This is a genomic window from Microbacterium sp. W1-4-2 (assembly GCF_058349885.2).
Genome location: NZ_JBYRJC020000001.1, coordinates 403,947 through 461,617, shown reverse-complemented (window position 1 = coordinate 461,617; position 57,671 = coordinate 403,947). Strand labels below are relative to the sequence as shown.

Below are 57,671 nucleotides of genomic sequence, written 5' to 3'. Positions count from 1 at the left end.
GGCCGCCCCGGCGGCGCGGATCGTGCGGCGGGCGACGTCGTGCCCGATGAGCCAGGCCACGAGCGCGGCCAGGGCCAGCCCCAGCGCGACGGCCCCGGCATCCGGGAACGCGACCCCGATCAGCAGAGCGATGACGATCGTCCACGCGTGCACGAGCAGCCGGGTGCCGGCGTGCGGGCCCATCGTGATGCGGGCGAGCTCGACGCGTTCGGCGGCGATCGTGAGCACCACGAAGCCGATCAGCCACGGCAGCGTCTGATCCAGAGTCGCCTGGCCGAGCCAGATCACGGCGCCGGCGCAGCCGACGGCGGCGCCGAGCAGCTGCGTGAGCAGGGCCGCGTCGTACTGCCGCCGCCACAGCGGGATGTACAGGAGCGTGAACGCGGCGGTGCCGCCCACCAGGATCGCCTTGGCGACGATCAGCGGCACCGGGTCGGCCAGCAGTGCGATGCCGCCGGCGCCGAGCAGCGCGGGGGCGGCGAATCCGTACCAGCGGCCGAGTGCCGTGGCGCGTTCGAGCGCGATCAGGGTGCCGACGAACCCGAGCACCATGAGCATGCCGTGCACCTCGGGCAGGCGGCTCGTGGTCACCGGCGCCGGCAGCCCGAGCAGCAGCAGGGCGGCATCGAGGCCCGCCAGCAGCGACAGGCCCGCAGGCACGATCCAGGCCAGACGCCACGACGGGCGCCGTCGGGCCGTCACCGTTCCACTCGCAGTTCGAGCGTGCACTCCCCCGGGGCAGTGAACGGCAGCAGCCGGCTCTCGCCGCCTTCGCCGCGCGCGGCCAGGACCCCGTCGATCATGCCTTGATGCACGGCGCAGACGATGGCGGGATGCCGCGTGGCGGCCTCGATGAGCGGGCAGCGTCGCAGCAGCACCTCGTCGCCGGTGTCGTACGGGGCGAAGCCCTGCTCGCGCATGGTCTCGATCACGGCCTGGCGGCCCGACGCGTCGTCGCGACGGGCGGCGGCGATCTCGAGCCCCCACGCCCGTCCGGCGTCGCGGGCGCGACCGACCGGGTCGTCGCTGGAGCGGGCGAGCGAGTCGGCGAGGGCGGTCGCAAGGCCCGCATACGGGCTCTCGGGGGTGGCGCGCGTCGCCCGCCACAGCCACGCCGGCCGGCCGCGGCCCTCGGTGCGGTGGTGCTCGCGCTGGACGTAGCCGTCGGCGCGCAGCTGCTCGAGGTGGCCCCGGATGGTGTTCTCGTGCAGCCCGGTGGCGGCCGTCAGCGCCGCGGTCGAGACCGGGGACGACTGCGCCTCGACCATCCGCAGCACCATCTCACGGGTCGCCGAATGACGTCGGCCGCTCGACGCGATGCGGGGTCGTTCTGCCGCGGGATCCGCCGACGTATTTTCCACGGGATCCAGTGTAATAAACTCGAGCCGGAGTTGGGACACAACGGACAGGAGCCGGCATGGCGAACATCGAGATCCACCGGTCGCGCGATGAGGCGGTCGAGCAGAACCCCGCGACGGCGTGCACCTGCGGTGAGGTCGACGAGGATCTGCCCGAGATGGACGTGCAGACCATCCCGCACGCGATCCGCCACGCGGCGATCTTCGGCGCCGTCGACGCTCTCAAGCCCGGTGCGGCGTTCATCATCTCGGCGAACCACGCGCCCATGCCGTTGCTGGCCCAGCTCGAGCTGCGGTACGGCGAGCAGTACACGGCGACCTTCATCGAGAAGGGCCCCGAGCGCTGGCGCATCGTGATCCGCAACGCGGCATAGCCCGTCTGGGGAACCCACGCGGACGGCCGATCCCCCTCGACCGTCCGCGTGACCGCGTTCTCGGGCACGACAGGCCCCACGACGCACAGCAGGGGGCAAGCGTGTGCTCATAGGATTCGGGGATGACCGGATTCTGGGGGCGACGCAACCGCGAGCAGATCGCCGAGCAGGACGCAGACCTCACCCGACGCGCGGACGCCGCGCTCATCGCCGCCGACGAGCGGCTGCGGCTCACCGCCGACGAGCTCGTCTTCGCCGAGGCGGAGCTGGGCGCCGAGGCGACGCAGCCGCTGCGCGAGGCGCTCTCGGCGGTCAAGCAGCACCTGGGCGAGGCGTTCCAGCTGAACCAGCTCAACCACGATGACATCCCCGACACCGTCGAAGAGCTGCGCACCCGCAACGCGCGCATCGTGCAGCTGTGCGACTGGGCCGAGAGCCTGATCGAGGATCGGACGGCGGCCCTCGCCGACCGCATCGCCCACGCCCGGCAGGCGCCGCAGATCCTGGCGCAGGTGCAGCGCGACATCCAGACTCTGCGCGAACAGGTCGCGCCCGCCCGCGGGACCGTCGGCCGGCTGGCCGCCCGGTACGCGCCCAGCGCCCTGCACCGCGTGGACGGCAACCCCGGCGAGGCCGAGCAGCTGCTCGGGTTCGCCGAGCACAGCGCCCGCATCGCCGCCGAGCGGCGCGAGTCCGGCCAGCGCGAGCCGGCGAACGTCGCCCTCGAGGCGGCCACCGAGTCCGTCCGCCGCGCCCGGTCGCTGCTGGACGCCGTGGAGAGCTTCGAGATCGAGGCGCTGCGCGCCGAGTCCACGCTCGGCGCGATCGTCGAGGACTCCCGCGGCGACCTCGTGGCCGCGGGCACCGCGCCGCAGACGCCCGAGGTGCGCGCCGCCGTCGAGCAGCTCGAGAAGGCGCTCGCGGCCCTGCCCGGCGCGGGCGTCAACACCGACCCGTTCGCGCAGCTGACCGCGCTGCGCGAAGCGAACGGCGGGCTGGACACCGCGATCGCCGCCGCCCGCGAGCGCGCCGCGCATCCGCTGCCCGGGGCGGATCAGGTGCGCAACGCGATCGACGACGCCGACCGGCAGCTGGCGATCGTACGCGACATCATCGGCGGCCACCGCGGCTGGATCGGTGCCGACGCCCGCACGCGGCACGCCGAGGCCGAGCGCATCCGCGAAGAGCTCACGCGTCTCGTCGGCGCCGACGCCGACCTGGGCGCCCGGCCCGTGGACGAGGACAAGCGCGAGCAGGCCCTGGCCCTCGCGCGGCGCGCCGGGTACCTGGCCGCCGAGGCCCTGCAGCTCGCCCAGCGCGACATCGACGCGGCCCGTCCGCAGTCCGCCCAGGGCTGGGGCGGCGGCCCGGGCTGGGGCGGCGGCAGCCGCGGGGGCGCGGGTGACGCGGTCGGCGGCATCCTCGGCGGGCTCGTGATCGGCAGCATCCTCGGCGACTTCTTCGACTGACCCCCGGTTCGGCCGGCCGGGTCGCCGGCGCGATCAGCACGCAGGAAGATCTGCCCGCGGCATCCCGCATCGCGGCGTGTCACGGCCCGCGCGACAGAACGTCCTGCGATCCGAATGCGGGACGCAGCCGGGCCCGCACACGGCGAGAGCCGCCCGCGCGGCACGCGGACGGCTCTCGGACACCTCGTCAGGAGACGAGCTCTTCCTCGGGCGGCGCCATCGTCGTGAGCGAGATCACGCCGTAGTCCCAGCCCTTGCGCCGGTACACGACGCTCGGGTGGTCGGTGCGCGCGTCGATGAACAGGAAGAAGTCGTGGCCGACCAGCTCCATGCGGTCCACGGCATCCTCGACCGTCATCCACTCGGCGTCGAAGCGCTTCGTGCGGATGACCACGGGCGTGTAGTCCTCTTCCTCCTCGTTGCCCGTGATGATCGGGATCTCACCGGTCGCGACCGCGCGCAGCACGTCGACCGACGCGGGCTGCAGATCGACCCCGCTGATGGCGCCCGTCCCCTTGTCCAGCTTCGCCCCGCGCGGATGCCTGCGGGCGTCGACGCGCTTCTCCTTGGCACGACGCACCTGTTCCGCGAGCTTGTCGACGGCGATGTCGAGCGCGGCGAACTTGTCGCCGTCCACGGCCTCGGCGCGCACGATCGGCAGGCCCTTTCCGGTGAGGGTCAGCTCGACGGTGGAGTCCTCCATGCGACCGTTGTGGTACGCCCGGTGTGTGACCTTCACGTCGAGGCTCTGAGCACGCGGAGCGATGTTCGCGATACGCAGGGCCTTCTCGTCCACCACGCCGCGGAATCGATCGGAGACGCTCACGCCCACGCCGACGATGCTGGTTTCCATCCCTGACCTCCTTGTTCCGGTCCTCCCGGCCAAGGGCGGACCATCAGTCGCCTTGTGCCCCCCACCGTAGTCGGCGCATCGAAGGATGTCACGACCCATTTGCGGGCACATCACCCCGGGTCCAGCATGCCTTCGCCGGCATGTGCGAAGCGCCGCGCGGTGGCCGCGACGGTCGCCGCGCCGACCGGCACGGCACCGGCGGCGCGCAGTTCCCGGGCGGCTTCGTCGAGGGTCGCGCCGGTGGTCACGACGTCGTCGACGATGAGCACGCGGCAGCCGTCCAGCCGCCGGACGGCCCGCATGCTGCCGGCCACGTTGCCCGCGCGCTCGCCCCGGCGCAGGCCGCGCTGATCGGCCACCGCGCGGGCAGGGGCGAGCAGGCGCTGCGGCCGCAGCCCCGCACGGCGGGCGAGCAGCTCCGCCACACGGTACCCGCGGCGGCGCATCGCAGCCCGCGAGGTCGGCACCGGCACGACGATCGCCCCCGGATCGTCGAACCCGGCCACGGCGGCGGCGAGGCCCGGGGCGAGGCCGCGCGCCAGGCCCGTGCGCCCGTCGGCCTTGAGCGCCCGCAGCACCCGTGCCGGCACCCCGGCGAACTCCAGGCCGCTGCGCACCGTCAGCCCGGCCACCTCTCGCCGCAGCACGTGCGGACGCAGCAGGTCGCGGCAGGCGTCGCACAGCGACACGTCCAGCGCACCGCAGCCCGCGCACGCGGTGGGGAACACGAGCGACAGGGCTTCGGCGAGCGCGGTGCGCACCAGGTCGAGATCCGATCGTGGCATCGCCCCAGCATCCCGCCCCCGCACGCCGTCGCGAGTGCGCGGAAGTGGATCCGTGCACGAGGACCCGGTCGCCGGCCACTGGGGAGGAGGCGCCGCTCAGCCCTGCGTCTGCGCCTGCGGCGGCATCCCCTCGACCGTCGCCAGGACCCGGATGCCGCTGCCCGCCTGTTCCCAGTTGGAGCCGCGCTGCGCATACAGCGAGCCGTCGGCACCGCGCAGCCGCACCGTCGTGCCGACGGTGCCGGCGATCGAGGTGATGCCGTCGGGCGCGGCCGTCGAGGCCGACACGGGCCCGCCGACGGTCTGGCGGATGACGACGGTGCCGCTGCCGTTGGCGGCGTGGGCGAGCGTGGCGAGCATGGCGTCGTCGATCCACGTCAGGTCGATGCCGCGGCCCGGCAGCGTGCCCAGCTGCACGGCGTCGCCGACTCGCTCGGGCACGCCGTCCTGACCGCGCACGATGCCGGCGACCTGCACCACGTCCTGCCCGCCGATCTGGAGCACCGCTGCGATCCGCGCGCCGTCGCGCGAGATCGCCATGGCCCGGATCCGGTCGGCGTTCGACCAGGCACCCGCGTTGACGGCGTGCTTCTTGCCGTCGGGGCCGAATACCTCCAGCGCCCCGGGGGCGTCGCCGGGCACGCTCCAGATCATGCCGTCGGGGTCGATCGCGGGGTCGATGAGACCGGCGCGCACGTCCAGCGGCGCCACCTGCGCGGTGACCCGTGCCACGACCCCGGACTGCGTGCGCACGGCGGCCGACCGGTAGTCGGCGGCGAGGTCGATCGCCGCAGGCCGCACGGCTCGCAGCGCGTCCGAGAGCGTGGGCACCGGTTCGACCTTGTCGCCGGGCGAGAGGAAGCCGAATCCGCTCTCGGTGTCGACGAGCGCGCGCGTGTCGACGCGGGTCGACGTCGTCGGCACGACGCTCGCGGTGAGCTGGGCGCCGCTGTAGGTGGTCATCGACACGTCCGACACCCCCGCGGCCGACAGGCTCCCCCGCAGCTGCGTCTGCATCCGGTCGAGCGTCTGCGGTTCCAGCGTCAGCACGGGGCCCGACAGCTCGACCCTCGCGACGCCGCTGCCGCTGAGCGGCACGGACGGCACGTTCAGCGAGATGCTGTCGGGGAACGCCGTCTTGACGCTGTCGGCGAGCCAGGGCGTGGGCTTGCCGTCGATGAGGTTCTGCGCGATCCGCGTGGCGGCGTTGTACGACGGGTACCACCGCACGTCTGGCACGAGGTAATGCCAGGTCGGGTCGAAGTACATCAGGTCGTACTGGTCGTAGACGCTCGAGAACTGGTCGGCGCCGATCACGATGCCGTTCGGGGCATGCGTGATGCGCCACTCGCCGTCGACCTTGGCCAGCGAGAACGCCGGCAGGGTCGAGTGCCCGCCGTCCGAAGGCCGGTATGCGCCGGTGGAGTCCACGGTCGCGCGCTGCGTGATCGTCAGGGTGACCTTGTGGTCGCCGCTGGTCGAGTACGTCCGGTCCGAGCGGTCGTCGATCGTGGTGCCCTCGTTCGGCTTCCACTCGCTGCGGAACGACGGCGCCAGGTACAGCTGGGCCACGGCCCAGTTGCCGTCGGGGCCGGTGCCGGCGTCGATGAACCCCTGCACGATCTGCTCGGGAGTCGCGCCGTCCTGCGGCTTGAGCGGGATGTACGAGAAGTCCGGCGGCGCGACCGCGCCCGGAGGGAGCCCCGCGAACACGGCCCCCGAGGTCGGCAGCCCGGCGCAGGCCGACAGCACGAGCGCGGCGAGCGCCAGCAGCGCGACCCGCAGCGGCCGCGGCATCCTTCTGCGCGTCATGGAGCTTGTGCGCGCCATCATGAGGCACCTCCTCCGGTGCTGGATCCGGTGCCGGCCCGGGTGCCGGACCCGCCGCCGGCGGCGCCACCGCCGGATCCCGAGCGCCCGGCACGAGGCCGGTCGAGCCCGGTGACCGTGATCGGCTGGGTGAGGCCGAGCGCGTCCAGCGACGCCGTGTCGTCGCCGGGGTCGGTGGCGATGGGCGACGCGCCCTCGGTCAGCGGCATCGATCCGCGGGGCAGGGTCAGCACGAAGTTGGTCCCGTGCCCGGGCGACGACCACACGGTGAGCGTGCCGTGGTGCAGTCGCGCGTCGCCCAGAGCGATCGACAGCCCGAGCCCGGTGCCGCCGATCGTGCGCTTGCGCGACGGATCGGCGCGCCAGAACCGGTCGAACACCCGCTCGCTCTCGGCCTCGGTCATGCCCAGGCCGTAGTCGCGCACGCCCAGGGCGACCGCCTGCTGGTTGCTGTCGACCGTGATGACGATGGGCCGCCCCTCGCCGTGCTCGATCGCGTTGCCCAGCAGGTTGCGCACGATCCGGCGGATGCGCCGGGGATCCATCTCGACGAGGGAATAGCCGCCCGGGGCGACCAGGCGCACGTCCGAGCCGTGCTGCACGGCGAGCTGCTCCATCGCCGTCATGACGTCCTCGGCGAGGTGCGCGAGGCTCGTCGGCTCGAGCTCGAGCTGCACCGAGCCGGCGTCGTAGCGGCTGATCTCGAGCAGGTCGGTGAGCAGCTCTTCGAAGCGCTGCACCTGCGCGAACAGCAGCTCGGCGGCGCGCGCGGTCGCCGGGTCGAACGCGTCACGCTGGTCGTTGATCATGTCGGTGGCCAGCCGGATGGTCGTCAGCGGCGTGCGCAGCTCGTGCGAGACGTCCGAGACGAACCGCTGCTGGACGAGCGAGAGTTCGGCCAGCTGGGTGATCTGGGACTGGATGCTGTCGGCCATCGCGTTGAACGAGCGGCCGAGGGTGGCCAGCTCGTCCTCGCCGTGCACCGTCAGGCGCACCCCGAGGTCGCCGGCGGCGAGCTGCTCGCTCGTGTCGGCGGCCTGCCGGATCGGCACGGTCACTGCGCGCAGCGTGAACCAGGCGATGCCGCCGATGAGCAGCACCAGCGCCGAGCCGACGATCCACAGGGTCGCCTGCACGAAGCTCAGTGTGCGCGCGGCGTCGTCGAGGTCGTACGCGAGATAGAGCTCGTACGGACCCACGTCGGGGACGTTGATCTTCTGCCCGACGATGATTCCGGGCCGGGTGGCGCCGTCGTCGCCGGGCAGGGCGATCGACTGTCCCCACTGCAGCTCGGTCTGGTTCGGCGCGCGCACGTGCGCGCGCAGCGCCGGCGAGATCATGTCCTCTTCGAGCCCGCCCGACTGGAACCCGGGTGGCGCGGTCTGCGACGGCGTCTTGTCGATGCGCACGGCCAGGGTCATGTCGGTCGCCGCCTGCTGCGACAGCGAGGTCTGCACGCTGCGCAGCAGGTTCTGCATCTGCACCGGGTCGTCCTGCACGACCGCGTCGTAGAGAGTCGTCTGGGCGGAGTCCACGGCGCGCCGCGCATCGGTCAGGGCCTGCGACTTGCGCGACTCGAACAGGTCGTTCTGGATCGCCAGGGCCATCCACACGCAGGCGACGATGATCGCCGATGCGGTCAGCACGAGCGTGATCGCAACGGTGCGGAACCGCAGCGAGCGCCGCCACAGCGTGCTGAGGTCCTCCAGACGAGCCCGCCACCAGCTCCAGTCCCGCCACGGGGGCGGCGACGATGCGGCGGGCGCAGCGCCGGTCATGGCGTCCTCAGATCACGGCACCGGCGCGGTAGCCGACCCCGCGCACGGTGGTGACGATCTTGGGGTTGTCGGGGTCGCGCTCGACCTTGGCGCGCAGACGCTGGACGTGCACGTTCACCAGCCGGGTGTCGGCCTTGTAGTGATAGCCCCACACCTGCTCGAGCAGCATCTCGCGCGAGAACACCTGCTGCGGCTTCGAGGCCAGCGCCACCAGCAGCTCGAACTCCAGCGGCGTCAGGGCGATCGAGCTGCCGTCGCGACGCACCTCGTGGGCCGCGACATCCACTTCGAGATCGCCGATGCGCAGCACGTCGGCCACGGTCTGCGTGCCGGGGCGCAGGCGCGTGCGGATGCGCGCCACGAGCTCTTTCGGGTTGAAGGGCTTGACGATGTAGTCGTCGGCGCCGGACTCGAGCCCGCGCACGACGTCGGCGGTGTCGGTGCGGGCAGTGAGCATGATGATCGGGATGCCGGATTCCGCGCGGATGCGGGTGCAGATCTCGATCCCGTCCATGCCGGGAAGCATGAGGTCCAGCAGGATGAGGTCGGGACGCTCGGTGCGCCACGCGTCGACGGCCTTCGCACCGTCCGCGCAGAAGGCGGTGTCGAACCCCTCCGTGCGCAGGACGATGCCGATCATCTCCGCCAGGGCGGTGTCGTCGTCGACCACCAGGATTCGTGAAGTCATCGGAATGGTTCTGGTCCTTCATCCGCCGCGGCAGGCGCGGAACACTGTGGCGCATTCCCCGTGCGCCTGCTACAGCGTAGCCGAGCAAGCGGTGTGCAGGGTGGGCGCCGCGCAGGGGTGTGACACGATAGAAGACCGAACCGTCCCGCGCGAGGAGGCTTCGTGACCGCGTATCCCTCTTGGACGCCCGCGTCGCGCCCGGGGATCATCCCCCTGCACCCGCTCTCGTTCGGCACGGTGCTGGGACGCTCGTTCAGCGCCCTGCGTCAGAACCCGCGCGTGCTGCTGGGCTTCGCCATGGTCGTGCAGGTGGTGAGCTTCATCGCCATCATCGCGATCGTCGCGGCGGTGGGGTTCTGGTCGATGTCGCGCCTGGACAACGTGCCCGCCGGCAGCGAGGCCTACCGGCAGATCCTGGCCGGTTCGGTGGCGATCATCGCCGTCGTCTCGTTCGCGCTGGGACTGGTGGGCGCGGCCCTGGGGATCATCGTGCAGGGCGTGGTGGTCACCGAGGTCGCGCATGCGGCCGTCGCCGAGCGCCTGCGCCTGAGCGGGCTGTGGCGCCAGGTGCGCCCGGTCGCGTGGCGCCTGATCGGCTACGCGCTGCTCGTGGCGGTGGCGGTGCTCGCCGCGGTCGCGGCGGTGACCGGCATCGTGATCGCCGTGGCGACGATGGCCCCGGTCGCGGGCATCGCACTGACGATCCTGGCCGTGCTCGCCGCCATCCCGCTCGTGCTGTGGCTGTCGACCAAGCTGCAGCTGGCTCCGGCGGTCATCATCCTCGAGCACGGCACCATCCGCGGGGCGATCGCCCGGTCGTGGCGCCTCACGCGCACGCGGTTCTGGCCCATCCTGGGCGTGATCGTGCTCATCCAGGTCATCTTCGGCGTGGTCGCGCAGGTGATCGCGATCCCGTTCGGCCTGATCGGCGGAATCCTCGGCCCGCTCATCGCGCCCACCGGCGACCCGACCACGACGGCCGTGATCGCCACGGTGGTCGTCGTCGGCCTGCCCGAGGTCGTGAGCCTGCTGATCTCGGCCGTCGCCGCCGTCGTGCAGGCCACGGCCAGCGGCCTGCTGTACATCGACGCGCGCATGCGGCACGAGGGTCTCGACCTCGACCTGCTGCAGTACGTCGAGCGGCGGGACGCGGGTGCGACCGAACTCCCGGATCCGTTCACGCAGCACATCGGCCGGGTGCTCGTGCGCCCGCCGGCCCCCTACCCGTACCCGTACCCGCCGGGGGCGTACGCAGGCGGCACGGCGTACCCGGGCGGTCCGGCCTATCCCGGCGGTCCCGCGTACCCCGGCGGCCCGGCGAATCCCAGCGCGCCGTACGGCCAGGCACCCGTCCCGCAGCCCGCGTATGCGCAGCCGCTGCCGCCGCCGGCCGCGCCGATGCAGCAGCCCGAGCAGCCCGGGCCCCGGCGTCCCGCACCGCAGCCGCCCGAGAACCCCGGCCCCGCGCCGGCGCCGACGCAGTGGACCGCCCCGGGCGCGCAGCCCGGTGATGCGGAGAACCCGTGATCGTCCGCCTCGTCGACGACATCCCGCCCCTCACCCCCGGTCCCGACCAGGCGCGCCAATGGGCCGAGCACGAGCTGAGCGACCCCGCCTACGCGGCCGCGCACCCCACCCCCATCGACCGGATGGCCCGCGCAGTGCAGGAGTTCGTCGCCCAGATGTTCGACGGCCGCGCCGAGGGGGTGTGGGCCGTGTGGCTCGCCGTGGGCGTGGCCGCCGTGCTCGTCGCCCTCATCGTGGTCGCGGTGCTGCTGTCGGGGCGCTCGCGCCTGGCGCGGCGCACCACGACCCGTGCGGCCGACTTGTTCGGCGACGTCGAGACCCGCTCGGCGGCCGAGCTGCGGCGAGCGGCGGCCTCGGCCGCAACCGCGCAGGACTGGGCCGAGGCGGTCATCCTGCGCTTCCGAGCCCTGGCCCGCGGCACCGTCGAGCGCGGTGCCGTCGACCTCACGCCGGGCGCGACCACGCACGCCTTCGCGCGCACTGCGGGCCGCGCGTTCCCCGCCCACGCGGACGCGGTGGATGCCGCAGCCGACGCGTTCGACGACGTCCGGTATCTGCGCCGCCCGGGCACTGCCGACCTCTATGCGACCGTCGCGCGCGCCGACGACGGCGTGCAGGGCGCCGAGCCTGCGGGCGACGGCGACGCGTCGGACGGGCCCACCGGGCACGCGGCAGGACAGGCGGCGGGTCAGGCTGCACAGCGCCGCGGGGTCGCCCGGTGACCGTCGTCGAGGCGGTCACCACCACCGCGCCCGGACGCCGCCGACGAGCCGGCGCGTGGGTCGCGATCGCCCTGGTGGTCGTCCTCGGTGGAGTCGCCGGGGCCGTGCTGACCGGCCTCGGGCAGTGGAACAGGCACGACATGCTCGACCCGGAGTCCACCGGGGCGAACGGCGGCCGGGCGCTTGCCCGGGTGCTGGCCGAACATGGCGTCCGGATCGAGGTGGTCCGCAGCAGCGGCGCGGTGGCGGGTGCCCTCGCCGACGCCGGGCGGGCCGGCGGCCGCGAGGCCGACGCGACGCTCGTGCTGCCCGACAGCCCGCTGCTGACCGACAAGCACTTCACCGAGTTGAGCGGCGCGGCCGCCGACGTCGTGATCCTGCAGCCGCTCGCCCGGGGTATGCGGCTGACGTTCGACGCCGCCCCGTCCGGCTACGGGGCGAACGGGCCGGTCGCCCCGCAATGCAGCGTGGATGCCGCCGCCCGCGCCGGCGCTGTCGTGCCGGCGACCCTCTACTCGATCAGCGCGCAGTCCAACCCGACGCAGACCGCCCCGACGCAGACGGGCGTCCAGACCTGCTACCGCTCGGGCGAGGATGTCGCCCTGCTGCAGCGCACGGTCGCCGGCTCGCGCGTGACCGCGGTCGACGGATCCGAGCTGTTCACGAACGCGACGCTGGCCCAGCACGGCAACGCGGCTCTGGGAGTGAACCTGCTGGGCGCCCACCGCACCCTCATCTGGTTCGTGCCGAGCACGGCCGACCCAGGCGTCGAGCCGCCCACGCTCGGCGAGCTGACCCCGGGATGGGTGTCGCCGGTGATCGTGCTGCTGCTGCTGGCCGGGGTCGCCGCCGCCGTCTGGCGCGGGCGCCGCTTCGGCCCGCTGGTGGCCGAGAACCTGCCGGTCACCGTCCGCGCGACCGAGACCACCGACGGGCGGGCACGCCTGTACGCACGTTCCCGCGATGTCGCGCACGTCGCCGAGCGCCTGCGCGCGGGGGCGCTCGTCCGACTCGGGCGGCTGCGAGGCCTCGGCCGCACCGCCGAGGCGGGCGAGATCGCCGACGCCGTGGCGGACCTGCTCGGGATGCCGCGGACCCGGGTGCGCGGCATCCTGCTCGACGACGAACCCCGCACCGAACGCGACCTGCTCGAGCTCAGCGACCGGCTGAGCGACCTGGAGCGCGCCGCCCACGCGGCGCTGCGGCCCGACCCGACCGACTCCTCATCCACCGATTCCGGGAGGACACGCCCATGACCGATCCCACGCCCGCTCCCTCCGACACGGCCGTCGACGCGTCCGGCGACGCCGCCCTGCGCGACGTGCTGCACCGGGTGCGCCTGCAGGTCGGCCAGGCCGTCGTCGGGCAGGACGGCGCGATCACGGGCCTGCTGATCGCCCTGCTCGCCGGCGGGCACGTGCTGCTGGAGGGCGTGCCGGGCGTGGCCAAGACGCTGCTCGTGCGGGCGTTCAGCCGGGCTCTGGGGCTCTCGACCAAGCGCGTGCAGTTCACACCGGACCTGATGCCCGGCGATGTCTCGGGCTCGCTCGTCTACGACGCGCGCACGGCCGAGTTCGAGTTCCGCGAGGGACCGATCTTCACGAACATCGTGCTGGCCGATGAGATCAACCGCACGCCCCCCAAGACCCAGGCGGCGCTGCTGGAGGCGATGCAGGAGCACCAGGTCACCGCCGACGGCGTGACCCGATCCCTGCCCGACCCGTTCCTGGTCGCCGCCACGCAGAACCCCATCGAGCACGAGGGCACGTATCCGCTGCCCGAGGCGCAGCTGGACCGGTTCCTGCTCAAGCTCATCGTCACCGTGCCCGAGCGCGACGCCGAGCTGGACGTCCTGCGCCGACACGCGGCCGGGTTCGACCCGCAGACCCTGAGCGAGGTGCAGGCCGTCGCCGACGCCGAGCAGCTGCGCGCGGCGCGCCGGGCCGTGGCATCCGTCGCCGTCACCGACGACGTGCTCGGGTACATCGTCGACCTCGCCCGGGCGACCAGGCAGAGCCCGTCGGTGCAGCTGGGCGTGAGCCCGCGAGCGGCGACCGCGCTGCTGGCGGCGGCCAAGGCGTGGGCATGGCTCGGCGGCTACCCGGCGATCACCCCCGACCACATCCAGGCCATGCTCGTGCCCACGTGGCGCCACCGCATCCGCCTGCGGCCCGACGCGCTGCTCGAGGGCGTGTCGGTCGACGCCGTGCTGACCGCGGTGCTGCAGCAGACCCGCGTTCCCATCTGACCGTGTACGTCACCGGCCGCCTTCCCCTGCTGGTCGCGCTCGGCGCGATCCCGGTCGTCGTGCTCGCCGTCGCAGGCGTGGACGGCTGGATCGCCGCGTCCGGCTGGATCGCCGTGTGCGCGGTGCTGGCGGGGGTGGATGCCGCAGCCGCCGCCTCTCCGCTCGCCGTGCGCGTGCAGCGCGACGTCCCGCGCCGCGCCCTGCTGCACAGCCGGGTGACGGCGACGGTGACCTTGCGCAGCCCGCGGCGGCTGCGCGGGTGGATGCGCGACGCGTGGCAGCCGACGGCGGGGGCTGCGGCATCCCGTCTTCCGCTGCGCCTGGAACCCGACGATCCGCAGCGCTTCGACGTGCCGCTGCATCCGCGCAGACGGGGAGAGCTCGCGAGCGACTTCGTCGTGATCCGCAGCCTCGGGCCGCTGGGCCTGGCGGGCCGCCAGGGGCGCATCGCCGTGCGCGGAGCTCTGCGCGTGCTGCCCCCGTTCGTCTCGCGCCGGCATCTGCCCTCGCGCCTGGCGCGGCTGCGTGAGCTGGACGGGGCCACGAGCGTGCTGATCCGCGGGCAGGGCACCGAGTTCGACAGCCTGCGCCCGTACGTGCGCGGCGACGACGTGCGCTCGATCGACTGGCGCGCCACCGCCCGGGCCGGCACGACGATGCTGCGCACGTGGCGGCCCGAGCGCGATCGCCACGTCGTGATCGTCATCGACACCGGGCGCACGTCGGCGGCACGCGTGGGAGACGGCGTGCGATTGGATGCCGAGATGGAGGCGGCGCTCCTGCTCGCGGCCCTCGCGGCCGAGGCGGGCGACCACTTGCACCTGCTGATGTTCGATCGCGCCGTGCGCGCGCGGGTGTCGGGAGTGGACGGTGACGCCCTGCTGCCCGCTCTCGTGGACGCGATGGCCCCGGTCGAGCCGAGCCTCATCGACACGGACTGGGATGCCGCGTTCGCGCAGATCCGGTCGCTGACCGTGCGCCCGTCGCTGGTCGTGCTGCTCACGGCGCAGGACGAGCCGGCGGCCGCCCGCGGGTTCCTCGGCTCGCTGCCGGGCCTGGCCGCGGCCACGCACGTGCTGGTGGGCACCGTCACCGACACCGGCATGGACGCCCGCGTCGCTGCCCGGTCGACCGTCGGCGAGATCTATCGCGCGGCCGCGACGGAGCAGTCCATCGCCGATGCCGACCGGGTCGCGCAGGCCGTGACCCGCGCCGGCGCCGAGGCCCTCGCCGCCGGCTCGGAGGAGCTTCCCCCGCGCATCGCCGACCGCTACCTGCAGCTGAAGGCCGCCGGCCGCCTCTGACCCGCGGGCCCCGTTGCTGCGGACCCCGGCCGCGACGCGGCATCCTTCTCCCGTCGTCACCTGTGCCCGGGCCCTGCCCAGGGTCCGTTGCTACCCTGGAGCGCAGCGCAGACCTGCGAGACGCCGACCGGGACGACCCGGCGCCGCGAGATCCTGACGGGGACGACCCCGAGACGGGATTCGCGATGAACGCCCCAGCACCCACCACGCTGCGCGCGATCCTCACCGCTGGCGCCCTCGGGCGCATCGCGCTCGGCTGGCTCGCCGTGGGCGCGATCGCACTGCTCGCCCCGATGCTGCAGGCGTCTTCCCCGGCGGCGGTGCTGGTCGCGCTGCTCGCCGCGACCGTCGGCGTCGTCGTGGTGTGCGCGTTCGGCGTCGTGCACCAGGCCGAGCGTCTGGCCGAGCGGCTCGGCGACCCGTGGGGCACGCTCGTGCTCACCCTGTCGATCGTGCTCATCGAGGTCGTGCTGATCGTGGCGATCATGCTCGGGCCGGGCGAGCACACCACGATCGCGCGCGATTCGGTGCTGGCGGTGTCGATGATCATCCTGAACCTCGTGATCGGCCTCGCGCTGATGGTCGGCGGCATCCGCCGCGGCGGGCTGCGCCACAACCGCACCGGCACCTCCGCCTACCTCGCGATGCTCGTCGCGCTCATCGCCCTCGTCTTCGGCCTGCCGACGGTGGCCGCAACCGGTGGCGGCTTCCGTCCCGCCGAGGCGGTGACCGTGGTCGTGCTCACCGCAACGGCATACGCGTTCGTCCTCTGGCGGCAGACCCGAGCGCAGGCAGGCGACTTCGTCGAGGTCGCTCATGCCGCCGACGGCATGAGCGACCGCATGGACGACCGCATGAGCCCTGCGTCGTGGCATCCCACGGCCGGCGACTGCGCGCACCCACGCCCGCACCGGCGCGAGCTCCTCACCCGCCTGGCCGTGCTGGCCGCCACGATGCTGCCGATCGTCCTGCTCTCGCACCACCTGGCCGCGATGCTCGACGACGGCCTCGCACGTCTGCAGGCGCCGCCGGCGCTGTCGGGTGTGGTCGTCGCGGCGATCGTGTTGCTGCCCGAGGCCATCACGGCGGTGCGAGCCGCCCGCGGCGGCGAGATTCAGCGGGTGAGCAACCTGTGCCACGGGGCGCTCGTGTCCACCGTGGGACTCACGATCCCGGCGGTGATCGTCGTGGGCTTCGCCACCGGCGCGCACCCGGTGTTCGCACTCGACCCGGTCCCGGCCCTGCTGCTGGCCGCCTCGCTCGCGCTGTCGATCGCGACGTTCGCCGGGCGGCGTGTGACCGCGCTGCACGGCGCTGCGCACCTGGTGCTGTTCGCCGTGTACGCACTGACGCTGTTCGCCTGACCACGCAGACGAGGGATGCCGCGGCTCGGCGCTGCGGCCGGTGGACTCTGCGAGAACAGCGTGTCGTGCGGCCGTCCGGCCCCGCGGATGCCGATAATCTCGCGTCATCGGCGAAAGGAAGTCCGCCATGTCGGAATCTGCAACAGAGGGGCCTGCCCTGGCCACGCGCGTGGTCGCTGAAGCGATCGGGACGCTCGTGCTCGTTTTCGGCGGTGTCGGCACCGCGCTGTTCGCCGCCGACGCCGCAGTGGGGCCCGAGGGCTCGCCCATGGGCGTCGGATACCTGGGGGTCGCACTCGCGTTCGGATTGACCGTGCTGGTCGGCGTGTATGCGTGGGGACCGATCTCGGGCGGCCACTTCAACCCGGCGATCACGCTCGGCATGACCATCGCGGGCCGGCTCTCGTGGAGGGATGCCGTCGGCTACTGGATCGGCCAGATCGTGGGCGGCATCGTCGCCTCGACCCTGCTGGTGCTGATCGGCCTGTTCGGCCCGTCGGGATGGCTGAGCACCGCACAGAGGGGCGGATTCGCCAGCAACGGCTTCGGCGACCACTCCCCGGCCGGCTTCGGCCTGGGGGGCACCGTCGTGGCGGAGATCGTGCTCACCTGCATCTTCGTGCTCGTCGTGGCGGGGTCCACCAGCACGCGTGCGCCGGCAGGCTTCGCCGGTATCGCGATCGGCCTGACGCTGACCCTCGGCGTGCTGGTCGCGATCCCGATCGACAACGCATCGCTGAACCCGGCGCGCTCGATCGCGACGGCGATCTACGGCGGCGTCGGCGCGCTCTCGCAGCTGTGGGCGTTCATCGTCTTCCCGCTGATCGGCGGGGCGATCGCGGGCCTCGTGCACCGCGCCCTGTTCCCCGAGCCGAGGTAGAACCGCGAACGCAGAAGTGGCCCGCCCTCAACAGGGCGGGCCACTTCTGTGCGCGGTCGATCAGACGAGGTCGAAGCGGTCGAGCTCGACGACCTTCGTCCACGCGGCGACGAAGTCCGCAACGAACTTGTCGCCGGCGTCATCGGCCGCATACACCTCGGCGACCGCGCGCAGCTCGGAGTTCGAGCCGAACACGAGGTCGGCGCGGGTGCCGATCCACTTCTTCTCGCCGGTGCCGAGGTCCGTCGCCTGGAACGCGTGCGAGCCCGGATCCAGCGGCTTCCACTCGTTCTCCATGTCGAGCACGTTCACGAAGAAGTCGTTCGTGAGCACGCCCGGCCGGTCGGTGAACACGCCGTAGGGCGAGCCGTCCCAGTTGGTGTCCAGCACGCGCAGACCGCCGACCAGCACGGTCATCTCGGGCGCGGTCAGGTTCAGCAGGCTCGCCTTGTCGACCAGCAGGTGCTCGGCGGGCAGCTCGGCCGCCACCGCCAGCGGGCCGACGTAGTTGCGGAACCCGTCGGCGATCGGCTCGAGGTACGCGAACGACGCGATGTCGGTCTTCTCCTGCGTGGCGTCGGTGCGGCCGGCGCGGAACGGGACGACCACGTCGTGCCCGGCATCCTGCGCAGCCTTCTCGACCCCTGCGTTGCCGGCGAGCACGATCAGGTCGGCCAGCGACACGCGCTTGCCGGATGCCTCGAACCCGTCCTTGATGCCGCGCAGCACATCGATGACTTTGGCGCTACGGGCCGGGTTGTTGACCTCCCAGCCGTTCTGCGGCGCCAGAGCCAGGCGGGCGCCGTTCGCGCCGCCGCGCTTGTCGCTGTTGCGGAACGACGCGGCCGATGCCCAGGCGGTGGCCACCAGCTCCGAGACCGTCAGGCCGGACGCGAGGATCTGCGCCTTCAGCGCCGCGGCATCGGCGTCGTCGATCAGCTCGTGGTCGACGGCCGGCACCGGGTCCTGCCACAGCAGCTCCTCGGTCGGCGCGAGCTTGCCGAGGTAGCGGGTCGACGGGCCCATGTCACGGTGCGTGAGCTTGAACCAGGCGCGGGCGAACGCGTCGGCGAACGCCTCGGGGTCGTCCTTGAACTTCTCCGAGATCGGCCCGTAGATCGGGTCGTAGCGCAGCGACAGGTCGCTGGTGAGCATGCGCGGCTCGCGGCGCTTGGTGGCGTCGTGGGCCATCGGCACCATGTCGGCGCCGGCGCCGTTCTTGGGTCGCCACTGCTTCGCGCCGGCGGGGCTGTCCATGAGCTCCCACTCGTACGCGTACAGGATGTGGAAGAACTCGTTGTCCCAGCGCGTCGGGTGGTAGGTCCAGGTGACCTCCAGGCCGCTGGCGGTCTGGTCGTCGCCCTTGCCGGTGCCGTGGGCGTTCTTCCAGCCGAGGCCCATCTGCTCCATCGGCGCCTCTTCGGGCGAGGGACCGACGAGGTCGGCCGAGCCTGCGCCGTGGGTCTTGCCGAACGTGTGGCCACCGGCGATCAGCGCCACGGTCTCTTCGTCGTTCATGGCCATCCGGGCGAACGTCTCGCGGATGTCGCCGGCCAGCTCCACCGGGTCGGGATTGCCGCCGATGCCCTCGGGATTGACGTAGATGAGGCCCATCTGCACGGCCGCGAGCGGGTTCTCGAGATCGCGCTTCTCACCCGGCGTATAGCGCTTGTCGTCGCCGAGCCAGGTCGACTCCGAGCCCCAGTACACGTCGTCGTCGGGCTCCCAGGCATCCACCCGGCCGCCGGCGAAGCCGAACGTGGTGAAGCCCATCTGCTCCATCGCGACGTTGCCGGCGAAGATCATCAGATCGGCCCACGAGATGCGGTCGCCCCACTTCTTCTTGACCGTCCACAGCACACGGCGCGGCTTGTCGAGGCCGGCGTTGTCGGGCCAGCTGTTCAGCGGGGCGAACCGCTGCTGGCCGGTGTTGCCGCCGCCGCGGCCGTCCGTGACGCGGTAGGTGCCGGCGCTGTGCCAGGCCATGCGCACCACGGCGGGCCCGTAGTTGCCGAAGTCGGCGGGCCACCAGTCCTTGGACGTGGTGAGCGCCTCGACGATGTCGGCGCGCAGCTCGTCGAGGTCGACCGTCTCGAACGCCTTCTTGTAGTCGAAGTCGGCGCCCAGCGGGTTGGTGGCGGGCGGGTTCTTCGCGAGCACGCGCAGGTTCAGTCGGTTCGGCCACCAGTTGCGGGCGGTCGAGCCGCCGGCGCGGGTCGGGCCGCCGTGCACGACGGGGCAGCGCGCGGCGTCTTCGGCCACGGCCTCTTCGTGCGCGGTGGGCGTGTCGATCACGCTGTCCTGCTCGTCGATGACGTTGTCGGTCATGGTTTCCCTTCGATCGGGTGGGGTATGGGTTCGCAAGAAGTCAGGCCGCGCACGCGGCGCAGGTGCCCCAGAAGGTCACCTCGGCCTCGTGGATGAGAAAGCCCTGGGCGTCGGAGGGCGTCAGACACGGAGCCGCACCCACCACGCAGTCGACGTCGCGCACGCTGCCGCACGACGAGCAGACCAGATGGTGGTGGTTGTCGCCCACGCGCAGCTCGAACAGCTGCGGATGCCCGGCCGGTTCGATGCGTCGTGCGAGCCCGGCTGCCACGAAGTCGTTGAGCGCGTTGTACACGGACTGGGTGCTGGGATGCCGCAGCCGCGGCGCGATCTCACCGAGAATGTCGTCGGCACTGGCGTGGGGGTGCGCGCGCAGGGCGTCGAACACCGCGGCCCGAGGATCGGTCAGGCGCAGGCCTGCGGCACGGATCGCCGTCGCCGCCTCTTCGCCCACCACCGTCTCGTCGTGCATGCCTCCACAGTACCGTTCTTTTGATCACAACAAAAGAGGCAGCCGCGTGTCGGCGACGAGCGGCTCAGCCGGCGACGAGCCGCGGCGTGCCGGTCTCGCTCTCGGCGAGGTCGCCGGTCTCGCCCGCGCGCACCGCGCGACGCCCGACCACGAGCATGTAGACGAGGAACACGGCCAGCGCGAGGGCGCCGATCGGCACTTTGACCTGCCACGGCCACTGCTGCGGCGTGACGAACCCCTCCACGGCGCCCGACAGGGCCAGCGAGAACACCAGCCCGATCGCGACGGTCACCAGCGACCGGCCGGCGGCCGCGAGCGACTCGCCGCGCCCGCGCGGGCCGGGCGCAACCCACGCCCAGAACACGTGCAGCCCGGCGGCGGCCGCGACGAACACGCTCGTGAGCTCCAGCATCCCGTGCGGTGCGATGAACTGCCAGAACACGTCGCCGTGGCCGGTCGCGATCATGACGGCGCCGGCCGAGCCGACCCCGACGGCGTTCTGCATCACGACGTACAGCGGCCACACCCCGGTGATCCCGAACAGCACGCACTGCACGGCGATCCACGCGTTGTTGGTCCACACCGTGCCCGCGAACACGGCGGCGGGATTATCGCGGTAGTAGTCCACGAACCTGTGCTCGGCGTAGTACTCGAGGTCGGCCTTGGAACCGAGGGATGCCAGGACCTGCGCGTCGTTCGCGATCCAGACCGCGACCAGCGAGCCGACGACGAAGAACCCGACGGCGACCGCGAGGGTCGTCCAGCGCAGGCGGTACAGGGCCGCGGGCAGCTGCCCGAGGAAGAACCGCGGCAGCGCACCGCGCACGTCGGTCCCCGACCCGGTCATCGCCAGCCTCGCCCGGGCGAGGATCGTCGACACGTGGTCGCCGACCCCGGTGCGTCCGGCGGCGGTCTTGATCTCGGAGAGGTCGGCCGAGGCCGCGCGGTAGCGGGTGACCAGTTCGTCGACCTCGGCGCCGTTCAGCGCTCGCGCCCGGCTGAGCTCGTCGAGGCGCTCCCATTCGGGCCGTCGGGCGGCCGTGAGCGCGTCGAGGTCCATGTGGTTCACTGTAGGTCATGGCCGCCGAACCGATCACGATCGTGCCTGACGAGGTGCTCACCGGCGAGGCCGTCGCACTCGACGTGCAGCCGCTCGGGTTCTTCCTGCGCGCGCTCGGGTGCCTGATCGACGTGCTCGTCGGCGTCGCCGTGCTGCTGCTGCTGGCGTGGCTGTCGGGATGGCTGCTGGGCGAGAGCATCGTCAGTGCGAGCGCGTCGGGCATCCTCGGCGTGGTCGTGATCGTGCTGGTCATGGTCGTGCTGCCGACCGCCGTCGAGACCCTCAGCCACGGCCGCAGCCTCGGCCGGCTCGCGGTCGGCGGCCGCATCGTACGCGCCGACGGCGGCGCCTCGGGGTTCCGCCAGGCGCTGATCCGGGCGCTCGTGGGCGTGCTCGAGGTCTGGATGACGGTCGGCGCGATCGCCGCCCTCACCGGCGCGTTCACGCCCCGGTCCCAGCGGCTGGGCGACCTCATGGCCGGCACGTACTGCCAGCGCACCCGCACTCCCGTGCTGCCGCCGCCCGCCGACGCCGCCCCGCCGGTGCTGCACGAGTGGGCGGCCGTGGCGGACGTGTCACGCCTGCCCGACCCGCTGGCCCGCCGGTGCGCGCAGTTCGTGCGTCAGGCCGCGCAGATGGAGCCGTCGGCACGCGCGCGGCTCGCGGCATCCCTCGCGGCGGAAGTCGCCCCGTTCGTCTCGCCGATCCCCGAGGTCGACAGCGAGGCGCTCGTCCGCGGCGCCATCGCCGTGCGCCGCGACCGGGAGTACGCCGCGCTGCAGCTCGAGAACCAGCGCGTGGCCGCACTGCTGCCGGCGCCGCCCGCGCTCGGTCGCTGAGCGAGGCCGCGCGCGGCGCGACCGAGTCGGAATGACCGGCAGAGGTCAGTACCGGTAGTGGTCGAGCTTGTACGGCCCCTCGACCGGCACGCCCAGGTACGCGGCCTGCTCGTCGGTCAGGGTCGTCAGCTGCACCCCGAGCGCGTCGAGGTGCAGGCGTGCGACCTTCTCGTCGAGCGCCTTCGGCAGCGTGTACACCCCGATCGGGTACGCCTCGTTGCGCGTGAACAGCTCGATCTGGCCGAGCACCTGGTTCGTGAACGACGCGCTCATGACGAACGAGGGGTGCCCGGTCGCGTTGCCGAGGTTCAGCAGCCGGCCTTCGGACAGGATGAGGATGCTGCGGCCGTTCGGCAGGCGCCACTCGTGCACCTGCGGCTTGATCTCGACGCGCACCGCCCCCGGCAGGGCCTCGAGCGCAGCCATGTCGATCTCGTCGTCGAAGTGGCCGACGTTGCCGACGATAGCGAGATGCTTGAGGCCGAGCAGATGCTCGACGGTCACGACGTGTGTGTTGCCGGTGCCCGTGATGAGGATGTCGACCTGGGCCACGACATCCTCGAGCCGCGCGACCTGGAACCCGTCCATCGCCGCCTGCAGCGCGCAGATCGGGTCGATCTCGCTGACGATCACGCGCGCGCCCTGGCCGCGCAGCGCCTCGGCGGCGCCCTTGCCGACGTCGCCGTAACCGACCACGAAGGCGACCTTGCCGCCGATGAGCACGTCGGTCGCGCGGTTGATGCCGTCGGGCAGCGAATGGCGGATGCCGTAGGTGTTGTCGAACTTCGACTTGGTCACCGAGTCGTTGACGTTGATCGCGGGGAACAGCAGCTCTCCCGATGCAGCAAGCTCGTACAGCCGGTGCACACCGGTGGTGGTCTCTTCGGTCACGCCCAGCAGGCCCCCGGCCACGCGCGTGAACCGCTGCGGGTCGCGGGCGAGGCTCTTGCGCAGCAGGTCGAGGATGACCCGGTACTCCGCGGAGTCGCCGGCCGCAGCATCCGGAACCGCGCCCGCCTTCTCGAACTCGACGCCCTTGTGCACGAGCAGGGTGGCGTCTCCCCCGTCGTCGAGGATCAGATTGGGGCCGTCGAAGCCTTCGGCCGACCAGTCGAAGATGCGGTCGGCGCAGTCCCAGTACTCGGTGAGGGTCTCGCCCTTCCACGCGAACACGGGCACGCCCTGGGGGGCTGCGACCGAGCCGTGCGGGCCGACGACGACCGCGGCGGCCGCTTCGTCCTGCGTGGAGAAGATGTTGCAGCTGGCCCACCGCACCTGCGCGCCGAGGGCGGTGAGGGTCTCGATCAGCACCGCGGTCTGCACTGTCATGTGCAGCGAGCCCGCGATGCGGGCGCCGGCGAGCGGCTGCGAGGGACCGAACTCCTCGCGCAGAGCCATCAGCCCCGGCATCTCGTTCTCGGCGAGCCGCAGCTGGTGGCGCCCGGCCTCGGCCAGCGACAGGTCGGCGACGCGATAGTCGATCGGGCGGACGGGAGCCTCGGGAGTGGATGCCGGCATCCCACCATTGTCCCACGCCGCTCCGGGCCCACCCGCTCGTCGAGCGAGCGGCCCCGGTCGTTGAGCGAGCGGAGCGAGTCGAAACGCCCCGCCCGCCCTGCCCCGGTCGTCGAGCGAGCGCAGCGAGTCGAAACGCCTCGCTGCTGGAGGACTGCTACGCCTGCAGCGTCTCGTGCCGCACGACGACCCAGCCCCGCGGCACCGACAGCCGTTCGGTGTGCGTCGCGCACAGGTCGTGGGCGTGCGGGTCGCCTTCGCGCCCGAGCGGGCCGATCGCGGCCATCTGGTCGGTGTAGTCGTATGTCAGGGTCGACACCGCTTCGCGGGAGCACCCCACCTTGGAACACAGTCTCTGGCGCATTTGCCTCTCACGCTAGCGCGCTGGATGCTGCGGCCCGCGCACCGGCGCGCCGCCACCGCACCCGATGGCGTCTACCCGCCCCGAGCCCTGCAGCACCGCAGACACCATCTGAGATACTGAAGGCATCAGCGCACGCGGCCCGTCTCTTGGCCGCCGAGGCTGCTGGGGGCTCGAGGGATGATCGCCGCGAGCCGGCGCAGATCGACCTCCGGGGGAAGGAAACACGGGGAGCAATGACGGATACGGGTACGCGATTCAGTGACGTTGCCGAGACATTCCCGCCTGTCGATCTGCTGACGCTCCCGCGTGAGCGCAGGGACCATTCGCTCACCGAGTCCGAGATCCTGGTACATCCGCGACCGAGATCACTCGCCGTGCGATACGCATCCGTCGACGCCGTCCGACGCATCCTCGCCGACGCGCAGATCTCGTATTTCGCCGTCCCTGGATTCGCTCCTTACGGTGAGACCATCGGGGTCCTCGCGGACGACCGTGACTCGACGATCGAAGCACTACGTGCGGCCACAGTTCAGGCGGAGCGCCCGGCTCATATTCTTCAACTCGCTCCGCCGCCGGCCACCTCGCAGCACGGCCTCACGACGGCATCACCCCAGGTGAAGCAGCAGCTGAAGAATGCCAGTGTCGTCCGCGTGTGGTGGAGCATCGGCGACCCGACCCTCAGCCACGTCTTCGGAGCATCCCACGGCGTCGAGATCGAGTTCTGGACCCGCGACGAATGGCGCGAGGGGGTCCATTCCTTCGTGGCGCTCACCGACGACGACAGGCGGCACCGGCTGATCGCCCCGCGGCACAATCGCGCGGCGAGAATCATCACAGACGACAGCGCCACCACTGAGATCGATGCGTCCAGGTTCTCCCGGCTGAGCAGTCGCCGGCGGCCGAGTGGGGTGCCGCTCACCGCGCATTCCCAACTCGTCCAGGACCTCCCCGACGAAGTCCGCTTCCCCATCGACGTCGTCTACACGTGGGTCGACGGCAACGATCCCGAATGGGCTCGCAAACGGTCGCAGTTCACCGGCGAACCGGTCCACTCCGAAGCGAATGCGCTGTCGCGGTTCGTCAATCGCGACGAACTCCGGTACTCACTGCGATCCCTCTACGCGAACGCCCCCTGGATCAATCGGGTGTTCATCGTGACAGACGGTCAGCACCCGGACTGGCTCCGTGCAGGCGACGGAGTCGAGGTCATCGATCATCGCGAGATCTTCCCCGACTCCTCGGTGCTGCCGGTGTTCAATTCACACGCCATCGAGGCGAACATCCATCGCATCCCCGCATTGTCGGAGCACTTCCTCTACTTCAATGACGACATGTTCCTGGGACGCCCGGTGCCGCCGAGCAAGTTCTTCTTCCCGAACGGCCTCGCCAAGTTCTTCCCATCGCCGACTCGCGTCCCGTTCACCGAACGGTCGGCCCTGGATTCACCGGTCGACGCCGCGACCAAGAATGTCCGCGATCTCATCAAGGACACGTTCGGCGTGTCCATCGCACAGGTGATGGAACACGCCCCCTATCCGCTGCTGAAATCGGTGATCTCGGAGATGTCCGAGCGTTATGCAGAGGCGTTCACCACGACGTCCGCGGCACGCTTCCGCGCCTCGACGGACATCAACGTCCCGTCGAATTTCGCGCATCATTACGCTTTCAGCGTCGGCCGCGCGATCGCTTCCAGCCTCTCTTTCGTCTATGTCGGCCTCTCGGTACGCGACCTCCAGCTTCGCCTCGACCGGCTTCTGACGAGGCGAGACGCCGATGCCTTCTGCCTGAACGACACCTTCACGGCCGATACCGATCTCGAAGCGCAGCTCGACGTGGTCCGTCCCTTCCTGGACTCGTACTTCCCCATCGCCACGCCGTGGGAGAAGTGACATGCGGATCGAGTTCCTCCATCAGAACATCTACGGCGTCGGCGGCACCGTCCGATCGGTCATCAACCTCGCCAACGCGTTGGCCGGGCGTCACGACGTCACGATCACCTCGATATTCCGTCGCGTGGATGCGGCCTCGCTCGTCATCGATCCACGTGTACGCGTTCGCTACCTCATCGACATGCGTCCGCAGGGGCGTGATCGCGGCAACACACTGCACAATCTGCCGAGCAGACTCGTACCGGCGGCCGAGGAGTACTTTCGCCAGTACAGCGAGCTGACGGACCAGCGGATCGTCGAGCACCTCAACGGTTCGCGCTCGGACGTCATCGTCGGCACCCGACCGTCGCTCAACCTCCTCGTCGCCGAATACGGACCGGCTCATGCCACACTCGTCGCGCAAGAGCACATGACGCACTCCGCGATCCCGCGAACCGTCGTCTCGCGCATGCGCGAGGTCTACTCGCGACTCGACCTGGTCACGACGGTCACCTCAGCCGATCGCGACCGGGTCATCGCGTCCCTGTCCCTCTCAGAAGAGCGCGTGCGCGTGCTGCCCAACAGCATTCCCGAGCCCGACATGGCTCACGCATCGCTGGACACGAGGCTCATCTTCGGTGTCGGCAGGCTCGCGCCTGAGAAGCGTTACGACCTGCTTCTCGACGCGTTCGCCCTCGTGACCGGAGAACACCCGGGCTGGCGACTGCGGCTGTACGGTGATGGGCCGACTCGAGGAAGACTCGAAGCACACGCCCTCGCCCTCGGGATACGCGACCTCGTCGACTTCATGGGTGCGTCCGTGGACATGGATTCCGAATGGCCACGGGCATCCATCACGGTCTCGACATCGGAGCGTGAATCCTTCGGAATGACGATCGTCGAGAGCATGCGCAACGGCGTACCGGTGATCAGCACCGATTGTCCGGATGGTCCGCGCGAGATCATAGACGACGGGGTCGATGGGATCCTCACCCCGCTCGGGGATCCGGCTGCCACCGCCCGCCAGATGGCTGAACTGATGGCCGACGACGGCCGCCGACGAGCGCTCGGCCAGGCCGCAAGGACGTCATCGCAGCGGTACTCGCCGAAGACCGTGGCGGCGGCCTTCGAGCGATTCGTCCGCGATCGCGGCGCTCGCACCTCCCTCCGAAGTCACGTTTCAAAGATGACGAGACGGATGCGGGCCGTTCTCCGTGACCGTGGAAGGGCGCGCAGAAGAACACGTGCCGTTCAGGTGCTTTCGCCCTCACCGCAGACGATCACGGTGGCGGGCGTTCCCGCGGGGTCGTTCTGGAAGAACGCGGCCGGCGATCGCGTCGTGCTCGGGACCGACGGCGAATGCCACATCGCCGATTTCTCACCCGGTATCTGGAATCTTCATCGCACGATCACGCCGACACGATCCGGACGTGTCCGACCCGCGTCCATCGATGCACGAGCACTCGTCGAAAGCGTTCCCGCTGCTCAGCCACGCTTCGAGTGGGGCATTCCCTACCGCACATTCGATGGACACGCCGGACTGAAGGTGTGGAACCAACCTCGGCACGCTGAGCTCGTGTCGGCACGGTGGGCCGATGACGATCTCGTGCTGATGGTCCGGATGGTCGGGTCCTGGAATGACGAACAACCCGTTCAGCTGATGCTCGCGCGCAATGCCGGGTTCGACCACCCGCAGACGGCCGCGACCCGGCCATTCTCGTCCACGGTGGAATTCCCCGTGAACACAGAGGTGCTGCAATCGATGTGGCTGGCACGATCAGAGACGCTCCATCTGGCCGTCTCCCCCGTCGGCACCGAGATCGACGTCGTACCGCTCGCAGCTGTCATGTCAGATCTACCGGACCTGCGGCGGCGGCGTGTCTTCCCCGAGCGGGAGATCGTCGATGATGTACCCGAGCAGCTGTTCAGAGCAGCACCGGCTCGTCGGGCCTACGCGCGCGCCGCGTTCGCCCGTGACAACGCACTGACCATACAGCTGTCCGAGCGCTGACGCGTCGGATCACGCGGCCGAATCGGCCACCGTGGTTTGTGATGCCTCACGGTTCGCTGAGGCGAAACCACGCTTCAGAAGCTTCGTGAACCGCGGCCGCAGAGGACGCTCGATCCATCGCTCCACCGCAACCGCGATCAACAGACTGACGACGACAGCAGCCCCGAGGGTCACCCACTTGCCCACGCTGTCGTGCAGTAGGTCGATGATCCACCACCCCCATGCCTCATGGAACAGGTACAGCGGATAGGTGAGCGCCCCCGCATACGACAGCCATGCGGGACCGAGGGTGCGCAACGGCGTGATCGTCACGGCAGCCACCACCGCGAACATGGCGAGGACGACCAGAGTGCCCACCAGCGGGGACAGCTCGAGGCCGGTATTGCGCTGAAGAGACGTCATCACGAAGTTGTCGACGGTCTGCTGTGTGGCGATGCAGAGGTTGTAGATCACGAGCAGCCAACGGACAAGGCTGTGCCCGTTCGCATAGATGAGATACAGGGCCATGCCGCCGCAGAAGAGGGGCGCGTACTGCGGCCAGAGCACCGCCGTGAGCAAGTCCAGATGGGTGATGCGGGCGAGCGAGGCGACGAGGGGCCAGAGGAAGGCGAATGCCAGAATCCGACGTTCCGTCATGCCGACGGACAAGAGGCCGCAGATCATCACATAGAACAGCAGCTCGACCCAGAGGGTCCAGTACACACCATCGATGTGAGCCACGCCCAGCCCTTGCTGCACCATCGTCAGGTTGGCGAAGAAGCCCTGCGGAGCGACGGGCTTCAACAGTCCCGGCGCGATGACCGTCGTGAGTATGGTCGCGGCGATGACGGCGACCCAGTACGTCGGATACAGGCGCGAGACCCGCGACGTGACGAACTGCGGCACGGTCCGCCCTTGTGCGGACATGAGGATCACGAATCCGCTGATGAGGAAGAAGAGCTGCACCCCGAGTGCGCCGTAGGCCGTGAATTTCGACAGGAACGAGAATTCCTGCGCAGGATACGCATCGCCCCAGAACTGCTGACGAAATGCGGTGTAGTGGTATCCCACGACGGCGAATGCAGCGACCAGGCGCAGCCCGTCCAAGAGCCGGAATCGTGCATGAGTCGCAGACACGGGTGTCGCCGGCATTCATTCTCCTGAGGACGAGGGCAAGACATGTGCCCCCAGGAGCACTTCGCCAATCCTATACAGTCTCCCGGGCGCGCACCGGCTCACGCGCGTCGTCCCGATCGCCGTCGAGCCCCACGACAGCGTCGTAGACGCGTTCGCAGGCGTTCGAGTCCCAGTGCGCGAACGTGCCCCGAGCGCGGTCCTGGTACTGCGACGGAGCCCCTCGGCCAGCGGCATCCGTCACTGCCTGCAACGCAGTGTCGATCGTCTTGCAGACCGGGCCGAATCCATCGCGCTCAAAGTCGAAATACCCGGGCAGCAGCGTGTGGTCGGTGCCGTAGATCGCGCCCTCGTCGAGTTGCATGTAGACGACGGCGGCACCGGCGAAGGCGGCATCGAACGCGACCGAGGAGTAGTCGGTGAGGAACACCGCCGCCGTGCCGATGAGCTCTTGGACATCGGTGGAGTCGTACGTGGTGACACTGACGAACGACGGCACGTCCGCATACGGAAAATGCGCCGCGAGGTTCGGGTGCGGCACGAACTTGACCGCGTAGCCCTGCTCGGCCAGCGCGCGCAGGCGGTCGTCATTGAGCACACTGAGCACCGACTGGATGAACGGCGACTCCCGGAACCCCGGCTTGGGCTTGCGCAGTTCGCCCGCGCGCTCGGGCGGCTGGAACAGACCGTTGCGCCACGTCGGGGCGATCACGATCGTGCGGCGCCGGTCCACCGGCGCAGCATCGGCGATCTTGCGCAGCTTGTCGAACCGCGGCAGCCCCGTGAGCCGCACCTCGCGGTCCGTGAAGACGTACGGCGAGCCGTCCCCCGCAAGTCCCTCGAACTCCTGATGGGTGGATGCCACGAACAGACGCATCTTCTGCCTGTTCAGCCAGATCGACAGATCGTTGTGGATCACGCCGTGCTGCAGGAACGTGAACGTCCACGGGGCGTTGCGCAGCAGGTAGCGGTCGAAGATCGGCCGGCTCACATCGATGCCGACGTGCGATGACAGATATTGCTTCGTGTGGTTGAGCAGAAGCTGATGGTGCAGAGAGCCGTATTCGACGAGACGGAACCCCTCGGACTTCAGGCGTGCGAAGTCCGGGGAATCGGAACGCAGCACGAACCAGGCATTGATCTCGGGGTGGTGCTCGAGCAGCCAGCGATACATGTGCTCGGCGTTGTCACGCCCCATGTCGGCGCGATCCATGAGAAGCCAGGCATCCCGATATCTCGAAGCGACGCCGGGCGTGCGCGCGAGAACGCGGACCGCCGCGGCCCGGCTCAGCCACGTCTCGCGGGACCGCCGCAGGAACCTCTGCGCGCGCGTGATGCGCGTGGCGGCGTCACGCGAGCGACGGCGCTCGCGCACGGCCCGCCGCTCGGCCCGTGCGAAGGCTTTGGCGATCGCGGCTCCGCCGCCGACGGCGGGCAGCCGCGTACCGTCTGCGAATCGAACGTCGACCTTGACGCCGTCGACGCGATAGCCCTTCAGCCCATCCACCTTCACCCACGCGATGCGCTGCTCGAACGCGCTCGCTCCGAAGGCGTCCACCGTTCGGTGCTTGCCGTGGACAGGAGCACGCCGGGATCCCCCGGTACCGAACTGCTCGTCTGCGACCGAACTCCAGCGGGTGTGGCGCAGCTCGACGAGTCCGCTGCGTTCGTCGACCTTCAGGATGTGCGCGACCTCGGCGACGCCGACCCGGCCGGCCAGGCCCATGAGCGTGTCTCGCCGCTCGTCGAACCCGTTCGGATCGCCGGTGTGCGTGAACAGCCGCCGGTCGAAGGACGACAGCAGTGAGCGCAGTCGTTCCCGGAACGCATCGCCGGCCGCGCCGTCGAGCACCGTTGCACGCTTAGTCGTCGTGTTCTCGAACTCGATGAGCCGGAACAGCTCCCGAACGAGCAGGCGGTGCACCCAGGTGTCGCTCCGATCGTCCAGACGCTCGGCCACCGCCGTGACCAGTCCGAGGTAGCGATCGCTGCTCTTGCGCACGTGTTCGGTCTGTGGATCGACGCCGCGCATGGGGCGTCGCAGATATCGGGCGCCCTCGACGACGTAGACGGCATCCGGACGCCCCGTCTCGTGCAGCAGGTCGACGATGAGCAGGGTGTCCGCATATGAGCCCAGGGCGATGCCGCCTTCGCGCACGGGCCGATTGCGGAACGCCATCCTCGTGACATCCGAGGGGATCGCAGCCACTGACGCATCGACCGTGACCGGCGTCACGCGATGGTCCTGCGTCGGCCCCGGAGGCTTGGTCAGCGGTGCACTCGGCATCACGAAGCAGTCCGCGACGGGCCCGTGCGCGTCGATCGCCGCGAGCAGTGCGCCGACGTAGCCCGGCGCGAGGGCATCGCGCGCGTTCGGGAACGTCACCCACTCGCCGGATGCCTGGGCCAACGCCTCGCGGCGCGCCGCCGAGATGCATCCGCCGGACGACCGCAGAACTTCGGCGCGGATGCCGTGCGCGCCGACGCTCGATGCGATCCGGCCCTGTTGCGAACCGTCGCCGATGACGACGAAGATGCACTCCGTGCTGACGGTGAGCTGCTGAGTCGCCAGGGACGACAGGAAGCGCTCGAGCTCGGGACCGGCATGGCGCACGGGGATGATCAGGGTCAGCAGGACGTCAGCCATGTCGGAGAGAAGCGGTCACACCAGATCAAGGGGCGGGGTTCACCACCCGCGGCGCGGACGGCTCGATGAGAGTACGGTCATCCCCTCGATTGTACGAGACGCGTGTTGCGTGGCCGACGACGCGCCCGCGAGCCCGCCCCACCGATGAGCCCGGCATGCCGCCCGCACCTAGGATGGACAGCATGATGCGCCGCCGGTCTCCTGTGCATGCGCGGCCGCTTCCGGCGCGCCACGGCCGCCACGGCCGCCAGGGGCGCAGCCCCGTCGTCCGGCCGCCGTTGCCGCCCTTGCAGACCCGTTACGAGCGATTCGATCTGATCGCCGGCACCGCCGCCGAGTTCCTGCGCTCCGCGTGGGAAGAGCTGCGCGACGTCAAGATCGAGATCGCCGACCTGCCCCTGGCATCCGATCCCGAAGGCATTCCGCGATGGCTCGTCGACAGGCAGGCGAAGCGGATCGTGCTCTATCGCATTCCGATCGAGCGCCTGAGCCGTGTGCGCCCCGGGGACGACCTGCGCGAGCGCATCGTGATCGAAGGGTCGATGTTCCGGGCCGCCGCCGAGTACCTCGACCGCGATCCCTGGGACCTCGGGCCCGAGCGCTTCCGGTTCTACTGAGGGACGGTCCCCCGCGTCACGGATACACGCGGACGGGGGCGGATGCCACATCCTGCGGCCAGATCGGGAACGACGCGAGCTGTCCCCGGCCAGAGAACGTGACGGCCGCGGACACGGGCTGATCGGTGATCAGTCGATACGAGTCGCCCGCCCCGAGCGGGACCGAGACCGTCTGCCCGGGTTCGACCGCAACTTTCTGAGGCGCGCCGCCCGAGGCAGGCGCGATCGATACAGACGTCGGCTTCGCCCCGCTCGCGAGCGTGAGCGACGGGCTCGGCCCCTGTGGCACGGAGAACGTCGTGCCGTCCTTGCCCGCGGGCAGCGCCGGCGCCGGGGTGACCCAGGCGAAGTCGTCGCCCTTGCCGGTGCCGGTCGCCTGCCACACCGCTCCGACGACGGGCTGAGCCGCTGTGACGACCACCGTGTAGTCACCGGGCGCCAGGGCAGTCAGCTCGGCCTCGACCGGCGCTCCTGCCTTCAGCGGCACCTCCATCGCGGGCCCCGTGGTGCCGTGCGTTCCGACGACGGTGACCGCGGCCGTCGTGTCGTCGGCCGGGGCGAGCAGACGCACGATGCTCGTGGGGTCGGACTGCGGCTCGGCCGTGACCCGCACGCCGGTGATCACCTGCGTGGTCGAGGCCGCGGCCGTCATGCCGCTCTGGTCGACGCCGCCGGGCTGCAACCCGCGGACGATGCTCGATTGCAGGGCCGCGCGCACCGGCGCCCCGGTCGCGGTCACGCGCACGATCGGCGCGCCCTGCTGCAGCCCCAGGCCCGCCAACGGCAGCACGCGCTGGGTGCCGGGGGCGACGATGATGTTGCTGCCGCCGCCGGGGGTCTGCGCACCGTCCGCACCGAACAGCGTGAGGTCGACGGTCGCGGCGACAGATCCGGGGTTGGCCAGCAGCAGCAGATCGGCGGCGCCGGTCTGGGTCGATCCTCCGACCAGCCACGACTCCATGAGCGCCGGCGCGCAGGCCGCGGCAGCGAACCCCGACAGGTCGGGGTCGGCGATCGAGGCCGATGCCGCACCCGCCGCCACCGGCGCCACCCGGCCGGCCGCGGGGGTGACCAGGCGCGTGGCGCCGGCGTCGCCCGATACGTTCGACGTCGTGACGGTGCTCGCCTTCTGCCCGTCCCCGATCGCCGTCACGTGCTCGGCCGCCGCGGCGGCGATCTTGCCCGGCGCGTTCGCGTCGCGACCGATCGCCAGCAGCGGACCCGTGCACGTGAGCACGGAGTCGGCGGCGGCCGGCGCCACCAGTCGCGACAGCGGCGGGTTCGCGTGCGGCTCCCAGGCGAAGGCGATGCCGCCGACGGCGCCGATAACGAGGGCGGCCGCGATGATCGCTCCTGCCGTCAGCCGGGCGGCGGCGCTGAGGCGTGCGGCGCGAGTCGAGCGGGGCGGGGTGTCGGGACGCGCGGTGTCCGTGGGCACAGGCTGGGTCATCACGATCGCTCCCTTCCCACGACGCGCGGCCGATGGCGTGCGCGCCGACGTGAGGCGGCGGTGGGCACGGCCAGCAGCAGTGCTGCGCCCACGACGATCAGCTGCACGATCGCGATCGCGCGTGCCATGCCGTCGGTCGCCTGGGATGCCGCAGCACGGGGGGTCACGGCATCCGTCACCCGCCAGAGGGTGCCCTTCTGCGTGCTGCCCACGGCGTCCAGGCCGGAGCGCTGATTCAGCGCCGTCGAGGCCGTCAGCCACAGTGCGCGCGAGCGATCGGCGGCCGCGTCGGCGGGCGTGAGCAGCACGAAGCCGATGCCGTCGGCGCGCAGTCGCTCGACGACGTTCGACGAGGTCGGGGTGGCGAGGTCCGCGGCCAAGGCGGCCACGTCGTCGTCGCCGGCGGACAGGGTGGTGCGCGTGTCGAGCACGGTGCTCTGGCCGCCGATCGTCTCGCTCTCGCCCCACACCACCCGGGCGTCGACGGCGCCCGAGTCCAGCGGCCGAAGCACGACGGTGCCGGCGTCGGGGTTGCTGCGCCCGACGGCCGACACGAACGCGGGCAGCGTCGAGGCCGGACCGTCGGTGAGCGTCGAGGCGCCGCGCACGTGCGCGGTCAGCGCGGGCAGCGAGAAGATCGCCAGGGCCAGCATCACGGCGCACGCGCCGAGGACGCGCGGCCGTCCGGCGGTCAGCTCGCGGTCGACGTCCGGCGATGCCCGCAGGGCGAATCCGGTGTCGAGCGCGACGAGCGCGGCGGCCACGACGCCGATCCAGGCGAGGCTCAGCGCAGCACCGGGCCAGATCGCGACGGCGGCATCGGTGCGGACGGTCACGGCGATCCCGACGACGATGAACGCCGTCGCGATGCCGGTCGCGGCCACGGCGAGCATGACTGTCGCAGCCAGCCACCGCCGGGTGAACAGGCCCGCCAGCGCCAGCACCCCCACCGGGGCCACGAGCACGAGCAGCCAGGCCGGCGCCAGGTGCGCCAGTGCCTCGCCGAACGCGCCGCCGCGCAGCAGGGCACCCCAGCCGCCGGGGTCCATCGTCGGCGAGCCGGCGGCGAGCAGGGCGCGTCCGGCGACGTCGGCATGCGCCTGCGGCCCCGCCCAGACCATGCCCGGGTCGGCCAGCAGCGCCCACAGGTCGCCGTCGCGCAGCTGCCGCAGCACGAGGGGCACGAACAGGAGGGCCGCCGGCACGATGATCCAGCCGACGCGCGCCGCGCCGTGGCCGTGGCGAACGATCAGCAGCACGATCATCCACACGACCCATGCGACCGCCAGGGCCGGTGCGAGTGACGGAGAGCATGCGGCCACGGCCGCGAAGACGAGGGATGCCGTGCCCGCCGCGCCCCACGAGCGGTGGGCGACCGATCCGGCGTAGAACAGCCACGGCAGCAGCAGGTGCACGAGCACGGCAGCCGGGCGCCCCTGCATGAGCGCGGCCAGGAACGTCGGCGCGAGCGCCCACACGACCGCGCCGGTGATGCGCAGCACCGACCTGTCGGTGATGCGGGTCGCCGCGAACCACCCGCCGAGGACGGCCAGGGGCAGTGCGAGCAGCCACAGCAGCACGATCGACTTGGACGGCGAACCCGGCCAGAGCGAGCCGACGACGGCGATCACGGCCGAGAACGGATCGGCCGGTGCGACCTCGTCCAGTCCGAGCGGCCGCAGACCGTATGCGGCATCCGCCCAGAGCCTGACGAGCGTCGAGCGCAGCGGGGCGAGCGCGCCGCCGCCGAGCGCAGGCCACACCAGCAGCGACGGGAACACCGCCACCGACGCGATCACCGCCGCCAGCACGGCCCATGCTCCCCCGCCGGTGAAGAAGCGCAGCTCGTTGCGGCGCACGAGCTCATCGCGCACGTCGAGGTCGGGCCGCAGGCCGGTGCGCAGTTCCTCACGGGTGATGCGCAGCGACGCCAGCTGGCCCCACGGCACTTCGCGGCGGATCCGCCGGCGAGCGCGTCCGAGCGACGGCAGCGCGATGACGCTCACGGCGGCGGCTGCCCACTCGGGCAGGATGCGGCTCGGCGTCTTCGCCACGAGCTGCACGATCGTGCGCCAGACGGCCACCGGCAGCAGTGACAGCCACAGGAACGGCAGTGCGACCGGATGCGCGTAGGCCAGGCGCCGGTGCAGCTGCGCACGACGGCGCGCGTACGCGGTGCCCATCGTGCGGACGGCCGGCAGCCCCGGGGGTCCGGCGACGCCGTCGCCGTGCACGGCGACCCGGGCCGAGGGCACGACGCTCACGCGGCCACCGGCCAGACGGGTGCGCACGCCCAGGTCGAGCCCCTCGTCGGCGCCGGCGAGCGCGGGATCGATTCCGCCCAGTCTCTGCCAGGCTTCGGCGCGCACGAGTGCGCCGCGGATGTCGACGCCCAGCACGTCTTCGGCCGAATCGTGCTGCCCCTGGTCGAACTCCTCGTCGGCCAGGCCCACGGTGCGTCCGAACCGGGTCATCGTCACTCCGAGCGAGACGATGCGGTCGGGTTCGTTCCACCGCACGAGTTTGGGCGCCACCACGCCGACCGAGGGTGCCACCTCGAGCGCGGCGGCCAGATGCGCGAGCGCGTCCGGCTCGGGCACGGTGTCCTGCGCGAGCACCCAGATCGCGTCGGCAGTGGCCGACGGCGCGGCGTGGTCCACGGCGGTCGCGAAGCCGGTGGAAGCCGGCAGCGTGAGCACGCCGACGGTGCCGGATGCCGCGGCGAAGGCGACGACGTCGGGGTCGTCGCCGCAGAGCACGACGGTGACGGCGGCGACCGGCATGGTCTGCGCGGACAGGGCGGCGAGCATCCGTTCCAGACGGTGCGCCGCGGGAATTCGCGCATCGGGACGCACGACGATGATGGCGTGTACTCGGGCGGGCATGACCCGGTCAGCCTAAGCGCCGAGCCTGCCGCCGTGCGCCCGACGCGCCGCGCTCTGTCCGACCCCCGGTCGTTGAGCGGGCGGACGAGTCGAAACGGTGTGTACGCGTTCCGACTCGGCCGCGGTGCGCGTCCTCGCCCGACCAGCAGTGACGTCGATCAGCTCGCGCGACGCTTGAGCTTGCGACGCTCGCGCTCGCTGAGCCCGCCCCAGATGCCGAAGCGCTCGTCGTTCTGCAGCGCGTACTCGAGGCACTGATCACGTACCTCACACGATGCGCAGACGCGCTTGGCGTCGCGGGTCGATCCTCCCTTTTCAGGGAAGAACGCCTCCGGGTCGGTCTGCGCGCACAGGGCATCTGCCTGCCATGCGAGCGGATCGTCCACTTCTGCCGGCTGCCGGACGCCCGGCACTCCCAGCTCGATCGGATCGACGTACCAATCTGCGGGAACGCCTGAGCGGTACTGTGCGCCCGTCATCTCGTTCTCCTACCTGCTATCCCCCCACGCGATGCGCGCTTGCAGATAATTACACAGGTGTGATTCGCGATGGTCAAGTCGCAGATACTAAAGCCTCATCCCGCGGTTGAACCTTCGCGACGCGCCGACGGCGTGTCGGCCCAGGGTAACGAACTGGTCACGAGCAGTTCTCGCCGCACACCCGCGCGCCCCAGAGTTCACAGGACCAGCACGATAACCTGAATTCCACCATGGCCGTGATCTCGAAGCACCCCTCCGCGCCCGCGCCGTCGGCGCCCGTGCGCGAGAAGACCAGCCACATCCTGCTGCGCGGCTGGTGCATCTTCGTGCTGTTCCTGGCCCTGTCGGGCGTCTCGGTGATCAACGCGTTCGGGACCGATGTCGCCGGCGTCATCACCGCGCTGACGGCCGTCGTCTCGATCGTCCTCTGGGTCGTGGTGCGCCCGCCGGTGAACTGGCGGCGCCTGCCCTGGTTCGTCGTCGCCTACGTCGTGTTCGCGGGGGCCTCCATGGCCTGGTCTGCCTGGCCCGGGGTGTCGGCGCTCACCTGGGGACTGCTGGTCATCACGACGATTCAGGGCCTGTTCGTCGCAGCCGTGCTCACGTGGCGCGAGGTCGCGCGGGCGGTCGGCTCGGCGCTGAAGTGGTGCCTGGGCCTGTCGATCGTGTTCGAGCTCGTGGTTGTGCTGTTCGTGCGGGGGCCGGTGCTGCCAGGATTCGTCATCCCCCAAGAGCACGGCCTCGACCCGATCGTCTTCTGGTGCCGCGGCAACCTGTTCAACGGCGGGCGCATCCAGGGGATCTACGGCAGCTCGAACCCGCTCGCAGCGGTGTGCCTGCTGGCGATCGTCGTGTTCGCGATCCGCATCGCCGCCCGGGCGCCGCGGCGCGTCATGTTCGGCGCGTGGATCGTGCTGGCCGCCTATCTGATGTACCGAGCGTCGTCGGCGACCGTGTACCTGGCCGCCGTGGGCGTCGTCGCGGTGCTGTGCGCGGCGCTGATCATGCGCCGCGCGAAGACGCCCGGCGCACGCGCGCGGCGCTATGCGGCGTTCGTGGTGGTGGGGCTGGCCGCCCTGGTCACGGCGTGGCTCGTGCGCGACCAGATCTTCGGGGCGCTGGGCCGCTCATCAGATCTCACCGGCCGCGGCCGCATCTGGCACGACGTGCTCGCCCGCACCGCCGAGCGTCCCGTCGCCGGCTGGGGGTTCGCCACTCCCTGGATCCCGAGCGACCCGCATTTCGACGGCTGGATCATCGACCACGGCGAATCCGTCATGCAGGCGCACGACATGTGGATCGACGTGTCGATGCAGCTCGGCGTCATCGGCGTCGTCCTGCTCGGGCTGGTGTACCTGTCGTTCCTGTGGCGCGCATGGTTCTTCGCCGTCGACCGACCGCGATGGGACCTGCGTGACGACCGGCCGTACTCGCCACTGACGCTGCTGCCGACGCTGGTGGGCACCCTGCTGCTCATCCAGGGCGTCGCCGAGTCCGAGCCGCTGCTGCTGTGGGGCTGGATGTTCCTCGCCATGCTGGCGTTCAAGATCAAGCAGTCGCCGCACGTGGGCGTCGGCCCCATCGAGCAGCGGGTCGCGATCGAGCGCGGTGATCTCGTCGCCGAGAAGCGGTGAACCGGTGACCACGCCCCACCACCCCCGCTGGCTGCCCGAGCTGCTGCGGTCGGCCGCGATGGCACGCGCGTTCACCCTGGCCACGTTCGCGGCCGTGTTCGCGGCGCACGCGATCCAATGGCTGGCTGGATCCGTCACCTACATCACGATCGTCGCGGGGCTGTGCGTCGTGGGAATCGGGATGCTGGTGGCCCGGCGCCGCGAACTGTCGTTCCTGCGCCTCGTCCCGATCTCGCTGCTGGTGTTCGTCTGCTGGCTGCTGCTGAGCCTCGTCTGGAGCACGTCGCTGCCCGACACGGTGACGGGCCTGGTGGCGCTGATCGGCGTCGCGGTGATCGCCATCGTGATCGGGCACGTGCGCGACACGCTGCAGACCGTGCGCGCCCTCGGCGATGTCATGCGGTGGCTGCTGTCGCTGTCGCTGGCCCTCGAGATCGTCATCGGCATCCTCATGCGCACCCCCGTGCACTGGTTCGGCATCGACGGCAACATCACGCAGTTCGGCCCGGTCGAGGGCATCTTCGGCAGCCGCAACATGCTCGGGTTCGTCGCGGTCATCGCCCTGGTCACCTTCGTGGTGGAGTGGCGCACGGCATCCATCCGCCCCGGGCTCGCGGTGTTCTCGGTGGCCGTCGGGGGGGTCCTCGCAGCTCTCAGCGGATCACCCACCGTGCTCGTGGTCGCCGCCGGCGTCGGGCTGACCACAGCGGCGCTCATACTCGTGCGCCACGTGCGCCCGCACAACCGGGTGTCGGTGCAGTGGGTGCTCGGCGCGATCGTCGCCGTGGGACTCGGCACCGCATACATCCTGCGCCACCAGATCATCGCGGCGGCCGGCTCCGACTTCTCCATCCGCGCCAACCTGTGGCGCGTGCTGTCGGTGTACGTGCGATACCACCCGGTCGAGGGCTTCGGCTGGTTCGGCACATGGCCCGTCGAGCAGTACCCGTTCGTGTCGATCGACTTCACGCTCGACAAGCACTACACGACCTCGCTGAACTCGTACGCCGACCTCGTGCTGCAGGTCGGCTGGGTGGGGCTGTTCCTGTTCGTCGGAATGGCCGGCATCGCCCTGATCCGCTCCTGGCTCGTCGCCAGTGAGCGCCGGGCCGTCGTCTACGCGTGGACCCCGCTGGTGCTGGTGGCCCTGCTGTCGAACTCCCTGTTCGAGAGCTTCACGCTCTCAGGCGCCGGCTGGCTGATCCTCGTCGTCTGCGTCGTGCGCGCCGGCCAGTCCCGCTCGTGGCGCGAGCGGATGGATGCCGCGGCCCCCGACAACGAGCTGCCCGCCGAAGAGTGACCGGCCGACGACACGGACGGCCCGCACCGCGCACGCCGGCCGTGCTGTCGTCAGTTCGTGAACAGCGCGTCGCACGTGGGCGCGATCGACACGGGGGTCGTGGTGACCGTCGGCGTGCTGCGCACCAGCAGCGGGCCCAACTGGCCCTTGGGCAGCTTCACCGTGTACGAGACGGTGCGGGTCTCGTCGCGGGGCACGAAGATGCGCACGACCTGTGCGTCGTGACCCTGCTCGACGCCGCTGCGCCGGCCGTCCCACGCATCGCCCTCTTCGGGGTCGATCTTGGTGATCTCGGCGCCCGGAGGGGCCGAGAACATGATGTCCTGGACGAACGACTGACGCGGTATTCCGTACCGCTTGTTGCGGATGCCGAGCTGATAGCTCGTCAGGCCTTCGAGCGGCGCGCTGTTGGCGATCGTCATCGAGGTCGTCACGGTCCGCTTGGCCGCGTCGCAGGTCACGTTCATCGACGTCTTCATGAAGAACTCGAGCTTGCTGTACGCCGAGTCGTTGATGTAGATGCCGACCTCGGTGTTCTTCTTGTTGTTCTTCGTCATGGCGCCGTCGAGGTTCAGCTCCACCGCCATCGCCTGCTCGGCCTTGCGGGGGAACCAGGTGTGCAGCCGGTTCTGCTTGATCGACACGTCGAGCTGGTCGAGCATCTTCATGACGTCCCACCTGCCCGACGCGATCTTGGCGAACACGCGCGAGGCGACGTCGCCGAAGAAGGCGTCCTGCGCGGTGTTGCCGGGGTAGCGCACGTAGGCGTCGTACAGCAGCATCTCGACGACGTTGCCCGAGGTCAGCTGGCGCCCGTCGGCCGTCTTGATGGGCCCGGTGACCTTGAGCATGTGCGAGAGCACGACCGGGTCGAGCGAGATCACGCCGTCGAGCTGGCCGCCCGTGGTGTTGTGCCACAGCGCCGCGAACGCCTCGGCGGTCGTCGGGAAGTCCGGGGTGCGCGTGAAGTTGCCGAAGCCCTTGAACGTGTCGGCCTCATAGATCGACTGCGTCTGTTCGGGCGGGAAGATCACCTGGCGGTCGCGAGGGAACGTGAACGTCGAGGTCTGCTCTTCGAGCTTGATGTGGCCGTTGTCGACGTCGACGATGGCGGTGGCCGCAGGCAGCCCTCCCCCGGCGCGGGACTCGGCGTTGTTCTGGAAGACGAGCATGTAGGTGCGCGGGCCATCGGAGCCGGCGACCTTCAGCAGGGTCGGCAGGTAGTGCTGCACGTCCTTGAGCACCGGACCCGCCTGGTCCATGACGTCGAACAGCGAGCCGATCGCGTTCTCGACGAACGGCAGCAGGGCGGAGCGGTCGACGCCGTCGAGCTGGGCCTTGGCGCGTGCGAACGCGTCGTTGATCTCGGGCAGCGACTTGCTGGCCTTCTCGATGGGCTCGAGGTCCACGCCGCCGCCCTTGACCGACATCTTGTCGATGCGCAGCGAGCTCAGCAGCTTGACCCCGGCCGGCAGCGCGCCTTCGGCGAGGATGTGGGTGGCCTCGGTCGCCTTGCGGACCGCCTCGACGTTCTGGCCGACGAGCGGGACGCCTGCGGCCATCTCCCACAGCGGGCCCTGGACGGTCGAGTTCGCGTCGCGGGTCAGCTGCAGCACCTTGTCACCGGCCGCGTTGATCTTCGCCGAGTCGCCGCTCTTGACGAACTTCGTGATCGACGACAGCTCGGCCTTCGCCGTCATCAGGTCGTCCTTCACCGTGATCGCCTGCACGGCGAACACACCTGCGACGGCGCCGATGCCGCCGACGATGGCGACCGCCGTGACCCACGGCCAGTGCCGTCGACGCTTCCGCGCTACGTGCGAACCGGCACGGTCCGCGCGATAGCGTCCGGAAAGAGGGGATCTGGGCACCCCAAGAGGCTACCGTGCGTCACTGTGACATCCCCGTGAGGACACTCACCGGGCACACAGCCGGCGCCTAACCGTATCCATGATCCCGCTCTGTCCTCGACCGCCCGAACAGCACGGATAGGATCGCAGGAAGGCGATTGGGCGCGCCGCATGCGCAGATCACACGAAAAGAGCTCTCGACGAACATGACCGGCCTGCGGAGTCTGCTGCGACGCAGCCGCATCCTCCAGAAGTGGCGGTTCGGCCCCTATTCGCTCACGTATCGCCTGTTCACGCGCCTGGCCCGGGTGCGTCCGAATCGCATCCTCTTCCTGTCGGACTCCCGTGCCGACTACACGGGGAACATCCGGTACCTGCGCGATGAGATCCTCCGGCAGAATCCGGACGCGGAGGTCGTCGGCATCTTCAAGCGCAGCCTGCGCGCACACCGCCCGATCCGCGACATCCTGCGCCTGCCGTGGCTCACCGCCACGGCGCAGACCATCGTCCTGGACGACTTCTATCCCCTGATCTACCCGTTCCACATCCGCGCCGAGACCCGTCTGCTGCAGGTGTGGCATGCCGCCGGGGCGTTCAAACGCGTCGGCTACAGTCGCGAGGGACTACCCGGCGGACCGACGCCGGGATCGATCATCCACCGCAACTACACCGATGCGACGGTCAGCAGCGAGGCCGTGCGGCCGAGCTACGCCGAGGCGTTCGGCATCGACACCGCCCGCGTCAAGGCGCTCGGCGTGCCGCGCACCGACGTCTTCTTCGACGAGGAGCTCGTCGCGCGCGCGAACCACGACGTGCGAGCCCGTTACGCCATCGGCGAGGACACGCGCATCGTGCTGTACGCGCCGACGTTCCGCGGCAACGGGCAGCTGACGGCGACGTTCGACTACGACAGCATCGACTGGGCCGCGCTGACCCGGGACCTCGGCGACGACTGGGTCGTCATGGTCAAGATGCATCCGTTCGTCAGACCTCTGACGGTCGCGCGCCCCGGTGTGACCGGCATCATCGACGTCACCGCCGACCGTGAGATCACCCAGCTGCTGATGGCCGCCGACGTGCTGATCACGGACTACTCGTCGACGATCTTCGAATACGCGCTGCTGCGACGCCCGATCGTGTTCTTCTGCCCCGATCTCGACCAGTACACCGCTGACCGCGACTTCTACCACCCGTTCGACGAGTACGTCACCGGTCCGCTCGTCACCGACACCGCCGATCTTGCCGGCGCGATCCGCGAGGCGCGGCACGACGCCGATCAGGACGCGTTCCTCGCTCGCTTCATGGGCGCCTGCGACGGCCACTCGGCCGAGCGCATCACGCGCGAGCTGATCCTCAACCCCCGCACCTCGGGACGCCCCGCCGCCGCGGCCCCCGGTGGCAGCGCGCCGGCCCCGACCCGTGCCGAGAGCGCCATGCGCCTGCGCCTGCTCGTGGCGCACACCGCCCGGATCGGCCTCAACATCGCCTACGCGCCGATGCGGCTGCTGCGCCGGCGACGCAAAGTCGTCATGATCAGCCGCGAGCACGAGTCCGTTCCCGACGACTTCCTCGACCTCAAAGCCGCGATCGCCCGCGCCGACCCGTCGGTGAAGGTCGTGACCCTCGTGCGGATGGTGCCTCCCGGGGTTCTGGCGAAGGTCGGCTATTCGTTCCACATGCTCTCGCAGCTCTACCACGTCGCCACCTCTCGCGTCCTCGTCGTCGACACCTACGCCATGGTGGCGAGCCTGCTGCGCCACGGCCCCGAGCTGACGATCGTGCAGATCTGGCACGCGCTGGGGGCGTTCAAGAAGTTCGGCCTCAGCATCCTCGATCACGAAGAGGGTCGCGACCGGCGCCTGGCGAAGGCCATGCACATGCACGAGGGATACGACGTCGTCCTCGCCAGCGGCGACGAGTGCCGCGCCGCGTTCGCCGAGGCGCTGGGCACGCCCATCGACCGGGTCGTGGTCGCACCGCTCCCCCGCGTCGACCGGCTGCTCGACCCGCAGCGGCAAGCGCAGACGCGCGAGCGGATCTATGACGTCCACCCGCACCTGAAGGGCGCCCGTGTCGCCGTGTTCGCACCCACCTTCCGCCTCGACGGCACCGTGACGGTGGATGCCACGGCCCTGGCGCGCGCGCTGGCGCGGCTCGAGATCCACCTGGTCGTCAAGGTGCATCCGCTGATGCCCGTCGACTTCGGCCCGGAGGTCGACACCGCCCCGGGTTTCTCGACGCAGGACCTGCTGCAGATCGCCGACCTGTTCATCACCGACTACTCGTCGGCGCTGTACGAGGCCGCCGTCCTCGGCGTGCCCTGCTACTTCCTCGCGCCCGATCTCGACGAGTACATCGCGTCGCGCGACTTCTATCTGGACTACCGCAACGACCTGCCCGGGCCGATCGTGCGCGACCTCGAAGCTCTCACCGTCGCGATCGCCGCCGTCGAAGGCACGCCGGAGCGGGCGCATGCTTTCGCGGCCCGGTGGGTGCAGGCCCCGGTGCCGGATGCGCGGCCGACCGCCTGCGCCGACCGGATCGCGCAGCTCGTCACCGAGCGCGTGGGATCAGCGACCGCGTAGCTGGCCGGCCCACCGCCGGCCGCGGTGCTTCACGAGGCGCAGATCCCACAGGAGGCGTTCCCACGGCGATCCGAGCGGACCGGGGACGGGCTTCCAGACCCGCACCTCGGCCTCGCGGGCGGGAACGGCTCGACGAAGCTGGCCGAAGACGCGGCGGCGGAGGCGATCCTGCTGCTGCCCGGCGGTGTCGCCCGCTCCGCGGTCGTCGATGGGCCGTCGGACGCCGTCGGATTCGACGGTCTGCGCGGTGGGTGCGACCGCCACCCAACGGTGCAGCAGCCGCTGGCCGAAGTAGTCGGGCGCCTCGACGGTCGGCGTCACGGGCGCTGGCGCGCCGTCGCTTTCGCGGACCACGACGCCGTTCGGATCCGCGGCGTGCATCAGGACGGTGCCCAGGTGGTCGCGGAACGCCGGAACCCACGAGGGGATGCCGCGGCCCGACAGCAGCTGCAGCAGGAGCCGCGACTCGAGCGGCAGCGCGGTCGCGTCGTACTCGAAGAGCCGCTGCTCGGTGACATGGCGGGCGCACGCGGCCAGCACCTTGAGGACGCGCGCGCGGCCGGCGTCATCGAGCACATGCGCATACCCGTCCTCGGTGAGCTGGACGGGCAGGATCCATTGGCACTCGTACAGGAACATGGACTGCAGCCACTCGGGCACACCGCCGCGGGTGGCTGCGGCATCCATCAACGGCAGATAGCCGTCGCCGAATCGCTCGGTGTAGGTGTCGGCCCGGCGACGGAACTGGTCGATCGCGGAGTCCCGGGCCGCGCGCCGACGATACACATAGCGGGCGTCGGCGACCAGGCCCAGCACCGGGTCGCCGGGCCGGCCAAGCAGGAACTCGGCGACGAACAGCGCGTCCTCGGACGCGTGCAGCCCCTCGCGGAAGTGCAGGCCGCGCTCGACGAGCTCGTCACGACGGAAGAACGCCGATGCGACGTTCAGCTGGAAGAAGTCCGGGTGTGCCTTCATCGATACCGCACGACTGCCGGCCATGAAACGGAACTTCAAGGCGTGCACGTCGCGCGTCACGGTCTCGGGCTCGGTGAGCCGCACGAGCCGCGTCGAGGCCAGCGCGATCTCGCTGCCGCGCCGATCGATGAATCGGGCGACATTGCGGAAGTAGTCCGGCGACACGAAGTCATCCGAATCGGGGAACGTCACCCACTCGCCGCGGGCGGCGTCCAGGCCCGCGTTGCGTGCGGCACTGACGCCGGCGTTGCGCTGCCGGATCACCCGCCCGGCCGTCCCCGACTCATCGAGCCACGCCTGCGCGAGCTCGGCCGAACGATCGGGTGAGCCGTCGTCGACGAAGAGGACTTCGAGCGTGTAGTCGCCGGCACGCTGGGCGGACAGGCTGGTGAGCAGGTCCGGAAGATACTGTTCGACACGGAACAGCGGGATCACTGCGCTGATCGAGGTCATGGTCGGCGCCTTTCTCGCCGGTCGATCATACGCGGCCAGGGCGGCTGGTTCGCTGATGATCGCCCTGAGCATTCAGCGGGGGCACACGGTCGGCTCATATGATGAACGATGCGCCGACCGGGCGCCCCTTTTGTGCTGTCAACCCCATGAGGTGCCCACGTGAGCAACATGACCAGAACCGTCGCTGTCGTCCTTGCGGGCGGAATCGGGGTCCGTGTCGGCTTGGGCATCCCCAAGCAGTTGATCCGCATCGCGGGCAAGGCGATCGTCGAGCACACGCTCGAAGCGCTCGAGGCGAGCCCCGAGATCGATGAGATTCTCATCATGATGAACGCGGCCGCGCTCGACGAGCTCGAGCATCTCAAGACGGATCCCCGGTTCACGAAGCTGAGTCGCATCCTGCCCGGCGGCGAGACCCGCAACGACACCACGCGGCTCGCGATCGACGCGCTCGAGGGCGATGACACCAAGGTGCTCCTCCACGACGCCGTCCGCCCGTTCATCGACGAGCGCATCATCCACGACTGCGTCGCGGCTCTGGACGATTACGACGCCGTCGACACCGCCATCCCCTCGGCCGACACGATCGTGCAGGTGGACGGCGACGGCCACATCAGCGGCATCCCCGACCGTTCCACGCTGCGGCGCGGCCAGACTCCACAGGCGTTCCGGCTCGGCACGATCCGCAGAGCATACGATCTGGCGCGCCAGGACCCCGACTTCCATGCGACCGACGACTGCGGCGTCGTGTTCACCTACCTGCCCGACGTGCCGATCTTCGTCGTTGACGGCACCGCCGAGAACATGAAGGTCACCGAGCCGATCGACGTGCACATCGCCGACAAGATCTTCCAGCTGCAGTCGGCGAGCCTCTCGGCCGACGGGATGGGCGAGCTGCCGGACCTTGCCGGCAGGTCCGTCGTCGTGTTCGGCGGCAGCTACGGCATCGGCGCGAGCATCGTCGACCAAGCGGCTGCGGCCGGGGCGAACGTGATCGAGTTCAGTCGCTCGACGACCGGCACGGATGTCACGAGCGCCAAGCAGGTGCGCAAGGCCCTCGCCCACGCAGCCGAGCAGTTCGGCCGCATCGACGCCGTCGTGGTCACCGCGGGCGTGCTCAAGATCGCGCCCCTCATCGACACCAAGAAGCGCGACCTCAAGAAGACGATCCAGACGAACCTCACCGCACCCGCGCTGGTGTGCCGCGAGGCCTACCCCTACCTCGTCGATACGGGCGGGCAGGTCGTGCTGTTCACGTCGAGCTCGTACACCCGGGGACGGGCGAACTACAGCACATACTCGGCGACCAAGGCGGGTGTGGTCAACCTCACCCAGGCGCTGTCCGAGGAATGGGCCGACAGCGGAGTGCACATCAACTGCATCAACCCGCAGCGCACGGCGACGCCGATGCGCACGGCCGCCTTCGGCGACGAGCCCGACGGCACGCTGCTCGACCCCGAAGACGTCGCCCGGGTGACTCTGCACGTCATCGACGCGGGGCTCACCGGTCAGATCGTCACGGTCGAGGTCGCCGCGATGGCCGCCGCCCGGAGTCGCCGATGACCCGCGACCGCATCCGCTTCTCGCTCGTGGTGCCGCTCTACAACTCGGCGCCCTACCTGCCCGACCTGCTGCGGTCGTTCGCCGAGCAGCACCCCGGCGACTACGACGCGGAGTTCGTCTTCGTCGATGACGGATCCCCGGACGACTCCGGCGACATCGCCCAGCGCTGGCTCGATGAGAATGGCCGGCAGGGGCAGGTCCTGCGGCAGGAGAACGCCGGTGTCAGCGCAGCGCGCAACGCGGGGCTCGCGGCGACCACGGGCGACTGGATCGGCTTTCCGGACGGCGACGACTTCATCGGTACGCACTACCTGTCCTCCATCGCCGCCGCACTGCGCGAGGCCAGCACCGAGCCCGTCCTGGTCTCGACGAACGTGAAATGGTATGTCGAGGCATCCGATCGCATCACCAACAGCCACGTGCTGCGGTTCAAGTTCGCCGACGGCACGCGCGTGGTCGATCTCGACGATGACCCGTCGTACATCCAGTCGCAGGCGGCGTCGGCGCTCTTCCGTCGCGACCTGATCGAGGCTTCGCGTCTGCGGTTCATCGAGAACCTGTCGATCGCCGAGGACGCCCTGTTCGTGAGCTCGTACCTGCTCGGCGCACCCTCGCGGAAGGTCCTCTTCGTCAAAGAGGCGGAGTACCTCTACCGCAAGCGCGCGGCGGCGAACTCGAGCGTCGACACGGTGCACACCAATCTGGACTTCTACTTCCATCGTTTCGAGCGCGGCTATCTGCCGCTGTTCGAGCGCGCGGCGCAGCACGGGGTGCCGGCCTGGCTCGACATGACGTTCCTCTACGACGTCCGGTGGTTCCTGCCGCGCGAGGCCGACATCAACCAGAAGGCGATCTGGATGTCGGCCGAACAGAAGCAGCGGGTGCTGGACGCGCTGGCCGCCGTGCTCGTGCACGTCTCCGACAGCAGCATTCGTCGCTACAACGTGACCGGGCTGGGCGTCGATCACCGCTGCATCCTGCTCGCGTTGAAGGGCTCTGCTCTGCCCGACGAGGGCACGGCCAAGGTCATCGGATCGGACCACCGCGGCATCCAGCTCCGCTATCTGTATCGCGGGGACCTGCCCGAGGAGCGCTTCTCGCGCGACGGACACGTCATCGAGCCGATCACCGCGAAGGTCCGTCGGCTGGACGTGTTCGACCAGCGGCTGGTGTTCGAGCGGATCGTCTGGCTGCCCGCCGGCGACCCTGCCGTGGTCGAGCTGGACGGACGCATCGTGGAGCTCGAAGACGGCGTCTATCGGGCTCCCGACGTCGAACCGGTCCGCAAGCGTTCCGCGCGCAAGCCTCCGTCGGCGCTGCGCCGATTCGGACGGCGCCTCGCAGGGCGCCTGCGGGCGGAGATCGCCGCGGTCGTGCCATGGGCGTACCGGTCCCGCCCGGGCGTTCGCGGGCGCGGACGCCGCCTACGCATGCGCCGGCTGATCTCGGCGCAGCGCATGCTCGGTGCGGGGCACAGATACGCGCACGCGTGGATCCTCATGGACAAGGTGCTCGCCGCCGGGGACAGCGCCGAGTATCTGTACCGGCACCTGCGCGAGCACGAGCCTGAGCTGAACACGTGGTTCGTCGTCAGCCGCAGATCCGCCGACTGGCAGCGACTGTCGAAGGCCGGGTTCCGGCTGCTGGCCTACGGCTCGACGGCGCACCATGCGGCGCTGTGCGAGGCCGACGCCGTCATCTCCTCTCACCTCGACGTGGAGATGACCGACCCGCTGCCCGAGAAGCTCTATCCGGGCGGAACGCGGCCCTGGAAGTACGTCTATCTCGAGCACGGTGTGCTTCAGCACGATCTGTCGATCTGGTTCAACCGCAAACCCATCGATCTGATGACGACGGCGAGCGTCGACGAGCAGCGGTCGATCGTCGAGGACTTCTCGTCGTACCTGCTGACCACCGAGCAGGCCAAGCTCACCGGCTTCCCCCGGCACGACGAGGTCGCGCGCCTGGCTGCCCAGGCCGATCCGGCCGCCCGGAACATCGTGCTGTTCGCCCCCACCTGGCGGCACAAGCTGCTGGCGGACAAGGCGGCGCCGGGGGCGCTGCGCAAGTTCAACGTCCCCTTCGAAGAGACCGAGTTCGCCCAGAACTGGCTCGCCCTGATCAACCACCCCGAGCTCGCCGAACTGACCCGGGCCACCGGGACGAGACTGGTCTTCCTGCCCCATCCCAACTTCCGCACCCAGATCTCTTCGAGTCTCATGGGCCCGGGCGTCGAGCTGATGACCTCGGTCGACGACGTGCACGAGCTGCTCACCCGCTGCCGCAGCGTCGTGACCGACTACTCGTCGATCTTCTTCGAAGCGGCCCTTGCCGGCGCCGACGTCTCGTACTTCCAGTTCGACCGCGACGAGTTCCTCCACGGCGGGCACACCTACGTGCCCGGCTACTGGTCGTACGAAGAGCACGGACTCGGGCCCGTCACGCTGACGGCCGACGAGACCGTGGCTGTCATCCGACGGCAGCTGTGCGCGGGCGCGTACGACGCCGAGCGCGAGTTCTTCGACGCCCGCCGGCGTCGCACGCTGCCGATGGTCGACGGACACTCCTGCGAGCGGATCACCGAGCACGTGAAGCAGCTTCTCGGACGCGTCGCATAGCGGTTCCGGATGCGGTGACGAACCCGTTGTCCCTAGGATGTGGCTATGCGCCACCCGAAGGCGATGACGCCGCGGCCCCTCCCCACAGCAGCACATCGCACGCGACCCTCTCTCGATGACAGCGACCCGCGGGCATGACGGGTCGATCGCTTCGGCGCCGCGTACTCGGCTACGCCCTGTGGCAGTGGCGCCGGCGTCCCCCGGCTCCCGCGACGGCCGACACGGGTGCGCCGTCCGACCGGGTCAAGGCCATCATGACGCCCGCCGCCGATCGGCGACGGCACGTGGTCCTGCTCGCCGACCGCGATGCGCGGTGGCGGACGCAGCGGTGGCTGCGCACGTTCTTCGACGATGACATCCTCGTGTTCGCCGCGGGGTTCGCCCCGAGCCGCACGCGGCAGCCGACCGTCGCCGTCCGGCGGCTGACGACCGTCCGTGCCGTCGTCGACGTCCTGCGCACCCTGCCCGCCCCCGATCTGATCGTCGACCTGCGACCTCCCGCCGGCGACGACCAGCGGGACGCATGGCGCGTGCTCTATCCGGCGGTCCACGAGCACGGCGCCTACGTCCACCTCGACGCGGCCGACGACCCGAAGACGCCGCACGGCTGGGCCCGCTCCCTCGCGACCTCCGTCGCGGGCGAGGCGCCGACCGGAGGTGCCGCCGCGCTGGCCGCGGCGACGACCACGGTCCAGCGCCTCGGCGAGTACGTCCTGCACCTCAAGCGCGCACCGCATTACCTGAAGGTGCCCGACGGGCGTGCGGCATCCCTCACCACACGCTCACCCGGCCTGCGCGTCGAACTCCTCGACTCGATCGCGGGCGCCGAGGTGAACGCACAGCGCGACGTGCACGGCAACGAGCCGTCGGAGCGCGTGTGCAACCTCGACACCACGCTGCACGCCCCCGAGGCGACGATGCGCCACTACGAGGGGCCGATGCGCGTGCTCAGCCACATGGCGCTGACGCACGAGCGCACGCTGCTGCCGCCCTCGTTCCGGTACCCGAACGAGCCGATCCCGACCAACGTGCTCGCCACCGACGTCACCGCCGACTTCGCGACGCTGCCTGCCTCGGCCGAACGGCCGCTGCCGTCGCTCGAGGGCGACTTCTACGATCTGACCACGGCCTACCACGCGCATTTCGGCCACTTCATCACCGAGGTGCCGGCCAAGCTCTGGGGCTGGGACGCCGCGAAACGGCGCTTGCCGGATCTGAAGGCGCTGATCCGAGTGCCGGCGGGCTACGAGCCGACCTATGAGCGCGAGCTGCTGACGGCATACGGTCTCGGCGACGACGATGTGCGCTGGCAGCCCGAAGCCGTGTCAGTATCGTCGTGGCTCGCCTGCACGCCGTTGTGGCAGAACCACGAGCCGTACTGGTTCCACCCGGCCATCCACGACGTCTGGGCGCGCCTGCGCGCCGGTCTGGTCGATCCGGACCGCGCCCCTGGGCCGCGTCGGCTGTTCGTGTCGCGCCGACCGGGAATGGCGCACCGCGACTGCCGCAACGCCGCCGACGTCGAGGCCGTCTTCCGCGAATACGGGTTCGACGTGGTCTACCCCGAGGACTACTCGCTCACCGCTGCGGCGACGCTGTTCGCCGATGCCGATGCGGTCGCGGGGTTCGGCGGGTCGGGACTGTTCAACATCCTGTTCAGCCGGCACCTGCGCACGCTCATCGTGATCAACCACGAGGCCTACCTCGCACGCAACGAGCACCTGTACGCCGTGGCGCTGGGCGCCGAAAGCCACTACTTCTGGAGCGAGCCCGACGTCCCGCAGACCGGTCGGCACCTGAACCCCAAGGCGTTCCACTCCGCCTGGGACTTCGATTTCGAACGTAATGGAGCGGCGCTGCGCGAGACGCTGGCGGCGCTCACCGATCCGTCCTGACCGTCACCGTTTGAGCAGCGCGTCGGCCGCCTTCTCGACGTCGGGTGCGAGCGACCGTGCGAAGGTCGCCGACATGTGCCCCCGGTCGAAGTAGACGATGACGCCGCCGAGCACGGAGTAGCAGGTGTTGCCGGAGCAGAAGCGATCCGTCAGGTCGAGCGTCTGGACCAGTGGATTGTGCATCCGGGATGCCGCGGTCGCGGCCGGATCCGTCTGCTCGCGCGCCCTCGTGCCGTCGCAGGCCGAAAGGTCGCTGAGGTGCTCATTGACGCAGTCGGGGACGTTCGGGATCTCGGTGGCGTATGGAGTGTCGTGCAGGACGAGCACCGGCGTACCCGCGGCGGCCCACTGCGCCATGACGTGCTCGTAGTCGCCCTGCGCCGCCGCCCACGTCTGCTCGCGCGTCTTGCCCGGCATCTTCGCCCACGTGCGGTTCGACATCACGACGAGGTCGTAGCCGCCCTTCGCGATGTCGGCGACCGCCTTCTTGTTCCACGCCAGGCAGTTCTGCGATCGCGCCGGGGTCTCGTAGGTCACCATCACCTCGACCGTGTAGCACTCCGAGATGAGGTAGGTCGTGATGCTCCAGTTCTGCTTCTTCGCGATCTGCTGCAGCGCCGGCAGCCAGTGGCCGGCGTGCGAGTTGCCGATCAGCGCCACCTTCTTGGCGTCCGGCGCGGTGCTGCCGTAGTGGCAGGTCTTCTGATCGGTGAAGTCCCCGAGGATCCAGCAGTCGTCCTTGTAGGGCGCCGGCTGGTCCTGCTTGGCGAACACGGGGCTCGTCACCAGCTTGGTCCCGTGCGGAGTGCAGCCCTTGTTCACGAGCGCCCGTGAGCCGAAGCACGACGTGGGGTCGTTCAGCTGGTGGTCGACCTTGGCCTGCGCCGCAGCGGCCTGGACGGTGACCACGCCCCCGGTGGCTCCGGCGGCCAGCGCGATGGCCACCATCCCCACGAGCGCGAAGATGAACGACCGGCGCAGCGGCACGCCCAGCGGCTTGCGTCCGCGGAACGGATCCTCGATGACGATCTTGGTGAGCCACGCGAGCCCGCACGCCAGCAGGATCGCGAGGATCTTGCCGACGCGGTGCAGGTCGTGCCCGATGGCGTACGGGATCACGATGAGCAGCGGCCAGTGCCACAGATAGATGCTGTACGACACGTCGCCGGCGAGCTGGACCGGGCGCACGGCCATGAGCCGCAGCGGCGACAGCGGTCCGCGCCGGATCGCCGCGACGAGCACGAGAGCCGTGCCGACCACGGGCAGGGCGGCCGTGTAGCTCGGGAACGGCAGCGAGCCGGTGTACCAGAATCCGGCCGCAGCGATGCAGGCGAGGCCCACGTAGGCCACCACGAGGCGGGCGGTGTTGCTCTGGCCGAAGCGCGCCTGCATCCAGCCGAACACGCATGCGGCGAGCCCACCGAGCCCCAGCTCCCACGCGCGAGTCCAGGTCACGAAGTACGCGGCGGCCGGGTCGGTGGCGGTCAGCCAGACCGACACCGCGAGCGAGACGACCACGATCGCGCCGATGACGGCGCCGACGGCCCGCTTGTCGATGTCGCCGCGGCGACGCGCGACGATCCAGAACACGAGCAGCACCAGCAAAGGCCACACGAGGTAGAACTGCTCCTCGACCGACAGCGACCAGAAGTGCTGCACGGGGCTCGGCGCCGTGTCCGCGGCGAGGTAGTCGACAGACTGGCTCGCCAGGAACCAGTTCTCGATGTACGCGCCCGCTGCCGCGATCTGCTGCGAGACGTTCGTCCAGACCGTCTGCGGTGCCCAGATGATCGTCGCTGCCAGCGTCGTGATGAGGACGAGGAACGCCGCCGGGAGCAGCCGCCGAATGCGCCGGCCCCAGAAATCGGCCAGGTCGCGGGCCGTTCGCGGAGGCTTGGACAGCAGGTGCCCCGTGATGAGGAAGCCGGAGATGACGAAGAAGACGTCAACGCCCACGAAACCGCCGGGGAGCACACCGGGGAAGAAGTGATAGACGACCACGAGCGCGACCGCGATCGCCCGCAGGGCCTGGATGTCGGCCCGCATGACGGTGGTCGTCGCGGTCGCTGCGCGACCCTCGCGGGCCCTCCTGGTATCTGAGTGCGCGCGAAGGTCGGGCTTTTCAGATACAGTCACTCAGCCGAGCTTAGGAGATCGCCCCATCGATTTCCTGTGAGAGCACGGCAGGCGGCCGATCTGAAAGGATGGGCGGGTGAAGGGCATCATCCTGGCCGGCGGGTCCGGCACCCGCCTGCACCCGATCACGCTGGGCGTGTCCAAGCAGCTGATCCCGGTGTACGACAAGCCGATGGTCTACTACCCGCTGTCGACGCTGATGCTCGCCGGCATCCGCGACATCCTCGTGATCACCACCCCGCACGATGCCGCGTTCTTCCAGCGTCTGCTCGGCGACGGGTCGCAGTTCGGCGTGTCGCTGACGTTCGCCCAGCAGCCCTCGCCGGACGGGCTCGCGCAGGCGTTCACGATCGGGGCGGACTTCATCGCCGGCGACAAGGTCGCCCTGGTCCTCGGCGACAACCTGCTGTACGGTCCGAGCCTCGGACGCCAGCTGAAGCGCTACGGCGACGTCGAGGGAGGCGCCGTGTTCGCGTACTGGGTCGCCAACCCCGAGGCGTACGGCGTGGTGTCCTTCGACGAGAACGGCACCGCGGTCTCGCTCGAAGAGAAGCCGCAGCACCCGGCCAGCAACTACGCCGTACCCGGCCTGTACTTCTACGACAACGACGTGATAGAGATCGCCCGCGGCCTGCGTCCCAGTGCGCGCGGCGAGTACGAGATCACCGACGTCAACCGCGCCTATCTCGCCCGCGGCGCCCTGCAGGTCGAGGTGCTCCCCCGCGGCACAGCCTGGCTCGACACCGGCACGTTCGACCAGATGACCGACGCGGGCGACTATGTGCGCACGATGGAGCGCCGCACCGGCATGAAGATCGGCTGCCCCGAAGAGATCGCGTGGCGGCAGGGATTCCTCACGGACGACGAGCTGCGCGAGCGCGCCGAGCCGCTCGTGAAGTCCGGTTACGGCGATTACCTGCTCGACCTGCTCAAGAGAGGACGCGCATGACCCGTCTGCTGGTCACCGGCGGAGCCGGCTTCATCGGCTCGAACTTCGTCCACCACGTCGTCGAGCACACCGACCACCACGTCACGGTGCTCGACAAGCTCACCTACGCCGGCAACCTCGCATCGCTCGAGGGCCTGCCCGCCGACCGGGTCAGGTTCGTGAAGGGCGACATCGCCGACGCCGCCCTGGTCGACGAGCTGTTCGCCGACGCCGACGCCGTCGTGCACTACGCCGCCGAATCGCACAACGACAACTCGCTGCACGACCCGCGGCCCTTCCTGGACACCAACATCGTCGGCACGTACACGCTGCTCGAGGCCGCACGCCGCCACGGCACCCGGCTGCACCACATCTCCACCGACGAGGTCTACGGCGACCTCGAGCTCGACGACCCCGCCCGGTTCACCGAGCACACCCCCTACAACCCGTCGTCGCCGTACTCGTCGACCAAGGCCGGCTCCGACCTGCTCGTGCGCGCCTGGGTGCGCTCGTTCGGTGTGCAGGCGACGATCTCGAACTGCTCGAACAACTACGGCCCCTATCAACACGTCGAGAAGTTCATCCCCCGACAGATCACGAACGTGATCCGCGGCATCCGGCCCAAGCTCTACGGCGCCGGGCACAACGTGCGCGACTGGATCCACGCCGACGACCACTCCTCGGCCGTGCTCACGATCCTCGAGTCCGGCCGCATCGGCGAGACCTACCTGATCGGCGCCGACGGCGAGAAGGACAACAAGACCGTCATCGAGCTCATCCTCACGATGATGGGGCAGGATGCCGCAGCCTACGACCACGTGACCGACCGCGCCGGTCACGACCTCCGCTACGCGATCGACTCCTCCAAGCTTCGCGACGAGCTCGGCTGGAGGCCCCGCTACCAGGACTTCGAAGCGGGCCTTGGCGCCACGATCGACTGGTATCGCGCGCACGAAGCATGGTGGGCGTCCGCGAAGGACGCCACCGAGGCGTTCTACGCCGGCAAGGGCCAGTGATGACCGAGTACGACAAGGCCTTGCAGCCGACGTTCACCCCAATCCCGGGACTCGTGGTGTGGGAGCTGCCGGTGCACGGCGACAACCGCGGCTGGTTCAAGGAGAACTGGCAGCGCGAGAAGATGGTCGCCGCCGGCCTCCCGGATTTCGGCCCGGTGCAGAACAACATCTCGTTCAACGACGCGGTCGGCACGACCCGCGGCATCCACGCCGAGCCGTGGGACAAGTACGTCTCGGTCGCCACCGGCCGCATCTTCGGCGCCTGGGTCGACCTGCGCGAAGGAGCGACGTTCGGCACGGTGTTCACGTGCGAGCTCGATCCGTCACGCGCGATCTTCGTGCCTCGCGGGGTCGGCAACGCCTATCAGACACTCGAGCCCGACACCGCATACGCCTATCTCGTGAACGACCACTGGTCGCCCGACGCGTCGTACACGTTCCTGAACCTCGCCGACGAGACGGCCGCGATCGCGTGGCCGATCCCGCTCGATCGCGCGGAGCTGTCGGCGAAGGATGCCGCGCACCCACGCCTCGCCGACGTCGCTCCCGTGCCGCCCCGCAAGACGCTCGTCGTGGGAGCGAACGGCCAGCTGGGCCGGGCGCTGCGCGCGGAGTTCGGCGACGCCGCCCACCTCGAGTACGCGGCCCGCGCCGATCTCGACCTCGCCTCACCCCGGTTGGCCACGGCACGCCGATGGCGCGACTACGAGACGATCGTCAACGCCGCGGCCTACACAGCGGTCGACGCCGCCGAGACGCCCGACGGCCGACGCGATGCGTGGACGACGAACGTCGCGGGTGTGGCCGCGCTCGCCCGGGTCGCGGCCCAGAACGGCATCACGCTCGTGCACGTCTCGAGCGACTACGTGTTCGACGGCTCGACCGAGCGCCCGTACCGCGAGGACGACCCCGTCTGCCCGCTGGGCGTGTACGGCCAGACGAAGGCCGCCGGCGATGCGCTCGTATCGGCCATCCCCCGCCACTACATCGTCCGCACCTCGTGGGTGATCGGCGAGGGCGGCAATTTCGTGCGCACGATGGCGACGCTCGCCGAACGCGGTGTCGACCCGCGCGTCGTCGACGACCAGATCGGACGCCTGACCTTCACGGACGACCTAGCCCGTGGCATCCGTCATCTGCTGTCGTGCGGTGCGCCGTACGGCACATACAACCTCACCGGCAGCGGTCAGGCTGCGAGCTGGGCCGACATCGCGCGCCGGGTGTTCGCGCTCACCGGGCACGACCCCGGCCGGGTCACCGGGGTGAGCACCGATGAGTACTTCGCATCGGCCTCGGCGCCGGTCGCCCCGCGCCCCCGCAACAGCGTCCTCGACCTGGCATCGATCGAGCGGGCGGGGTTCACGCCGGCGACGTGGACCGACCGGCTGGCGGCCTACGTCGCCTCTCGCTGACGCACGTCGATTCCGTCAGCGCGTGGCATGGATCACGTAGCCGCCGTCCCGGAAGAGCACCGGTCCGCCGAGGATCGCGTGCCGCGATGCGAGCGTCAGCTGGCTCTGGGTGCGCAGCACGATGACGGCCGATCCCGAGGTCAGGTACCGCACGGCGCGCCCCTGCCACGCGGGATCGTCGAGCAGCGGCTGCACCCGTCCGCCGACCGCACGCTGATCGGCGTCGTACGCCCATCCGGTCAGGTCGGGCGTGAGCGGACAGCCGCGATCGAGTTCCCGGCTGAGGACGCCGCCTACCGCGAGGATCGTCGGGTCATCGGTCATGAGACAGCCGGGAGTGCGCTGCACCGCCCGCTGCACAGGCACGGGTATCGCCCGCCCCACGCCGTGGAGAAGATACGGGGCGTTGCCGAGGACGAACGCGAGCAGCACCACGGCGGTCGCCGTCAGCCGTGTGGCGGGCCGCGGGATCAGCCCG

At 70.5% G+C, this 57,671-nt stretch carries 43 protein-coding genes (2 of these 43 cut by a window edge); 22 read left to right on the top strand and 21 right to left on the bottom strand.

Annotated features, from left to right (window positions below):
* Positions 1 to 702 carry the 5' portion of a DUF8744 domain-containing protein gene (locus AC3RX0_RS01955; RefSeq protein WP_491504262.1) on the bottom strand. 537 nt of this gene lie to the left of the window's left edge, so 702 of the gene's 1,239 nt are visible here — the first part of the coding sequence; the start codon lies at positions 700 to 702; the stop codon falls past the left edge of the window.
* Positions 699 to 1,361, bottom strand: a complete 663-nt coding sequence (locus tag AC3RX0_RS01950; RefSeq protein WP_498165845.1) for a helix-turn-helix transcriptional regulator — start codon at positions 1,359 to 1,361, stop codon at positions 699 to 701. The genes AC3RX0_RS01955 and AC3RX0_RS01950 overlap by 4 nt, the downstream gene beginning before the upstream one ends.
* A gap of 56 nt (positions 1,362 to 1,417) precedes the next feature.
* Here AC3RX0_RS01950 and AC3RX0_RS01945 point away from each other — a divergent pair, with 56 nt between their 5' ends.
* The gene (locus AC3RX0_RS01945) at positions 1,418 to 1,732 is read left to right on the top strand and encodes a DUF2249 domain-containing protein (protein ID WP_491504260.1); all 315 of its coding nucleotides are present in this window, start codon (positions 1,418 to 1,420) and stop codon (positions 1,730 to 1,732) included.
* Between the two features lie 122 nt (positions 1,733 to 1,854).
* Complete coding sequence (locus AC3RX0_RS01940; RefSeq protein WP_491504259.1) at positions 1,855 to 3,201, top strand: hypothetical protein; 1,347 nt, start codon at positions 1,855 to 1,857, stop codon at positions 3,199 to 3,201.
* A gap of 187 nt (positions 3,202 to 3,388) precedes the next feature.
* On the opposite strand, the gene hpf is transcribed toward AC3RX0_RS01940, so the two are convergent.
* From hpf to mtrA, 5 genes are all read right to left on the bottom strand, one after another.
* Positions 3,389 to 4,054, bottom strand: a complete 666-nt coding sequence (gene hpf, locus AC3RX0_RS01935; protein ID WP_491504258.1) for a ribosome hibernation-promoting factor, HPF/YfiA family — start codon at positions 4,052 to 4,054, stop codon at positions 3,389 to 3,391.
* A gap of 110 nt (positions 4,055 to 4,164) precedes the next feature.
* Complete coding sequence (locus tag AC3RX0_RS01930) at positions 4,165 to 4,839, bottom strand: ComF family protein (protein WP_491504257.1); 675 nt, start codon at positions 4,837 to 4,839, stop codon at positions 4,165 to 4,167.
* A gap of 96 nt (positions 4,840 to 4,935) precedes the next feature.
* Positions 4,936 to 6,672 (bottom strand): LpqB family beta-propeller domain-containing protein, encoded by a 1,737-nt coding sequence (locus tag AC3RX0_RS01925; RefSeq protein WP_491504256.1) that lies wholly within the window; start codon positions 6,670 to 6,672, stop codon positions 4,936 to 4,938.
* Positions 6,669 to 8,447: an MtrAB system histidine kinase MtrB gene (mtrB, locus tag AC3RX0_RS01920; RefSeq protein WP_491504255.1), complete on the bottom strand. Its 1,779-nt coding sequence runs from the start codon at positions 8,445 to 8,447 to the stop codon at positions 6,669 to 6,671. Before mtrB ends, AC3RX0_RS01925 begins: the two co-directional genes overlap by 4 nt.
* A 7-nt stretch (positions 8,448 to 8,454) precedes the next feature.
* A complete protein-coding gene (gene mtrA / locus AC3RX0_RS01915) occupies positions 8,455 to 9,135 on the bottom strand; it encodes an MtrAB system response regulator MtrA (protein ID WP_491504254.1) in 681 nt (226 codons plus the stop codon).
* A 162-nt stretch (positions 9,136 to 9,297) separates the two neighbouring features.
* Here mtrA and AC3RX0_RS01910 point away from each other — a divergent pair, with 162 nt between their 5' ends.
* The 7 genes from AC3RX0_RS01910 (at position 9,298) to AC3RX0_RS01880 (ending at position 17,180) form a co-directional block, all read left to right on the top strand.
* Positions 9,298 to 10,662 carry a DUF7847 domain-containing protein gene (locus tag AC3RX0_RS01910; protein ID WP_491504253.1) on the top strand — a complete coding sequence of 455 codons (1,365 nt, stop codon included), beginning with the start codon at positions 9,298 to 9,300 and terminating at the stop codon, positions 10,660 to 10,662.
* Positions 10,659 to 11,384, top strand: coding sequence for a DUF4129 domain-containing protein (locus tag AC3RX0_RS01905; protein WP_491504252.1), 726 nt, complete (start codon positions 10,659 to 10,661; stop codon positions 11,382 to 11,384). Before AC3RX0_RS01910 ends, AC3RX0_RS01905 begins: the two co-directional genes overlap by 4 nt.
* A complete protein-coding gene (locus AC3RX0_RS01900) occupies positions 11,381 to 12,640 on the top strand; it encodes a DUF4350 domain-containing protein (protein WP_491504251.1) in 1,260 nt (419 codons plus the stop codon). Before AC3RX0_RS01905 ends, AC3RX0_RS01900 begins: the two co-directional genes overlap by 4 nt.
* Positions 12,637 to 13,632, top strand: coding sequence for an AAA family ATPase (locus tag AC3RX0_RS01895; protein ID WP_491504250.1), 996 nt, complete (start codon positions 12,637 to 12,639; stop codon positions 13,630 to 13,632). Before AC3RX0_RS01900 ends, AC3RX0_RS01895 begins: the two co-directional genes overlap by 4 nt.
* 2 nt (positions 13,633 to 13,634) lie before the next feature.
* Positions 13,635 to 14,936: a DUF58 domain-containing protein gene (locus AC3RX0_RS01890; RefSeq protein ID WP_491504249.1), complete on the top strand. Its 1,302-nt coding sequence runs from the start codon at positions 13,635 to 13,637 to the stop codon at positions 14,934 to 14,936.
* 185 nt (positions 14,937 to 15,121) lie between these two features.
* Positions 15,122 to 16,300 (top strand): calcium:cation antiporter, encoded by a 1,179-nt coding sequence (locus AC3RX0_RS01885; RefSeq protein ID WP_491504248.1) that lies wholly within the window; start codon positions 15,122 to 15,124, stop codon positions 16,298 to 16,300.
* Between the two features lie 127 nt (positions 16,301 to 16,427).
* Positions 16,428 to 17,180 carry an aquaporin gene (locus tag AC3RX0_RS01880; RefSeq protein ID WP_491504247.1) on the top strand — a complete coding sequence of 251 codons (753 nt, stop codon included), beginning with the start codon at positions 16,428 to 16,430 and terminating at the stop codon, positions 17,178 to 17,180.
* A 60-nt stretch (positions 17,181 to 17,240) separates the two neighbouring features.
* On the opposite strand, the gene katG is transcribed toward AC3RX0_RS01880, so the two are convergent.
* The 3 genes from katG to AC3RX0_RS01865 all read right to left on the bottom strand — a co-directional run bounded on the left by katG (position 17,241) and on the right by AC3RX0_RS01865 (position 21,040).
* On the bottom strand, positions 17,241 to 19,508 hold the full coding sequence (katG, locus tag AC3RX0_RS01875; RefSeq protein WP_491504246.1) for a catalase/peroxidase HPI: 2,268 nt from the start codon (positions 19,506 to 19,508) through the stop codon (positions 17,241 to 17,243).
* 40 nt (positions 19,509 to 19,548) lie between these two features.
* A complete protein-coding gene (locus AC3RX0_RS01870) occupies positions 19,549 to 19,980 on the bottom strand; it encodes a Fur family transcriptional regulator (RefSeq protein WP_491504245.1) in 432 nt (143 codons plus the stop codon).
* A gap of 64 nt (positions 19,981 to 20,044) precedes the next feature.
* Positions 20,045 to 21,040 carry a stage II sporulation protein M gene (locus tag AC3RX0_RS01865; protein ID WP_491504244.1) on the bottom strand — a complete coding sequence of 332 codons (996 nt, stop codon included), beginning with the start codon at positions 21,038 to 21,040 and terminating at the stop codon, positions 20,045 to 20,047.
* 17 nt (positions 21,041 to 21,057) lie between these two features.
* Between AC3RX0_RS01865 and AC3RX0_RS01860 the strand changes: the two genes are divergently transcribed.
* Positions 21,058 to 21,879 carry an RDD family protein gene (locus AC3RX0_RS01860; RefSeq protein WP_491504243.1) on the top strand — a complete coding sequence of 274 codons (822 nt, stop codon included), beginning with the start codon at positions 21,058 to 21,060 and terminating at the stop codon, positions 21,877 to 21,879.
* Between the two features lie 45 nt (positions 21,880 to 21,924).
* Here AC3RX0_RS01860 and ahcY read toward each other — a convergent pair whose 3' ends face one another.
* Both ahcY and AC3RX0_RS01850 read right to left on the bottom strand, forming a co-directional pair.
* Complete coding sequence (gene ahcY / locus AC3RX0_RS01855; protein WP_491504242.1) at positions 21,925 to 23,397, bottom strand: adenosylhomocysteinase; 1,473 nt, start codon at positions 23,395 to 23,397, stop codon at positions 21,925 to 21,927.
* Positions 23,398 to 23,551: 154 nt separating this feature from the next.
* Positions 23,552 to 23,758, bottom strand: coding sequence for a DUF3499 family protein (locus tag AC3RX0_RS01850; protein WP_491504241.1), 207 nt, complete (start codon positions 23,756 to 23,758; stop codon positions 23,552 to 23,554).
* A 374-nt stretch (positions 23,759 to 24,132) separates the two neighbouring features.
* Between AC3RX0_RS01850 and AC3RX0_RS01845 the strand changes: the two genes are divergently transcribed.
* Together AC3RX0_RS01845 and AC3RX0_RS01840 are read left to right on the top strand one after the other, a co-directional pair.
* Positions 24,133 to 25,647 carry a stealth family protein gene (locus tag AC3RX0_RS01845; protein WP_498165842.1) on the top strand — a complete coding sequence of 505 codons (1,515 nt, stop codon included), beginning with the start codon at positions 24,133 to 24,135 and terminating at the stop codon, positions 25,645 to 25,647.
* 1 nt (position 25,648) lies between these two features.
* Entirely contained in the window at positions 25,649 to 27,637 is a 1,989-nt protein-coding gene (locus tag AC3RX0_RS01840) for a glycosyltransferase family 4 protein (RefSeq protein ID WP_491504239.1), read from the top strand.
* A gap of 9 nt (positions 27,638 to 27,646) precedes the next feature.
* Here AC3RX0_RS01840 and AC3RX0_RS01835 read toward each other — a convergent pair whose 3' ends face one another.
* A complete protein-coding gene (locus AC3RX0_RS01835; protein WP_491504238.1) occupies positions 27,647 to 28,723 on the bottom strand; it encodes an acyltransferase family protein in 1,077 nt (358 codons plus the stop codon).
* A 100-nt stretch (positions 28,724 to 28,823) separates the two neighbouring features.
* Positions 28,824 to 31,397: a CDP-glycerol glycerophosphotransferase family protein gene (locus AC3RX0_RS01830; protein WP_491504237.1), complete on the bottom strand. Its 2,574-nt coding sequence runs from the start codon at positions 31,395 to 31,397 to the stop codon at positions 28,824 to 28,826.
* Positions 31,398 to 31,579: 182 nt separating this feature from the next.
* On the opposite strand from AC3RX0_RS01830, the gene AC3RX0_RS01825 reads away from it, so the two are divergent.
* Positions 31,580 to 32,014 (top strand): hypothetical protein, encoded by a 435-nt coding sequence (locus tag AC3RX0_RS01825; protein ID WP_498165839.1) that lies wholly within the window; start codon positions 31,580 to 31,582, stop codon positions 32,012 to 32,014.
* 16 nt (positions 32,015 to 32,030) lie between these two features.
* Here the strand turns inward: AC3RX0_RS01825 and AC3RX0_RS01820 are convergent, their stop codons facing one another.
* The 3 genes from AC3RX0_RS01820 to AC3RX0_RS01810 all read right to left on the bottom strand — a co-directional run bounded on the left by AC3RX0_RS01820 (position 32,031) and on the right by AC3RX0_RS01810 (position 36,828).
* Positions 32,031 to 33,464: a DUF5719 family protein gene (locus AC3RX0_RS01820; RefSeq protein WP_491505352.1), complete on the bottom strand. Its 1,434-nt coding sequence runs from the start codon at positions 33,462 to 33,464 to the stop codon at positions 32,031 to 32,033.
* Positions 33,464 to 36,349: a glycosyltransferase gene (locus AC3RX0_RS01815; protein WP_491504235.1), complete on the bottom strand. Its 2,886-nt coding sequence runs from the start codon at positions 36,347 to 36,349 to the stop codon at positions 33,464 to 33,466. Before AC3RX0_RS01815 ends, AC3RX0_RS01820 begins: the two co-directional genes overlap by 1 nt.
* A 158-nt stretch (positions 36,350 to 36,507) precedes the next feature.
* Positions 36,508 to 36,828, bottom strand: coding sequence for a WhiB family transcriptional regulator (locus AC3RX0_RS01810; protein ID WP_491504234.1), 321 nt, complete (start codon positions 36,826 to 36,828; stop codon positions 36,508 to 36,510).
* Between the two features lie 230 nt (positions 36,829 to 37,058).
* Between AC3RX0_RS01810 and AC3RX0_RS01805 the strand changes: the two genes are divergently transcribed.
* Together AC3RX0_RS01805 and AC3RX0_RS01800 are read left to right on the top strand one after the other, a co-directional pair.
* Positions 37,059 to 38,462, top strand: coding sequence for an O-antigen ligase family protein (locus AC3RX0_RS01805; protein ID WP_491504233.1), 1,404 nt, complete (start codon positions 37,059 to 37,061; stop codon positions 38,460 to 38,462).
* A gap of 4 nt (positions 38,463 to 38,466) precedes the next feature.
* Entirely contained in the window at positions 38,467 to 39,762 is a 1,296-nt protein-coding gene (locus tag AC3RX0_RS01800; protein WP_491504232.1) for an O-antigen ligase family protein, read from the top strand.
* Positions 39,763 to 39,812: 50 nt separating this feature from the next.
* On the opposite strand, the gene AC3RX0_RS01795 is transcribed toward AC3RX0_RS01800, so the two are convergent.
* Positions 39,813 to 41,633, bottom strand: a complete 1,821-nt coding sequence (locus AC3RX0_RS01795; protein WP_491504231.1) for a DUF4012 domain-containing protein — start codon at positions 41,631 to 41,633, stop codon at positions 39,813 to 39,815.
* Positions 41,634 to 41,818: 185 nt separating this feature from the next.
* Between AC3RX0_RS01795 and AC3RX0_RS01790 the strand changes: the two genes are divergently transcribed.
* Positions 41,819 to 44,197, top strand: coding sequence for a CDP-glycerol glycerophosphotransferase family protein (locus AC3RX0_RS01790; RefSeq protein WP_491504230.1), 2,379 nt, complete (start codon positions 41,819 to 41,821; stop codon positions 44,195 to 44,197).
* Here AC3RX0_RS01790 and AC3RX0_RS01785 read toward each other — a convergent pair.
* Positions 44,183 to 45,625 carry a glycosyltransferase family 2 protein gene (locus tag AC3RX0_RS01785; protein WP_491504229.1) on the bottom strand — a complete coding sequence of 481 codons (1,443 nt, stop codon included), beginning with the start codon at positions 45,623 to 45,625 and terminating at the stop codon, positions 44,183 to 44,185. The two genes, AC3RX0_RS01790 and AC3RX0_RS01785, sit on opposite strands and share 15 nt — an antisense overlap.
* Before the next feature lie 168 nt (positions 45,626 to 45,793).
* On the opposite strand from AC3RX0_RS01785, the gene AC3RX0_RS01780 reads away from it, so the two are divergent.
* The 3 genes from AC3RX0_RS01780 (at position 45,794) to AC3RX0_RS01770 (ending at position 51,701) form a co-directional block, all read left to right on the top strand.
* Positions 45,794 to 47,188: an SDR family NAD(P)-dependent oxidoreductase gene (locus tag AC3RX0_RS01780; RefSeq protein ID WP_491504228.1), complete on the top strand. Its 1,395-nt coding sequence runs from the start codon at positions 45,794 to 45,796 to the stop codon at positions 47,186 to 47,188.
* Complete coding sequence (locus AC3RX0_RS01775; protein WP_491504227.1) at positions 47,185 to 49,806, top strand: bifunctional glycosyltransferase/CDP-glycerol:glycerophosphate glycerophosphotransferase; 2,622 nt, start codon at positions 47,185 to 47,187, stop codon at positions 49,804 to 49,806. The genes AC3RX0_RS01780 and AC3RX0_RS01775 overlap by 4 nt, the downstream gene beginning before the upstream one ends.
* Before the next feature lie 134 nt (positions 49,807 to 49,940).
* Positions 49,941 to 51,701, top strand: a complete 1,761-nt coding sequence (locus AC3RX0_RS01770; RefSeq protein ID WP_491504226.1) for a glycosyltransferase family 61 protein — start codon at positions 49,941 to 49,943, stop codon at positions 51,699 to 51,701.
* Between the two features lie 3 nt (positions 51,702 to 51,704).
* Here the strand turns inward: AC3RX0_RS01770 and AC3RX0_RS01765 are convergent, their stop codons facing one another.
* Complete coding sequence (locus AC3RX0_RS01765; RefSeq protein WP_491504225.1) at positions 51,705 to 53,747, bottom strand: acyltransferase family protein; 2,043 nt, start codon at positions 53,745 to 53,747, stop codon at positions 51,705 to 51,707.
* Between the two features lie 166 nt (positions 53,748 to 53,913).
* On the opposite strand from AC3RX0_RS01765, the gene rfbA reads away from it, so the two are divergent.
* From rfbA to AC3RX0_RS01750, 3 genes are read left to right on the top strand one after another with little or no spacing between them, the layout of a single operon-like run.
* Positions 53,914 to 54,786, top strand: a complete 873-nt coding sequence (gene rfbA, locus AC3RX0_RS01760; RefSeq protein ID WP_491504224.1) for a glucose-1-phosphate thymidylyltransferase RfbA — start codon at positions 53,914 to 53,916, stop codon at positions 54,784 to 54,786.
* On the top strand, positions 54,783 to 55,781 hold the full coding sequence (gene rfbB, locus AC3RX0_RS01755) for a dTDP-glucose 4,6-dehydratase (protein WP_491504223.1): 999 nt from the start codon (positions 54,783 to 54,785) through the stop codon (positions 55,779 to 55,781). Before rfbA ends, rfbB begins: the two co-directional genes overlap by 4 nt.
* The gene (locus AC3RX0_RS01750; RefSeq protein WP_491504222.1) at positions 55,781 to 57,193 is read left to right on the top strand and encodes a sugar nucleotide-binding protein; all 1,413 of its coding nucleotides are present in this window, start codon (positions 55,781 to 55,783) and stop codon (positions 57,191 to 57,193) included. The genes rfbB and AC3RX0_RS01750 overlap by 1 nt, the downstream gene beginning before the upstream one ends.
* Positions 57,194 to 57,208: 15 nt before the next feature.
* Here the strand turns inward: AC3RX0_RS01750 and AC3RX0_RS01745 are convergent, their stop codons facing one another.
* Positions 57,209 to 57,671 carry the end of a glycosyltransferase family protein gene (locus tag AC3RX0_RS01745; RefSeq protein ID WP_491504221.1) on the bottom strand. Its footprint extends 1,073 nt past the window's final position, so the window shows 463 of its 1,536 coding nt (coding positions 1,074–1,536); its start codon lies off the right edge, out of view; the stop codon is at positions 57,209 to 57,211.

What these genes read in the sequence shown, in the direction of transcription:
- AC3RX0_RS01940 (WP_491504259.1), top strand. Translation starts at nt 1,855, where the DNA reads ATGACCGGATTCTGGGGGCGACGCAACCGCGAGCAGATCGCCGAGCAG.
- AC3RX0_RS01765 (WP_491504225.1), bottom strand. Translation starts at nt 53,747, where the DNA reads ATGCGGGCCGACATCCAGGCCCTGCGGGCGATCGCGGTCGCGCTCGTG.
- AC3RX0_RS01805 (WP_491504233.1), top strand. Translation starts at nt 37,059, where the DNA reads ATGGCCGTGATCTCGAAGCACCCCTCCGCGCCCGCGCCGTCGGCGCCC.
- AC3RX0_RS01820 (WP_491505352.1), bottom strand. Translation starts at nt 33,464, where the DNA reads ATGACCCAGCCTGTGCCCACGGACACCGCGCGTCCCGACACCCCGCCC.
- AC3RX0_RS01860 (WP_491504243.1), top strand. Translation starts at nt 21,058, where the DNA reads ATGGCCGCCGAACCGATCACGATCGTGCCTGACGAGGTGCTCACCGGC.
- hpf (WP_491504258.1), bottom strand. Translation starts at nt 4,054, where the DNA reads ATGGAAACCAGCATCGTCGGCGTGGGCGTGAGCGTCTCCGATCGATTC.
- AC3RX0_RS01775 (WP_491504227.1), top strand. Translation starts at nt 47,185, where the DNA reads ATGACCCGCGACCGCATCCGCTTCTCGCTCGTGGTGCCGCTCTACAAC.
- ahcY (WP_491504242.1), bottom strand. Translation starts at nt 23,397, where the DNA reads ATGCCGGCATCCACTCCCGAGGCTCCCGTCCGCCCGATCGACTATCGC.
- AC3RX0_RS01770 (WP_491504226.1), top strand. Translation starts at nt 49,941, where the DNA reads ATGACGGGTCGATCGCTTCGGCGCCGCGTACTCGGCTACGCCCTGTGG.
- AC3RX0_RS01810 (WP_491504234.1), bottom strand. Translation starts at nt 36,828, where the DNA reads ATGACGGGCGCACAGTACCGCTCAGGCGTTCCCGCAGATTGGTACGTC.
- AC3RX0_RS01750 (WP_491504222.1), top strand. Translation starts at nt 55,781, where the DNA reads ATGACCGAGTACGACAAGGCCTTGCAGCCGACGTTCACCCCAATCCCG.
- katG (WP_491504246.1), bottom strand. Translation starts at nt 19,508, where the DNA reads ATGACCGACAACGTCATCGACGAGCAGGACAGCGTGATCGACACGCCC.
- AC3RX0_RS01870 (WP_491504245.1), bottom strand. Translation starts at nt 19,980, where the DNA reads ATGCACGACGAGACGGTGGTGGGCGAAGAGGCGGCGACGGCGATCCGT.
- AC3RX0_RS01930 (WP_491504257.1), bottom strand. Translation starts at nt 4,839, where the DNA reads ATGCCACGATCGGATCTCGACCTGGTGCGCACCGCGCTCGCCGAAGCC.
- AC3RX0_RS01790 (WP_491504230.1), top strand. Translation starts at nt 41,819, where the DNA reads ATGACCGGCCTGCGGAGTCTGCTGCGACGCAGCCGCATCCTCCAGAAG.
- AC3RX0_RS01785 (WP_491504229.1), bottom strand. Translation starts at nt 45,625, where the DNA reads ATGACCTCGATCAGCGCAGTGATCCCGCTGTTCCGTGTCGAACAGTAT.
- AC3RX0_RS01945 (WP_491504260.1), top strand. Translation starts at nt 1,418, where the DNA reads ATGGCGAACATCGAGATCCACCGGTCGCGCGATGAGGCGGTCGAGCAG.
- AC3RX0_RS01880 (WP_491504247.1), top strand. Translation starts at nt 16,428, where the DNA reads ATGTCGGAATCTGCAACAGAGGGGCCTGCCCTGGCCACGCGCGTGGTC.
- AC3RX0_RS01895 (WP_491504250.1), top strand. Translation starts at nt 12,637, where the DNA reads ATGACCGATCCCACGCCCGCTCCCTCCGACACGGCCGTCGACGCGTCC.
- AC3RX0_RS01925 (WP_491504256.1), bottom strand. Translation starts at nt 6,672, where the DNA reads ATGATGGCGCGCACAAGCTCCATGACGCGCAGAAGGATGCCGCGGCCG.
- AC3RX0_RS01815 (WP_491504235.1), bottom strand. Translation starts at nt 36,349, where the DNA reads ATGCCCGCCCGAGTACACGCCATCATCGTCGTGCGTCCCGATGCGCGA.
- mtrA (WP_491504254.1), bottom strand. Translation starts at nt 9,135, where the DNA reads ATGACTTCACGAATCCTGGTGGTCGACGACGACACCGCCCTGGCGGAG.
- AC3RX0_RS01825 (WP_498165839.1), top strand. Translation starts at nt 31,580, where the DNA reads ATGATGCGCCGCCGGTCTCCTGTGCATGCGCGGCCGCTTCCGGCGCGC.
- rfbB (WP_491504223.1), top strand. Translation starts at nt 54,783, where the DNA reads ATGACCCGTCTGCTGGTCACCGGCGGAGCCGGCTTCATCGGCTCGAAC.
- AC3RX0_RS01865 (WP_491504244.1), bottom strand. Translation starts at nt 21,040, where the DNA reads ATGGACCTCGACGCGCTCACGGCCGCCCGACGGCCCGAATGGGAGCGC.
- AC3RX0_RS01850 (WP_491504241.1), bottom strand. Translation starts at nt 23,758, where the DNA reads ATGCGCCAGAGACTGTGTTCCAAGGTGGGGTGCTCCCGCGAAGCGGTG.
- AC3RX0_RS01840 (WP_491504239.1), top strand. Translation starts at nt 25,649, where the DNA reads ATGCGGATCGAGTTCCTCCATCAGAACATCTACGGCGTCGGCGGCACC.
- AC3RX0_RS01885 (WP_491504248.1), top strand. Translation starts at nt 15,122, where the DNA reads ATGAACGCCCCAGCACCCACCACGCTGCGCGCGATCCTCACCGCTGGC.
- mtrB (WP_491504255.1), bottom strand. Translation starts at nt 8,447, where the DNA reads ATGACCGGCGCTGCGCCCGCCGCATCGTCGCCGCCCCCGTGGCGGGAC.
- AC3RX0_RS01830 (WP_491504237.1), bottom strand. Translation starts at nt 31,397, where the DNA reads ATGGCTGACGTCCTGCTGACCCTGATCATCCCCGTGCGCCATGCCGGT.
- AC3RX0_RS01780 (WP_491504228.1), top strand. Translation starts at nt 45,794, where the DNA reads ATGACCAGAACCGTCGCTGTCGTCCTTGCGGGCGGAATCGGGGTCCGT.